Genomic DNA, 57,671 nt, shown 5'->3' on the forward strand with positions numbered 1-57,671 from the left:
ATCGATCGAGGACTTAACCTAAAATGATTTGTGAATGGTTTATAACGCGTTATCTAGTTTTGAGAGAATACTCTCAAGAAGCCAAAGGCAAGGAAACTCGGCTAATGACTCACCTCTGTGAGGAACGCCCAGTACCTACGTCCTGTAGGCAATTTGTTTGGTGGCGATAGCGAAGAGGTCACACCCGTTCCCATGCCGAACACGGAAGTTAAGCTCTTCAGCGCCGATGGTAGTTGGGGGTTTCCCCCTGTGAGAGTAGGACGCCGCCAAGCTGAATTTTTTAATATCTTTACCTTGCATGAAACGAAGCAATTCTTTATTCCGCAGTAGCTCAGTGGTAGAGCAATCGGCTGTTAACCGATCGGTCGTAGGTTCGAGTCCTACCTGCGGAGCCAATGCTTCCATAGCTCAGCAGGTAGAGCACTTCCATGGTAAGGAAGAGGTCAGCGGTTCGAGCCCGCTTGGAAGCTTACATGAATATGTTGAGATGACAAGGTTTCTCGATGATGAGAAAGCTTTTTTTGTTTATATAAGATTTTTCAGCTGACCAAATAACTGACCAAACACTTTTCTTATTTTTAAAAATGCATCTCCGGCATCTTTATTGAGCTCTTTAGTAACATGAGTATATAAATTCATTGTTGTGGAAGATTGTAACTATTGCTAGAACTGGACAGTCTAATCATAATGGTTGTTTATATGAAAAAAGGTCTCAAAAGGGTCTTTTTTATGTTAAGAACCTTGAAAGACATATAGCCAATCAAGGTTAAGAGTTTATTTATTTCATGAAAAGAACAATAGATGTTTTAACTATACAGATTCTAGTTTTATTCTAGATCAATATAATAGCTATCATCTTCCATAATTTTAATCAAAAACTCTTCTAAAGAATCAGCTATTTTTATTTCGTCGTAATAAATTGAATTATTTTTTTCTTCACCTAATTCTATTAGTAACAGGGCACTTTCATTTGCTTCAAAAAAAATCAACTTATCTTCTTCAAGTTCTTCATAAACTTCTATATCTGGATAAAACTCAAAATCATTAATTTTTAATCTAGCATCTCTTATAGAAGCTGGTCCCATAATACGATTGATATTGTACTCAGATTTTTTTCTTAAAAAACCATAACCAACTTCAATAAAGAATTCTCTTAAATCATAAGGAAGTTTTAGTCCTAGAATTGATTCAGTTTCTTCAATTTCTTTTTCGCTTACTGGGTAAAACTGATTACCGGCTTGGTTTTTAATAAAGTCATATTTCATAAATTACTTACCTCCTTTAAACAGCTTATTAGCTGGTGATCCAGTACCATGAATACCGGATTGATGTTCATTCGGAAATCTTGCAGGGTGTATGTTCCACCATTCATGTTCTCCCTGAAAACTATTTTCAATTATATGATGGGCATCATAATTATCACCTTTTCTTCGAATTGGTTCACCTGTCTTTTCTGAAATAATGTCTTCAGAATAAGTCGGCCATTGCTGACCAGTCTTTTTTTCCCACTCTTCAATTAGTTTATTTTTAACTTTGTTGAATGCTCGTCTATGTTTTCTAGTTTCAGAAGGAGTTAATTTTCTTTATTAAGATCGATTGTCTTCAAATTAGGATCGCTAATATCGGTTTCTAACCTACTGCTATGAAAATCAATCCAATTATTGAGAACAAAAGCAGCACTACCACAACTCAAAGCCCTGTCGCTATCAAATCTTAATTTCCCACCTCTTTCAAAAAATATAATAATAGGTTCATAAATATTTGCTACTTTTAAAGCTTCCGATAAGCCTTTTTCAACAATATATGCTGTCTCTAAATAATCTCTACATATTTTATAGTGTATTGAGTTGTCAATATCAGGAAAACCTTTATCCACAACCCTATCGATTTCTAGCAACAAATCATTGTTTTCAATATTTAGGACTTTTAGCGGACTTCCTATTGGACTTTGATTAGAAGTATAAGGCTTTGTAAAAATAGCCATTCTTCTCAAATATTCGGCCAACAGAACTGAATGTGATTCTTTGGGCTTTTCTTCAATATTCCAGTCTATTTCATTTATTCTTTGTACCGCACTACTAAAAGACAATATCATATTCATCACCTTTTTTGATTTTATAAAATGACGAACTTTCCTCCTTATATCCAGGAAATGTTCCAAATTCAGGTTGTGGCAACAGCATTATCATGTGCACCAGGAGGCTTTGATTTCCAGCTTTTTGACTCGAAATCCCAAGAGTCTGGATGTCTATAGTATTCTTTTCCAGAATCCATTCGGACTTTTTCATCCAATTCATGTGCTTTTAACTGTTGAAACCATTTTTTCTGATCAGGAGTTAGTTCTCCTTTCAGAGCTTTATGAAAAGCATATACTACTTCAGGATCAGGTGTTAATCTAGTATTATAAAAGTATAAACCTTTCTCATCGTAAGCTGGAAGATCATATTTATTAAGAAAAAGATGTGATTTTAAATCTGTTGCCTCCTGTAACTTCAAACCAGTATTCTTAGCAAAGTCCTCTATATTTTTCAAACCTGTACTTCTTATTTCTTCAGCTTTTTTTTCAGCAGCAATATCAATCTTAAATTTAATTTCTTCTTCAGGAGGATTACCATACCTCTTCGTATCTTCCCCCGCACCCTTACTTCCATTGTCAACATCTTTCTTTTTCGGCTTAGAAGACTCATGAGGACGCTTGCCAGAAACTGTTCCAGCATCTTTAGTAGACTCGTGAGGCTTATCAACCTTTTGAACAGGCTCGTGTGGTTTTGATTTTGATTGATGGGGAGTTTTGGGATCTCCGTCACCATGCTTGCCTTTTTGAACATTTTTGCCTTCGTGTTTTTGGTCTGGTTGTGGATGCGGTTGCTCGGAAAGCTACTTGGACAAGATTGTTTGCATAAAAACAGACCCTTCTTCTCGATAGAGGGGTCCTCAAAAGTATTTAAATAGATTGTTTTATTTGTTCGATTACACTTTTTAACCATTGTATAGGAGTTAAATCCATGGCATGAAAGTAAATTTCAGCGTTCGATTTAATAAAGTTTTCTTTTTCTTGATTGGATATGTTGCTATTTAAAAAACTTTCTGCACAGTAAATTAATATTTGCATCCAATCTTTACTTTGCCTATTAATATAATCTTGTAAAGCTTGTTCTGGAGATTCTATATCTTGATGGAAATTGCTACCTAAAAGATTACTTAATTCTTCAAAAGTATAATAATTATGTTACATTGAAATATTTAGGATTTTCTTATAAATTCGATAAACTAAAGATCATTTTTTTCAATCCATTTGTTTATTAGATTAAGCAACTCTCTTGTCTCAACACTTATTTCATTAGCTAATCCATCAGATACAAATTCTGTACTTATTTTAGTGAATTCTAGTGAAATTTCCAAAGCACATATGTTTCCATAAATTTCTTCGAAGTTACTTTCCCCATTTATTACCTTTTCTATATATTCTTTGAAAATGGCTTCTCCAAACGCTGCCATGTCTTCAAACATTAACTCAATTAGTTTAAACTCACTAGTAAACTTCGGTATATAGAAACCCTCGTTTTCTAGTTTAAAAGTGTACTCTATCTTCATTATTTCACCTCATATTTCTATTTGTATAAATTGGGAATGCAGTATCTACATGACCTCTATTATTTAACCACATTTTTACTTTCATTCTTGTTTCAGTTTTTCCCGTATACCAACCAGCACCATCAAAATCTACAGAATTTCTTGCATCTTTTATTGCATCCATAACGTCTACTCGATTCCAGTTCTTGGGGAAGAATGTAGAAAATTTCTTCTTTCCATTCATCTCTATTGTGGCTTTATATACTCCAAAATTATCAGGATCGCTTACATTTGATAAAGTAGCATCTGATATAATATTTGAATGGTGATATCCAGAAGGGTTACCCTTACCATTAATATTACCGTGGAATATATGCTTGGTAGCTTTATTAGAGAATATGGATTCACTTGTCCTCTCTGCAAAGAATTGTAAATCTAACTTTACAGCATATATTTGAGGATCATAAGCCTTCTTGATTTGATGAATGGGACCATGTCCATCCTTTTGTAAATTTTTCGCATTAATTGGGATTCCTTTTTTCACTAGGAACTGACGAGCACGAGTATTGGACATCTTTCCAGCCTTTGATAAAGTTTTAAAAACTTCTTTAACTTCTTTGACGTCCCTCACAACTTTTCCAGCGCCTTTTATTCCTTGTCTGACTATTTATTTTCCGGCATGCTTGCAAATCTCCCAGCTTTCGAAGCAATTGATGCACCCTTTGATGCTGCACCGGCACCACCTGATATAAATGTAGTGACGATATTTAATTTAAGATATTCAGCATAATGTGTCCTTGAATACAAATCTCCATGTACAAAGTTTTTATCCCATTTTTCTTTTACTTCATCCCAAGAAGCATTCCAGGCTTTTTTATAGTCGAATTCTATAACCGAGTTTGCAGTTCTAACGGGATGAAAGATAGCATTTCTTAAAAATTTATTTAATGCTGCAACACCGTGAAGAGTATCCATACAAAAATCCTCTTTAGCCGCTTCTTTTGCTTTTATGTAGTCGTATACAGGCCCTAAATATTTTTTACCTGCCTCATCTACAGGTGCTAAAACTTCTTTTAGTTTCTCATCTCCTTTTTCTATAAGATTTATAACACCGTCATCGATATCGTCTAACTTCTCTGATACATAATCAATAGGGCGTTCCCAGAAATTAACATCTTCTTCTTCAAGGGATTTAACATACTCCTGTTGTTCTGGTGAAAGGTTGTTATAACCAATTTCTTTAGCCATTTTAATATATTCATCAGGGTCAGATACATTTGCAAGCTTCTCTTGCAACTCTGCAATTCTGCGGGCTTCTGCTTGCTCTTTTTTGCATTAATATATGTAGTCGCTTGTTTGTCGGTTTTGATTGCTTCTTTATATAACTTATTCGAGTGAAAAGCCTTCTTATCAAAATACATAGGAGAAGCGCTTTTTCCATTACTTGTGGCTTCCATCAATGCTGAGAATTTTTTGGAGACACTTTCGGCTTCAGCCAATGCTTGTGTGTATTCGACTGTCAAAGATTGATTCAGATCTTCTACAGCATGAAACGCATTTTTCCGAGTTGTTTGCGATTTTGATATCTTCATTGTATAATAATAATTAGTCCACTTATCCGATCAACGATATCATTCACTCGGTTTATGATCCGATCCATGTTATTTTTGAGGGTATCGACGATTTGATCGGACTTTTTATCTGCATTTTTCAGTTCAGTTTTTAATTGTTTTTTCTTGTCCGCCATCACATTTTCATTTCAGATAGTTATTTTTAAACAACATCATAAAAATGGCAATCAGTTAAAATTTTATCATGTTAATGAAAAGGATGGCGGGAGGTTTTTTCATTCTAAGAAAATGAACCATTTGGATTAGGTAAAAAAACCTAACCATAATTGAGAAAGAATAATAGTTTTTAATTCTTTTTGACTTTAGTAGAGAGTAAGTAGCCCAATATTTCAGAGCCTCAAAAAAGAAGATGACTTATCAAAAAGATCTGTATGTTTGATTAATAAAGAGCATGTATCGAATACATGCTCTTTGTCTTTTCAATAATTTTATTCCACCATTAATCGCTTAAGATCCAATCCTGTCACTAAGAGGTGTGTTAATTGCCTGATTTCCTAAAGAAGAACTAAGAGTTCCTCCAACACCTAACGATACATTAGCGCAAATAAACAATTTAACTTTCATATAGATATCCCGCTCCTCTTAATCTGTCTTCTTGCTTTTACTGAAATGTCATAAAGCTCTAAAGAGTCACAAAACATTTCTCTTTTCTTCAAGATCTCTGCTGTAAGAATGCTGTAATTCTCCATGTCAGCATACATACCTTTATCTTCGAAGAACTTAAATGATTCTCGGATTAGATCTAGATCGTTTGCAAAGTAAAGCCCTTTAAGCAAGTTTAATTTTGCAACATAATCGAATTCATGCTTTTTTTCAGCTAGTTCTTTTCCTTCAAGATATAAGTCTCTGGCTAAAGTCATCTCATTCTTCTTTGCATTAACATGAGACAGATTAAATAAAGTTTTTGTTAAATGGGTGCAGCCTTCTTCCTTATACAATTTAAGGGATTTTTGTAGATGAACAGCTGATTTGTCAAGTTATTCAAGTTCATTATAGCATATTCCAAGATTCATGTGAGACATTCCAATTAAATATGTAGAATCAATGGTAATGGATTCCCTTAGAGCTTCATGTAGATAAGAAAAAACAACAGGAACTTACTGAATCTCGAAAACCGTTAAAGAACGTAGTTGGTTTTTGACCCGACACCTCTATATGCACTAGCAACCGCGCTAGGTGTTGCCTTTCGCTGGTTTACAATGGGTAAGTGGAAAACAATTATAGATTAATATTCAAATGAGAACCTTAAATAAAGTTTTAATAAAACAAAATTAACAAGTTTTCACTTCTTCAAGTATTGACAAGTTGTTTCCATAAAGGTAAAATATAATAGAACATACGTTCTTAAGGTTTTACCCCTCATACTTTGGCTTCCTTTGGGAGCCTTTTTTTATTATCTGCTATCATTAAATTTTTGTTCAACGCATTTACCCGCGCAATATTAACTGTAAACATCTTCTAATTAATCTTTACTGGCCGATCAATGAATCTTATTGAGTCGAAAGCAAGTCATACATGAAAGGGAGAGCCTCTGTTCAAACTAGGATGGGAGGTAAATTGATCATGATACATATATGGATAACAGGATTTTTATTATGGTCTCAAGTTGGCGCACTTTCTGATCAATTAACAATTACGCAACAAGGTCAGACAATTGCTACTGTAAATCGTGAAGATTTTATGATGTCTCCTTCTGGTACTCCAATCATCGACCAGGAAAAATATCGTAAGTTTATTGACCAACTTGACCAAAAAATATATCGGAACCCTGAAAACGCTATGATTAATCAAAGGGGAGAAATTACTCCAGGGCGGATCGGATATAAACTTTATCGGCAGGCGTTTAATGAGAAGTTTTATGCGTATTTCTTTGGCCGTGGTCCAGCACAGGTAGAAGTGCCGGAGTTAAATATTTATCCAAAAGTTGATAGTGAGTTACTCGCTCACATTCGGACACAGCGGATAGGTCAGTATGTGACTTATTTTAATTCTAACAACGAAAGCCGTTCACATAATATAGCGCTTGCTACAAAAGCAATTGATAATTATGTTATTTTTCCTAATGAAGTTTTTTCATTTAACAAAGTAGTTGGAATGAGAACCGAAGAAAAGGGATATATGCGAGCTCCTGTTATTGTTAGAGGTGAATTGTCTGAAGGAGTTGGTGGGGGCATTTGTCAAGTATCTTCAACACTATTTAATGCAGCCGATCGGGCAGGGCTTCATATCGTCCAGCGCTTTTCCCATAGTAGGCGTGTACCTTATGTACCACCTAAGCGAGATGCCACTGTCAGTTGGGAAGGACCCGACTTTCGTTTTCAAAACAGATATAACCAGCCGGTTTTGATTCGTGCTAAACAAAATAAAGGAAGTATGATCATTACAGTATACTCTTCTGATGTCATCAATCATGAGCAACGCCAAGTTCCGAAGGCCCCATCTCGGCTGCCAAAAGAGATAAACGCAGAATAATGGTGAAAATCATGTGACTCTGATAAAAAGTCTTGCTTGGTCAATACTTTTTAAACGTCAAAAAGGACGGAGCTGTCTAAAAAGTCCTTTTTCAACATAAATCAGGGGGAATTGCGAGACTCCCGCGGAAAGCGAGCAAATTCCCCAATTTTTATTCATCCACACGACTTTCAGGATAGCCCTTTTTTTCGTTAAGCTCCATTATTCAATATACCGTAAATATGGTTGTTCACAGCGCCAAATGATTTGATATTGTTTTGTATGTTGGAAAAAAGAATCACATATCTTTTTCCTGTTTGGCTGAAGTTGTTTAAAATATTATATCCAGGCATGACACCGTGACTCGAATAATTTCCGTATGCAATGTAAAAGCCCATGCCATATGTGGCGCGATATGGTGTAAACATTTTTCTAAAGCTTACATCGGAAATAATGGTCCTTTCAAATAGTGCTTTATCAAATAAATACATATCATAAGCGGTCATATACATATCGCCTGCCCCGTAAAGCTGTGATAAATCAGGCATATAAGGAGTAGATAGTTTTTGTAACGGGCTAAATTTATAGCCTATTGATGTTCGAGCTTGTTTAGCAAATGTTTGATAAAATCCTGCGTGTTTCATGCCGGCAGGTTTAAAAATGTGTTCGTCAATATAATGGTCAATTGGTTCACCGCTCAGTTTAGAAACAATGTAGGCCAGTACAGAATAGTTAGAGTCTTTATATTTCCATATTCCTGGTGGATTCACCACACCGCGATTTTTAATGTCTTTCATAAGGTTTTCCGGTGAAATGTATCCTTTAGTTTCTTTGTGACCTTTAATTCCTGATGTGTGTGTCAATAGGTTATATAAAGTAATATTCGATCCATTTGGAAAGTCGGCAATGTATGTAGAAACAGGGTCGTTTACTGACAGTAGACCTTTTTCTTCAAGTTGGAGAACAGCAGTTGCAATAATTGATTTTTGTGCAGAACCAATATAAAAAACGGTATCAGTTGTATTCAGCACCTTGTTCTTACGGTCTGCGTATGAATAGCCCTTGCTGGTAACAATTTTTCCTTTATCCACGATCAGTGCTGTACCGCTGAAGCCGATGCTTTTCAAATACTGATCGACTTGTTTATTTTCGTTTTTCGTCAGAATACTGCTCTGTTTTTTTTGCTGATGTTTCTTTTTCTTTTCGAGTTTAGTTGGTTTTTCAGATGCCTGCAAGTGATTTTCTTGGTGTTGATATAAATTTGCTGGGACAATAACATAAAAAGCCACACAAGCAAGAAATAAAGCGGTTAATATTAGCCGTCGTCTTATTTTTTTATGTTTTTGTTTAGTCGTTCGTGTACTGTATGATCTGGACATGGCGGTACTCCTTCTAAATGATGTGACGTATTTACTGACGCATGACCCCCTTAAAAAGTTTCTTCCAATTAGAAATAATTTCATACATCAACCAATTAGTTAAATTATTCCATTCATTTTTGTTGTACTGAGTTTGTCCTATACGTGTATTTATTTCTTTTAAACCATCTAAATAGATTAGTTGATTCTAGCATTATTTATTTCGCTACACTCTATATTAGATATCGTTCTTTCACCATTGTTCAGTCAGCGCTTTTCTCAGCAAATTGGCATCTTGGGAAATCTAGCGGTTTCGCCCGATTTTGAGAAAAAATAAGCTTGCCACCTTATTCGGGCAAGCGAGAAAAGAAGGAGACTTGATGATGTTAGCGATTTTCTGTTATCATCATGACCCTCATTTCTGTGGTGCTCTTTTGTTCTTTAATAGCTTACTTCACTCGTTTACATGCTTGGTGTTGATGTAATGAAGTTTGTGATGGCTGCGCTTTGTGGAATCGGGTTATTAACATGCTTACAATCATTGCTGTTATTGTTGTCATCAGTGTAGTTCGTGGAACGATGCCATCATGTAGGTATCGGTGTTATATTTCGATCATCTACAACATCCTGAAAAGCTTGATATTTAATAAAGCAAATATTTCTTTCTGACTTTCATAAACTGATTTTTCTCGGCATCCATTATTTTGAACATTTCGTTAGTTGCTGTGCCTTTTTCAATCATTGCTTTCATCCAGCTATTGCCAACGAGACGATTAAAGCTACCTGAGGATAGGAACTTAAAGTGATCCGGATAAAGATCGTGTATCGTTTTAATAATGGTGATGCCGGTTTTGACAGGCTGAAATGTGAATCTGTCTGTTACATAAAGCTCAACACCGTGGCACAATTGATGGTGGTATTTTGAAAATGTTGGTGTAAACGATGCAGCTCTGAATCGAACGCCTGGTCGTTTTAAACTGTTCAATTTTTCGGCGAGATCTGTGCTATTGATGTAAGGTGCACCGATCAATTCAAATGGTTTTGTTGTCCCTCTTCCTTCAGAAATATTTGTTCCTTCAAGTAAGCCTGTGCCTGGGTAGACAATGCTTGTATCAGGAGTCGGCATGTTTGGTGAAGGGAGGACGAAAGGAAGTTCTGTATCTTCAAAAAACATTTGTCGTTTCCAGCCCTTCATTTTAATGACGGTTAAGTCAGCACCAATCTTGAATTCTCGATTAAAAAGTTTTGCCAATTCACCGGTTGTCATGCCATGTACTAAAGGTATCGGATATCTTCCAACAAAAGACGAATAGTCAGGATCAAGGACAGGACCTTCCACTTTTTTTCCGCTTTGTGGATTAGGTCGGTCCAGGACAACAAAGGGAATGTTGTTTTCCTTTGCTGCTTCCATTGCATATGCCATTGTGTAAATGTAAGTGTAAAAACGTGTTCCCACATCTTGAATATCAAAGAGAAGAACATCAATATGCTGGAGCATTTCTCCTGTCGGCTTTTTTGTCTTACCATAAAGGCTGTAAACAGGCAGACCGGTTTTTTCATCAATGTATGAGTCGACTTGATCACCTGCTTGTGTATCGCCTCTAACACCGTGCTCAGGTCCAAAAAGTGCGGCAAGCTTAATATGTGGATCTTGATGGAGTAAATCAATGCTACTTGTCAGGTGAGAATCAACACCAGTAGGATTTGTAATCAGTCCGATCCTTTTATTGGTTAATAAACGTTTGTTGTTCATGAGCATTTCAATGCCTGGTGAGACTTTTTGGTCTGGGCAGACTGCTCCTGTCAATGTGCCAATAACAACAATTCCTGTCAACAACCACAGTGGTTTTTTTCTCATCAGTTTCCCTCCTGACTAAGCGGCTTGCCTGTTTTCATATTTAATCCATAGCCGTATTGATAGAGGATTTGACCTGGATGTGTGACTGAAGGGATATCAACTGGTAATCGCCCTTTCGGTTTTGCTTTTCCGAAGATGACTTCCACTCCGGCCGGAATATTCGGCTGCCTGAAACGTCCGTCAGTATAGCCTTTAAAGCCATATACTGCAATCACCGCTTGAGCTTCTTCAAAATTTGCTGTGTCATAAGGATTGCGAAGACTCATTAAAACAAACTTTTTCCGATTTAACTGTGCATATTTCATGGCGGCTCGAGGGAAAATGGTCGCCCATTTGTTTGAATCATGATGGGTGGTTTCCTCATTTAAGACTGGGTCGTTTTTGACGATATATGATCCCGTAATAACATAATCAGCTTGATCAATTTGTTTTTCGATTGCTTTGTTAAATCTTTTTTTTGCAAAATGATATTCCTTTATAACTGCTTTTCTGTTGATCCTTCTGATCGTTTTTTTGATCGCTTTTGTTTGTTCTTCAAAAGGTGCAAGAACTAAAATGGTGTCCCCTTTTTTCGGATTAAATGGCAGTGTTTTGTGTTTGTTTTTTAAAACGGTCACACCTTCTCGTGCCATTTTCATTTCTTGTTTCAAATGCTTATGGTTTCCGACTGTTTTTAAAGCGCGTTTGATTTTTTTACGAATTGATGTAGAATCATCATTCAAAATTCCGCGCTTCATTTTTGCTGTCAGGATTCGCTCGACCGATTGATTGATCTGCTTGATGGGTATCTCCCCTTGTTTGACGGCATGAAGGAGGGACTGAAACACAGTTGCTAAGTTTTTTTCTGTTTTAAGGGATGTCACTTTCGCTGGCATAAGTGCGATATCTACACCTGCCTGAATAGCCATAATAACGGCTTTTTCTTGACCAAAATGATCTGAAATGGCTTTCATGTTTAAAGCGTCTGTTACGACAATACCATCAAATCCAAGCTTTTTCCGTAAAAGGTCTGTGATCACTTTTTTAGAAAGTGTTGCGGGAACAATGATGTCTTGCCCATCTTTGATGCTTTTGTAAGTTGTGTCATCAAAGGCAGGGAATTGGACGTGTGCTGTCATGATCATGTCAATTCCCGCATTAATGGCTTGTTGAAAAGGATAAAGTTCGATACGATTGAGTCGATCGCGGTCATGCGGAACAAGCGGCAGACCTAAATGGCTATCAACACTTGTATCACCGTGTCCAGGGAAATGTTTTGCTGTCGCTATGATCTGTTCCTTCTGTAGTCCTTTCATCGTCTTAATACCTAGCTGAGCCGCTAATTCAGGTTTTGAACTGTAGGAACGAATCCCGATCACCGGATTATTGGGATTGTTGTTTACATCAAGTACCGGACTAAAGTTAACATTGATACCTAATGCAGATAATTCTTTCCCAATCAGTTTTCCTGATCGATAAGCATTTTTTCGGCTTCTTGAAGCGCCAAGTGCCATATTTCCAGGTAAGTTTGTACCTGACTCCAAACGTGTGACAATCCCGCCTTCTTGATCAATCGCTATGAAAAGCGGGAGCTTTCGACTTGCCTTTTGCAGACCATTTGTTAAGTGAACCGTTTGTTCAGTGCCGGTAACATTTTCTGCAAAGAGAATAACACCGCCTAGATGATATTGTTGAATGATACTGGCTACTTCGTTATTCATTTTAGTTAACCCTGAAGGCTTAGACTCCTCTTTTTTTTGCCAATTTCTAAAATCCAACATCAACATTTGACCAAGTTTTTCTTCAAGTGACATACATTTGACCATTTGCTTGATCGTCTGTTTTTTTGCATCAGCCTGTTCAGCACTTGGTGCTAATGTGAGAGAAAATAGCAATGTAGTGATCAGGATGTAACGAAAAACTATTTTCATATGAAAAGTCGCCTCCTATTGATGATTCAGTGCTTCATAAATAGTGGTCATCACACTTCCGTATTTACCTGTTGCAAATCCATCACCTTCAAATTGATTCGGGTTTTTCTCAGGAGCGATGACTGGCGAATGTTTTTTATTGGTCAGTAAAACAATCCCTAATTGATAGGCCGGATCAATCAGTGTAATTGTTCCCGTCGAACCGGTATGTCCGTATGCTTGTTTACTCGCATGTTTTCCGAACATCCATTTCACATCATGATTTCGATTCAATCGCCAGCCTAAACCATATGTGTCATAGGCGGGTTTTGTGAACTGTTGAATAATCGCGTTGCTAAAGAACTGGTGAGACCCATAACCGCCGCCATTCAACATGACTTGAAGTAGTACAGCCATATCTTCAGTTGTTGAGAATAAACCCGCATGACCTGAAATACCTGCCATTGAATAAAAAGCTTTTTCATCATGAACTTCGCCTTGTAACGTATATCTCCTCACATGAGGAAACGAAACAATTCCATCACGTGTATTTCCAACCCGTTCAGTGGCTGCAAAATGACGTGGTTTAAAGCCTTTCTGCAAAGGGTTAAACATCGTATGGTTGAGACCGAGTGGTTTGTAAAACTGTTGTTCAACATATCTGTCCAACCGTTGGTTCGTGATGTTTTCGATGATTAGCCCCAACAGCATGTAATCGATATCACTGTAAACTTGTTTTGTTCCGGGTTTGTATGCAAGTGGTGTTTTTGCCAGGAATGCTAATGTCCTTTCCCGTTCTTGAGAATAAAGTTGCCCCGCTCTTTTCGGATCATAGTAACTCCAACTTGCTGGAAGTCCGGCTCTATGTTGAAGTAAGTCACGAACACGAAGCTGTTTTTTTCCTTTGATGGTGTCTTTCGGAGCATCTTTAAACTCTGGAATATAATGTGAGACTTTTGCATCTAGATTAAGCTTGCCGCAGTTTGTTAAATGTTGCAGAGCAAAGTTGACAGCATACATTTTTGTATTGGAAGCAAGATCAAACATTGTATCAGCCTTCATTTTTTTCGGGTGTTTTAACAGGTTGAGTTGATTGTATTTTTTCTTATAGCCATAAACCTCTTTTTTTACAATCATGCCATCTTTGATCACGATTAATGTAGCACCGGGAAATCCTGCTTGAATATCTTTTTCAATCAACCGGTCAACTTTCTCTAGTTTTTCTGCTGAAAATCCAGCATCTTCAGGGGTTTTTGCATGTTTTAAGACAGGGAATGTTTGTTGTTGATCTGCGATTTTCGCAGAAGAGGTGGAAGGGTATATCATTGTAATGGATAACAAGGCTGTAAGCATGGAAATCACGCGTTTCTTCATGGTGTTGCTCCTTTCTGCAAATAAATGTTAATGGTAATTTTAAACAAACGTTTAATTAAATTCAACTACCATATCATTTTTCAAGCATGCATTAGGATTAACGGTATAGGAGAGGGATAAACCAATTCAATGATTTGCAGAGGGACTTCATAAAGGAAATGTGGCTTATTAAATTCTAGTTCTTTATGTATTATGGACAATTATTGTTAGGTGCAGTTGATGACAATATTATTTAAGTTTTTTTTTATTATTATAATTCTTTCAGGCCTAGAAATATGCTTTGTTTTATTGGAGCACTCCTAGCTGTATTTTGAAAAATTAGATCCATCATGAAACAGCTCAAGGAAAGTTCGCAGATGGCATAATGGCTTGGACTGTTTTGTATGGAGTTTTTCCGCTTGCCACAACCCCAATGACAGTATCTCAAACTTTCCTTGATAAATTTTAATTGCACAGCGTTATTTAGAAGCATTGTTTTCTTTAAGTTCATTTATTTGCTGTTCAGAAATGACTCGAAGGCCTTCTCTTTTAAGTAGGGCTGCTGTGATCCCGTTTCCGATTATTTTGCTGCCAGAAAAACTTCCATCATATATATAATTGCTGCCACAGGAAGGGCTGTTTTCTTTTAACACAACGGTATCCGCTTGAATATCTCTAGCTAGTTCAAGTGTTTTATAAGCACCTCTTAAATAGAGCTCTGTTACATCTTCTCCAGACTTTGTGATAATGACACCATTGCCATTTAACACATCTTCACCCGTTTTTCCATCTGCAATTTCCGCAGGCTCTCTAGGAGTTTGAAAACCGCCGAGCAATTCAGGACAGGCTGTCACTGCTTTATTTTCCTTTATCAGTTTGTTTATTTTTTCGACATTGCAATGGGTTCCGTTATATCGGCACTCAATCCCTGCTAAACAAGAGCTGACTAATATCATCTATGTTTACTCCTCTCAAAAAATAGATACTTATATTGTAAACAAAAACATTGGTCATGATTAAAAACATCAGTCGAAAATTTTGAAAATAAAAATTTTAAATTATCTCTTTACAAATAGGGGTCAACCTGTATATAATAATTTTTGTCAGCTTTGAGAAATTGCTGATATGTTTGATCAGGCCCGTTGGTCAAGCGGTTAAGACACCGCCCTTTCACGGCGGTAACACGGGTTCGAATCCCGTACGGGTCACCATTTTAGGACAGCATTTTAAGCAGGCATGCACTCGTCTTCAAATGCAGGGTATGACATCTGTTATGATGCGTACTTGTGCTTTAAAAGAAAAGGAAGGCATGCTAAGTGCGCAACGTCCTGTTGCAACGCATGCACTCGCACGTCCTGTGCTTCGGAGGATTAGCTCAGCTGGGAGAGCATCTGCCTTACAAGCAGAGGGTCGGCGGTTCGAGCCCGTCATCCTCCACCATTTTCCTGGAACACTTTTGTTGTTTCAGCATAAGGTATCAATATGCCGGTCTAGCTCAATTGGTAGAGCAACTGACTTGTAATCAGTAGGTTGGGGGTTCAAGTCCTCTGGCCGGCACTGTTTTATCGGAGGGGTAGCGAAGTGGCTAAACGCGGCGGACTGTAAATCCGCTCCCTCAGGGTTCGGCGGTTCGAATCCGTCCCCCTCCACCATTTTTGGGCTATAGCCAAGCGGTAAGGCAACGGACTTTGACTCCGTCATGCGTTGGTTCGAATCCAGCTAGCCCAGTTTTTGGACATCCTGTAATAGGGTGTCTTTTTTGTTGTGATTTTGATTAATATGATTGAACGTTTTACAAATATAGTGCGAATGGTTGACCTCGCCTTGATATAAAATCGTTAGGCTATAGAAAGTTTGAAATCGGTTTATCAAAAGTTTCAGTTTCGAAATATTCATTGAGATAAATAAATTTAAACTAATATTAAGGATTAAACCGTTTTTAGCTATCTACACCTTTCTAATATTTTGATAAACTATTTTTATGAATTTAATGAAACCTTTTAAATTTCAATTCGTATGTTTAAAGACCGGTGAAGGCAGAGGTTAGATAAATATGGAAATGATGATAAAAAAAAGAATTAAACAAGTCAAAAAGGGCGATCGTAATGCATTTGCAGACATCGTAGACATTTACAAAGACAAAATTTATCAGCTTTGCTACCGTATGCTCGGTAATGCCCATGAGGCGGAAGATATTGCGCAGGAAGCATTTATTCGGGCGTACGTTAATATCAATAGCTTTGATATTAACCGGAAATTTTCAACATGGCTTTACCGAATTGCGACCAATTTAACGATTGACCGAATTCGCAAAAAAAAGCCGGATTATTATTTGGATGCAGAAGTGGCAGGAACAGAGGGGCTGACTATGTATTCTCAAGTAGCGGCAGATGTTGCGCTTCCAGAGGAAGAACTCCTTTCTTTGGAGCTGCACAGTACGATTCAGGAAAAAATCTTAAGGCTTCCCGATAAATACAGGACTGTCATCGTATTAAAGTACATTGATGAGCTTTCCCTTGTTGAAATCAGTGAGATATTAAATATTCCCGTAGGTACAGTGAAAACGAGAATACACAGAGGAAGAGAGGCTCTCAGAAAACAATTAAGGGATCTTTAAGTGGGGTGATGAAATGAGCTGTCCGGAGCACATTGTTCAGCTTATCCATAAATATCTTGATGGGGATATTCCTTCGGAAGATGAATCGAGATTAAAAAAGCACATACAATCATGTGAAGGCTGCAGAAAACATCTTCACGAAATGGAAAAATCCATCGCTCTTGTGCAAAGCACGTCACATCTTACAGCTCCGGTAAACTTTACGGCGGACGTATTGGCAAATCTGCCAAAGGAAAAACGGACGGTTTCCATTAATCGATGGCTGAAAACTCATCCGTTTATCGTTGCAGCAGCTATTTTCATTTTATTAATGGGAGGTAGCTTTCTTTCAAGTTGGAAAAGTGACCAAGACTTCAGTGTGTCAAATAACTCCAATCTAGTTGTGGAAAACAACACGGTTACCGTACCTGAAGGCAAAGTTGTAAAAGGAGATGTAACCGTAAAAAACGGAAAGCTTATTATTAAAGGTAAAATCGATGGAGATGTAACCATTGTCAATGGGGAACAATACACAGCTTCAGCTGGTCAAGTTACAGGTCAGATTCACGAAATAAATGAGGCATTTGACTGGATCTGGTACAAAGTAAAATCAACTGGAAAGACGATTTTTGGTTTGGATCATTCCAATGACGAAGAGCAAAGTGGACAATAGGGGCTTTGCTCTTTTCGTGCGGAAGGCGGCTGTTTCACTTGGGAAAACAAATTGTGATATAATCGTTCTGTATATAAAATAATATAACTTAAACATATACATTTAAATCATGACTGAGATCTTGGAGGACGAGGAAATGGCTTTTGAGGATATCCCTTTCTTACAGTACCTCGGCGATGCCGTTGATATTCTCCTTGTTTGGTATGTTATATATAAATTAATGATGGTTATCCGCGGAACAAAGGCGGTTCAGCTGTTAAAGGGAATCGTGGTCATCGTTCTTGTCCGGCTGGCCAGTCAATATTTCGGCTTAAACACGCTACAATGGCTGGTCGATCAGGCTATTACATGGGGTTTTTTGGCGATTATCATTATTTTTCAGCCTGAACTAAGAAGAGCGCTTGAGCAGCTGGGGCGAGGGAGGTTTTTTTCCCGTACCGGAAACCCTGAAGAGGAACAACAGCAGCAGGTCATTGATGCCATTACAAAATCGATGCATTATATGGCAAAACGGAGGATTGGAGCGCTTTTAACGATTGAACGAGAAACCGGAATGGGTGATTATATAGAAACTGGGATTCCTTTGAATGCAAAGGTTAGCTCTGAACTATTAATTAACATTTTTATTCCGAATACACCGCTTCATGACGGAGCTGTTATTATGAAACATAATGAAGTTGCTGCCGCGGCTTGTTACCTGCCTCTTTCTGAAAGCCCGTTTATTTCTAAAGAGCTTGGCACAAGACATAGAGCAGCGGTAGGGATCAGTGAAGTGACAGACAGTTTGACGATTGTTGTATCTGAAGAAACTGGAGGCATCAGTGTCGCAAAGAACGGTAGCCTTCATCGCGGTTTATCGGAAGAGGATTTGAAAGATATGCTCACAGCGGAATTTAAGAAAAATTCCCGGGAAACTTCCTCAATTCGCTGGTATTGGAGGGGGAAGAAGAATGGATAAGTTCTTAAAAAATCCTTGGGCTGTTAAAGTTGTTGCATTACTATTTGCTTTTCTTCTTTACTTTGCAGTCCATAGTGCACAAGTGCCGACTCCGAAAAAACCAATGGATTGGCTTTTTCCGATATCCACTACAGATGAAGTAACGTTGACTGACATCCCGGTGAAAACTTATTATGATGATGAAAATTATGTTGTTACTGGCGTTCCGCAAAGTGTGAACGTTACAATCAAAGGACCGACGGGTACTGTAAAGAAAGTAAGGCAAGTGAAAGACTTTGAAATTTATGTAGATATGCAACATTTGAAAACAGGAAGACATAAAGTGGAATTAAAAGCAAGAAATGTTACTGAGGGGGTTAGTATTTCGATTAATCCTTCGGTAGCAACCGTAACAATTGAAGAGAAAATAACGAAGGAATTCCCGGTTGAGGTTGAGTTTTACAATAAGAATAAAATGAAAGAAGGCTTTACACCAGAACAACCGATTATCAATCCGAAAAATGTCAGTGTAACAGGGTCAAAAACTGTCATTGACCGAATTGAAAATATTAAGGCAATGGTTAATTTGGAAGGTGTAGATCAGACGATTGAAAAAGAAACAAAACTGACCGTTTATGATAGTGATGGAAATGTCCTTCCGCTGGGGGTCTCCCCGTCTGTCGTCAAAATCACTGTTCCGGTGACAAGTCCAAGTAAAAAGGTTCCGCTCAAGCTTGAGCGGAAAGGAAAGCTTCCTAGCGGGGTTAGCATTTCAAGCTTGGATACGAGTCCGGGAGAAGTGACCGTTTACGGTCCCAAAAACGTGCTTGACTCGTTAGAATTTATTGACGGCGCTAAAATTGATTTAAGTAAAATTAAAGATAACACTGAATTGGAAGTTGATGTTCCAGTGCCAAAGGGTGCTCATAAGGTGTCACCTGAAAAAGTAAAAGTAAAAGTCAAAGTAGATAAAGAAGAAGAGAACACGATAAAAAACGTAGCAATTAAAACCGTAGGACTGAATGATACTCGAACTCTCGAGTTTCTCGATCCAAAAACGGGAAAGCTTGACATTACGGCAAAGGGATCTGAGGCTGAACTAGCCAAACTTCAGTCGTCAGACATAGAACTTTATGTCAATGTGGCGGATTTAAATGATGGAGTACACCGCGTTAAACTTGAAGTAAATGGACCGCAGAATATTACATGGTCACTGCCGAAAAATGTCAAAGTGAGAATTTCTTCTAAAACATCTCAAAAAGAAAGTGACACAGATGATCAGGATGACACAAAAAAAGATCAAGATCATTCTGAAACAGATTCACAATCTTCATGAATCAAAAAGGAGCGATATGAATGGGCAAGTATTTTGGAACAGACGGTGTGAGAGGTGTGGCAAACAGTGAACTTACACCGGAACTGGCCTTTAAAGTCGGAAGGTTTGGTGGTTATGTCCTTACAAAGGATAAAAAACGTCCCAAGGTATTAATCGGCCGTGATACACGCATTTCCGGACATATGCTAGAAGGAGCCTTAGTTGCCGGTCTCTTGTCAATTGGAGCGGAAGTCATGCGGTTAGGCGTTATTTCAACACCTGGAGTAGCGTATTTAACAAAAGCAATGGATGCGGAAGCGGGCGTGATGATTTCAGCGTCTCACAATCCTGTTGAAGACAACGGAATCAAATTTTTTGGTGGTGACGGTTTTAAACTGTCTGATGAGCAAGAGCTTGAAATCGAGCAATTGATGGACCAGGCGGAAGATAACCTGCCAAGACCTGTTGGAAGTGACCTTGGGATGGTGAATGACTACTTTGAAGGCGGACAAAAGTATTTGCAATTCTTAAAGCAAACTGCTGATGAGGATTTCACAGGTATTCATATCGCCCTTGATTGTGCACATGGAGCGACTTCACCGCTAGCAACGCACCTGTTTGCTGATCTTGATGCGGATGTTTCAACAATGGGGACATCACCAAATGGATTAAATATCAATGATAGAGTTGGCTCAACACATCCTGAAGCTCTTTCAGCATTTGTAAAAGAAAAAGGAGCAGAGGTTGGGTTGGCATTTGATGGTGATGGAGATCGTTTAATTGCTGTTGATGAAAAGGGAGAAATCGTTGACGGTGATCAAATTATGTATATATGTGCGAAGTACCTGAAACATGAAGGACGTTTGACTGATGATACGGTTGTTTCTACTGTTATGAGTAACCTCGGTTTTTATAAAGCGCTTGGTGCGGAAGGAATAAAAAGTGTTCAAACGGCTGTCGGTGACCGCTATGTTGTTGAAGCAATGAAAAGAGACGGCTATAATTTGGGCGGTGAACAATCAGGACACTTAATTTTTCTTGATTACAATACAACAGGTGACGGTTTGCTTTCAGCGATTATGCTGTTGAATACAATGAAAATGACGGGAAAACCATTATCCGAGCTTGCTGCAGAAATGCAGAAATTCCCGCAACTTTTGATCAATGTTAAAGTAACAGATAAGTATAAAGTGACAGACAACGAAAAAGTGAAAGCAGTGATCAAACAAGTCGAACAAGACATGAATGGTGACGGTCGGATCCTTGTGCGCCCATCAGGTACAGAACCGCTTGTTCGTGTGATGGCTGAAGCAAGAACGAAAGAACTTTGCGATGAATATGTCAGCCGCATTGTTGAGGTTGTCAAAACAGAGATGGGAGCATAAGTTTTAACCATTTAAGAAAGATCGATGAACAAGACATGCTGAACGAACATATGTTAAAGAGAATCGATTTTCAAACTGAAAAAATTGTTTGACGGTTCTTTTTCTGTGTAGTAAAATCAGCTTGTCTTGTTTTATTTTAAGAGGAAAGGTGGATAGCGGTTTAAATCAATAATGATAGCGCCCGAACTAAGCTGAACGGACAACAAGCTTAGTTGACGAGGATGGAGGTTATCGAATATTCGGCGGATGCCTCCCGGCTGACCACTAAAGATCACAGCCGCAAGGATTTTCTTAAACCAAAGAGGTGACTCTTTGAACAAAGGAAAATGACATGATCTTCCATCAAACATGTAGGAGGGGACGAAGATGTCCCCATCTTAAAGCTGGCCTTCTTCGTCTCCTTCCTGCAAACTCAGGAGGAAGAGAAATATGTGTGGTATTGTAGGTTATATTGGACAGCTTGATGCAAAAGAGATTTTATTAAAAGGGTTAGAAAAATTAGAGTACCGCGGGTATGATTCAGCAGGGATTGCGATTGCGAATGAAGCTGGTGTCCATGTCTTTAAGGAAAAAGGCCGGATTGCCGATCTTCGTGCAGCAGTTGATGAATCAGTGATGTCACAAGCCGGAATTGGACACACACGCTGGGCAACTCATGGCGAACCAAGCCGTTTAAATGCTCATCCTCATCAAAGTGCATCAGGTCGTTTTACACTTGTTCATAACGGTGTTATCGAGAATTATGTTCAGCTGACACGCGAGCATTTACAAGATGTGGAACTGAAAAGTGATACCGATACAGAGGTTGTTGTTCAAGTGATTGAACAATTTGTCAATGAAGGTCTTGGAACAGAAGCAGCGTTCCGAAAAACGCTGATGCTCCTTAAAGGCTCTTATGCGATTGCCTTGTTCGACAATAACAACAAAGAAACAATCTATGTTGCGAAAAATAAAAGCCCATTGCTTGTCGGTCTTGGAGATACATTCAATGTTGTTGCATCAGATGCGATGGCAATGCTTCAAGTGACAAATGAATATGTGGAGCTTATGGACAAAGAGATGGTCATCGTCACTGACAAAAAAGTTGTGATTAAAAACTTTGATGGCGAAATCATGTCCCGTGCCTCTTATATTGCTGAGTTAGATGCAAGCGATATTGAAAAAGGCACATACCCTCACTACATGTTAAAAGAAATTGATGAACAGCCGCTCGTGATGCGGAAAATTATTCAAACATACCAAGATGAACATGGCAAATTATCCATACCAGGTGATATTGCAGATGCCGTTGCTAAAGCAGACCGCGTTTATATTATTGCGTGTGGCACCAGCTATCATGCGGGTCTTGTTGGCAAACAATTCATTGAATCATGGGCAAAAGTTCCGACTGAAGTCCATGTCGCAAGTGAATTCTCTTACAACATGCCATTGCTATCTCAGAAACCGCTGTTTATCTTTATTTCTCAAAGTGGTGAAACAGCAGACAGCCGGGCTGTCCTTGTACAGGTGAAAAAACTCGGCCACAAAGCACTGACACTTACAAATGTACCTGGATCAACACTTTCTCGTGAAGCTGATTACACATTGTTACTTTACGCAGGACCAGAGATTGCCGTTGCATCAACAAAAGCATACACAGCACAAATTGCAGTTCTTGGTATCTTAGCATCTGTTGCTGCGGAACGGAATGGTGCTGAGATCGGTTTTGATCTTGTTCATGAACTTGGTATTGTCGCAAATGCTATGGAAGTCCTTTGCGGTCAAAAAGATGAGTTAGAAATGATTGCTCGCGAATATCTGGCTGTCTCCAGAAATGCTTTCTTCATCGGGCGCGGTCTTGACTACTTCGTCTGTGTCGAAGGCGCCTTAAAACTGAAAGAGATTTCTTACATTCAGGCAGAAGGTTTTGCTGGCGGTGAATTAAAACACGGTACAATCGCCTTAATTGAAGAAGGAACACCGGTATTTGCATTGGCTACTCAAGAGCATGTCAACTTGAGCATTCGCGGAAATGTCAAAGAAGTGGCTGCCCGCGGCGCCAATACATGTGTGATTTCACTGAAAGGCTTAGAAGATGCAGGCGACAGATTCATACTTCCAGAAGTACACCCGGAACTTGCACCGCTTGCCTCAGTCATCCCGTTGCAGCTGATTGCTTACTACGCTGCTCTGCACCGCAGCTGTGATGTTGATAAGCCGCGGAACTTGGCGAAGAGTGTGACGGTGGAGTAGATTATTTGCTTTTTAGAAGAGTGTTGTTGATTTGAAATAAAGAAAACGTTGTGAAGCTTTGCCCCTTTGGATATGATTATCTAAAGGGGTGTTTTTATGTCTAAAAGAAAAAGAACATCTTAAATTGAAAAATGGATAAAGAAGGGCGAGTTAATCATTATTTTGCACCGAATTTGTTGAGCGATAATAAGCCGTAAGTTTATTCAAAACTCCTCAATTTCTTGATTGTTCTTGAATTCTGTTTTCATTACATTTAGCTGTGTTACAAAAATTCCACATCGATCCTTCCAGGTAGAGATAACCTATTGAGGCAGCCTTCTGATTAAATTTCTAAATAAGTATATTATTTATGCCCACAATCAATCCTTCTGAAGTTGAGCAGGAAACTAATCTGTTGTTCGGATTCCTAATAATTTTCAATGTGAAATTACTGAAGAAATAAGAATAAGATAATTTGGTATCAACTTGATGATATGGGTGTTGGTCATGGTTACTCGAAAAAAAGAAAGCAAATATTACAATTTACTACTGGATAGGAATAGTTCGGATAGCATCAATATTTGAACTTTCCCATTTACTTTCTCTATTTGGCGTATTAGATGAATTTAAACGGAATTTTAGGTATATGGTTTTGGTATTTGTATTGGGAATAAGGGTTGGAGTTCTCATATATGGCGGTAAATTTTCTTGACTAATACATGTTTAGTATTTTTGCACCTAATGATAGAGAAAAGGAGAGATAATATTGGTTTTTCCATCGAAAAAAAGCATTTGGATGTCTGTGGTTGTTTGGGCAATCATATTAGCTTGCATCTTGCCACCTATCCTATCCATTGACCCAATAGGAGTAATCATGTTACCTGAAATCCTTAATAATAAAGTAATAACAACAATAATATTGTTAATACCAGCAATTTATTTATTGTGGGTATGGTTTGGAACACGCTATGAAATTCAACAATCAACATTAAAAGTGCATTTTGGACCCTATAAAAAAATAATTGATATTTGTGCAATAAAGACGATCAGGCGGACAAAAAATCCATTTATTGCTCCTGCATTATCAGAAGATAGAATTGAAATCAATTATAATAAGTTTGAATCCATTCATATATCTCCAAAAGATAAAGGGGCGTTTGTAAGACAAATACTCAAAGTAAATCCTCATATACAAGTCGATAGTAAGTCTAGCCTGCTGAGTTAATATTAGTTTTATACGTACAGATAATTTTGATGTGACTTGGAGACTTTCTCTTTCATCCAAAATAATAACAAGGAGGGTAGTGTCCATGAATGAAAATGGGGGGATTTGCTCACTTTCCGCGAGCCTCCTCGGAGCGCGTTCCTTGCTTCTGCTGGGTCTAGCCTGGCTCGCTGTTCCGCAGGAGTCTCGCAATGCACCCTGATCCAAGTATAACAACCTTGTTCTTCCCTCTAGTCAAGTGTTTTTAAAGAAATTTTATTGGAATATGTTGTCCGAATACCCTCTCATCACATAACATTAAAATGTTGCATAACAAAACTATGAATGAGAAATAAGTTGTTTTAAATTCTGAAAATTACGAAACTATTGCCTGCAGCTAACGTATATAATATAAAGGGAAAAACAAAATTTCTGAGTGATATAAGATATAAAACTATGAGGAGGATTGAAGGATGACTACCAATAGAAAAACAGCCATAACATTTGGAGTACTCATCATCTTAGGAATAGTTTTTGGCATATTCTCATCGGTTCCAGCTTTAGAGCAACCCGATTACCTTATAAAATTATCATCGATTAAAATGCAAGTATTGATTGCTGTATTTTGTCAATTTATGATGGCCGCTGTATATGTATGTATTGCGGTACTCTTATATCCAATCATTAAGAAATATAATGAAAAATTGGCACTTGGTTATTTCGGATTTAGAATGATTGGAGCAGCCATTCTTTTTATTGGAATAGCTTCTCTTCTGCTACTATTATTCATAAGTGAACGTTTTGTAATAGAGGGTCAGCCAAGTTCATCCTATTTCCAAACTATGGGGGAATTACTTAGGGTAGGTAGAGATTTGATGAATCATATTGTAATGATACTACCGTGGAGTTTAGGTGGTTTAATACTATATTTTTGCTTTTTTCAAATGAAACTTATTCCAAAGTGGCTATCAGTTTGGGGCATGATTGGCTCTATCCTTACTCTAATAGCAACATTGCTGTTGATGTTTGACTTAATTAAAATAGTAACACCCATTTACTTTATTATGAATACACCGACAGCTATATTTGAGTTGGTTCTGGCTGTTTATCTGATGATTAAAAGCTTCAATCCAATTGTTGATGATTCAAATGATACATGAGATAAATATGTAAATGTGGTCGCCCAAGCACTTCCGATCCAATACTTATCCTTTATGCTGCTTTGCGGTCTAGAGCAGCTCCCCTGTTATAAAATGAACCCATTATTTCTTCAACAATCAGGACCAGATTGCTGAAAATGAATCATTTGCTAAAATGAAAATAAATTGTTGCACAAATATGATTCCTTGAAATAATGGGTGTCTGGATTAACGAAATTAATATAGAAGAACGAAAAGAACTCCTTTTTAGAGTCGCGGCCTTCCAATGGAGTGTTTAAAAGGGATATATGTTTTAACTTGATGACCAATTCATTTTAAGGTTGACATCAGAGGACTGCAGCTTTTTTTTGGTCTCGAGTACACATTCTCTAATGTTCGTATTGTTTGATCAGCTCCTGGAGCTTGTTTTGTATTTGTTCGCGTACCACATCTGGACGTTTCACGTTCGCCTCCATGCCAAAGCCGAGGAAAAAATGTACTGCCCATGGTACATATGATGCGCTCATCTTTGTACAAACTGTACCTGAACCGTCTTCGCGCAGATTGATCCATCGGCTTAACCATAAGTCTGATCGGCATCGACGTACACCCTCCGGCGTTAACTCCACCTCAAGGTCCAATGTATCACTCTCATCCATTCGCATGATCCATGTCTGAATCTGCTCCTCTGCTGTATTCAATCTCATACTTTGGTCGGCCTCAAGCGAGAAATTTTTCACACGATCGACGCGAAACAATCGATAATCCTCTGCTAAGAAGCAGTAAGCCTGGCAGTACCATAACCCGTTCATTGTATATATCCCGAGTGGTTGGATCATTCTTTCTCGACGCGAAGAAGCTTCGTACATGATTGTGACAACGCGTTGCTCTAATGCAGCCTCAAGTAGTTGCTCTAAGAAAGAAACTTCCATCTCATGTGGAGGAATCCAAAATACAAGTCGTTGTTGCATGCGTTCGATCTTTTGCTTTAACTCACTCGACAAGTAATGAAAAAACTTATCCAGTGCGGTATCCACTTCATTTTTAAAGGGGAGAGATTTGTAATTGCGCAACGATTGGCAAGCAAAAAACAAAGCGATTGCCTCATGTTCCGTAAAGCTGATGGGGGGCAGCACCTTCTCTCGTAGAACGCGATAACCGCCCCTAGGCCCTGCCTCGGAATAGAGTGGAACACCCAATTCGCTCAGCTCCATCAAATCACGAATCATTGTGCGGCGTGAAACGCCGCATTCGTCTGCCATCTCCTGTATCGTAAATTTTTTGCGTTCATTGACCTTCATCATAAGGTGAATGAGTCGCTGTGCTTTGTGCATGAATAGTTCCCTCCTTTTAACACTCTAATTAATAATAATGATGCCATTACTTGTCACCATTATCCCGTATGCTTAACCTTGAAGTCAATCTTACACATCAAGGGGGAGGGGAACATGCAATTTAGTATAGCTAGAACGTTGTCATGTTGCGTTTTTTGTCTTATGGCGAATACTGACCATAATCAAGAATAGTAAATGGCATCTTCAAATATAAAACGAGGTGAGTTAAAAAATGGAGCAGGTGAATCAACAATACGTGATGGAAATGGTTTTGTTCAAGTTGAGAGAAGAGACGAATAAGCGTCGTTTTTGTCATGCGGCTGTCACACTCACTGAAGCACTGCAGACGGAAGTACCTGGGTTTAAAGGACGCACTTTGCTGCATACGCCAGATGAAACCCAATGGACGGACATCATATACTGGTCCAATATGGATGTAGCATTGACAGCGATGGACCAACTCAAGTCTTTTCCAGCTTTCCAAACTTTTGTGTCGATGATTGATTCAAGAGAGATTATGCTGCGGCATTTCGTCCCAGCTAATCTGAGCATGTAGGGAATTTGTATAGGTCAGGGGCTTTACCGTTGTCCATTTGCATGAAAGACGATCATTCAAGAAAGGAGATGAAACATGGCAGATACATTTTCGGGTAAATATACTCTGGATTTTTTCAACCAATTTATGGATAACGTCAAACTCAAGTATCCAGCATTTGACTCAACAAAGTTTTTGAATTTGATCTACGACGACAGCTGGGAACAGGAAAGATTGAAACAACGTATCCGGCATATAACCAACTCTTTGGGATTAACCCTGCCTGCGTCCTATAGAGACGCATTATCGGTCTTGATCCAAATCGCTCCCCAATGTAGAGGAGTCGAATACTTGTTCTTTCCAGATTTTGTGGAAGTATACGGACTTGAAGATTGGACAGCCTCCATTCCTGCACTAGAACAGTTCACACCTTTTTCTAGTTCGGAGTTCGCCGTTCGTCCGTTTATTGTGCAAGATCCCGTTAAAATGATGGACCAGATGCTGCAATGGGCAAGCCATTCTGACCATCACATCAGACGGTTAGCCAGTGAAGGCTGCCGTCCCCGATTACCATGGGCGATGGCTTTAAAAATATTCAAAGTTGATCCATTACCAATTTTTCCAATACTGGAAAAACTCAAGAGTGATCCATCTGTCTATGTGCAGAAAAGCGTTGCTAATAATCTGAACGATATTTCTAAGGATCATCCCGAACAAATTAAACAACTCGCTCAAGATTGGTACGGAGAGAACCTGCAGACCAATTGGATTGTTAAACACGGTTGTCGCAGTTTGCTGCGAAAAGGCGATCCAGATGTGCTTTCTTTGTTTGGGTTTGAGAATTCGCCGGATGTGACGGTAAGTGGTTTGTCGCTGGAAGAAGAGACAGTGGCAATCGGCCAAACTCTCAACTTTTCTTTTTCCATCCGGACCAACTCCTCTGGATTCCAGCGGCTACGGGTCGAATACGCGATAGATTTTGTCAAAGCGAACCGCACGACATCTAGAAAGCTATTCAAGGTAACAGAACACAACTTCAACAAAGTGGAGCGGAAATACTTGCGGGCTCATCATTTCAAGGATTTGACGACACGCAAGCATTATCCGGGCAAACATCGACTATCCATAATTATAAATGGAAGAGAGCTGGCAGCAACAGATTTTTATGTTACCGATACCGCAGAGTCCTTTTGAAAACGAACGTTTGCAACTGAAAAGGTCGATACTTTGATTTAGAACTTTATGATATGGAGGAAACAATATGAGTAATGTATCTGTAATCGGTTTGGGACCAATGGGCACAGCACTGGCTCGCGTCTTGCTTCATAATGGCTATCGAGTGACAGTATGGAACCGGTCCAGCGCAAAAGCGGAACCAATCGTCAAAGAAGGAGCTATCCTTGCTTCCAGTGCAGCTTCTGCTATAAGTGCAAGCACGGTATCGATTATTTGCGTGTCTAACTATAAGGCTTCATACGATATTTTGGATACAGAGGAGGTCAGACCTGTCCTCGCGGGTCGCGTTCTTGTCCAGTTGAGCACAGGAAGCCCTCAGCAAGCACGGGACAATGAATTATGGGCTCGCGAACGTAATGCGGAATATCTCGATGGAGCCATAGCGGCTTCACCGTCCCAGATGGGCGAACCGGAGGCTACAATTTTCACATCAGGCTCCATTAAAGCTTTTCAACAGAGCGAGCTGGTTTTGAAATGCTTGGCCGGAAATGTGCCTTACCTAGGAGAGCAGGTTAGCGCAGCATCTTCGACAGAATTGGCGTTTCTGTCATACTTATTTGGTTCATATCTCGGATTTTTTCATGCGGCACGTATCCTTGAATCGGATGACCTTAGCGTGTCTGCTTTCGGGACCATGATCGCTCATGTCTCACAGGTTGTCGGTGATGTTATCAAGTATGAGAGTGAAGTGATCCAATCAGAAACATACGATAATCCACAGAGTTCTGTGAATATGTGTATGACATCAGTAGAGCTCCTCATGGAACAAGCTCGTGAAGCAGGCATTAACAACGAATTTCCGGTATTTGCCCAAGGGCTCTTTAAGAAGGCTTTGGATGCTGGATATGGACATGAGGAACTTGGTGCTCTTATTAAAGTGATGCGATAGGACACTGGTTATCGAAATGTACAATATCTCGGGAGGCACAGCATCTCCATTAAAGCCATGATTGGGTGAGACATACAGAGAGAGGGAGCTTGAACGCAAGAAGATGTTTAGGAGCAAAAATCATTCATCATCTAAAAGCGATAATTTCAGCGTCAAGGAATTATCGCTTTTTTTTATCGTATATTTTATGCTTCCTGTCTTTACTAATCTTCTTATTCTTTCTGAATAGCGGACTCTGGCTCAGTCGACATACTGAATTCAAAGTGCTTACCCCATTCCTGCAAATATTCCACAATTGGTCTCAATCCTTCTCCGAGAACTGTCAACTTATATTCAACCTTTGGTGGAGTGGCCGGATATACTTGCCTATGGACAATCCCTGCTTCCTCCAGTTCGCGTAATTGTTGAGCAAGCATTTTATGGGTAATCCCTACAATATTCTTATGAAGCTTACCATATCGTTTTTTACCTTCAAGAAGCTCACAAACGATTGTAGTTTTCCATTTTCCAGAAAAAATTGAAACGGAAAGCTCGATAGGACATTGAAATTGTTTTCCGTTCATTTCATATATTGTTTGATTCATTACCATTGCATAACTTCCCTTCTGGTAAGTATTGAACAAAAAAGTGCGTACTTATTTTTTTTGAGTTTATTATGTATGATTCAATTTGTAAACAATATAGCATTTCAAGGAGGCTAATATGAAAAAAATCGTTCGAGTGGGTAGTGTTGATGTAACATATTCTGTTGAAGGAAATGGACCTGGGTTGTTGCTAATACACGGAACAGGTGGCACATATGAAAATACTTGGGGAGATATGATCAAGTCTCTAGCTGGTTCATACACGATTGTTTCTCCTAATTACAGCGGTTCTGGTGAGACGTTGGATAGTGGAGAGAACCTGCAACTAGATGATTTGGTTGAACAAAACATACAAGCTGTTCTGCAAGAAGGTATCAACGAATTCCATATCGTTGGATATTCGCTAGGCGCAGAAATTGCAGCAGCGATTGCAGCCAAGTATCCAAAACGAGTAAAATCAGCTACATTAATAGCTGGTTGGGTAGAAAGCGATTTAGCTTCAGCATTTCAATTTGCACTTTGGCAAAAACTTTTCCATATAGACCGGAGGCTTTTCGCACAATTCTTGATGAATACCGGATTTAGTCCGGATTTTTATAATCAGTTTAATAGCTTAGAGGAATTGGATCAAATGTCAAATCAATTTTCAGAAATGCTAGCCAAAGGAACGGATCGGCAATCTGAATTGGATAGTCGCATCAATATTCGCCCTTTACTTAACAGGATCGACACACCTGTTTTGGTCATTGGCTTAACCTACGATCGAATGGTTCCCATTGAAAACGCTAGAGAACTTGCATCATTAATAAAAGGTGCTCAATATCGAGAAATCTCATCAGGACATTTGGTTCCTTGGGAAAAAAGTGAAATTCTCATTGATGAAGTATCCCGCTTTGTAGCTTTAAATTTATAATTATTTTATGACTGAAATCGAGACCAGACACGCATGCAAAGAGTTTATAATAGATAGAAAAATTACAAAGGAAGAATTTGATTTTATTCGCGATACAGCATATTATCTCCTAGTTCTTTTGGGGATATGAGTTATAGAATTCATGATTTATTTACCGGATACTCTAATCTACACTTTGGTTTATCAGTCACAGATAATTGATAAGAACTTTAAAAGAGGTTCATAAGGTTTATATATCATAATACGTACGACATTTAACACGAGAGGGAATGGATAATTCATCTATTCCCTCTCGTGTTTTTCTATTTACAAGATAGAACATATTATTTCTTTTGAGCTTTTTGACGTTGATGACGAGTTACTTTACTTCTATTCCCGCATATTTTCATGGAGCACCATTTGCGCCGTCCATGTGTATCAATAAATAATAAGACGCAATCTGGATTAGCGCATCGGCGTATATAACTTAATTGACCTGAAGAGATAAGTTTTAATGCATCTAATGCAATTAGTGATGCAATCGCATTTTCTGGTGTTCCCATTGGTGTAGGAATTAACATATCGTTTTTTAAATGATAAGTAAAAGGAGCCTTTTTCATAAGTAATTCCAAATGTGTAATCCAATCAGAGGAAAGTTCCTTTCCATCTGCCATATTTTCATAACCTTCTCGAAGAAATGAACGCAATTCCTGTAAAAGGATGAATGCATTATCCCCCAACTGTTCTAGATGTCTAAATTGTTCTTTAAAAATGATGTTTTCCATCATTAAAGTATCAAACCATGCTAGGACATGCTCTGTATTTGTTAATAAATCATGTCGGGTTCCGTGTCGAACAACTTCAGTATTAACTAGATCCATTGAAATATTGCCTGATATGAGTGGAAACTTTATTTCAGTTGTCATGTAAATCACCTTCTTGTTATTTTAACCTATTATAACAAATTTGACAGGTTAATAATAATGCAGTATATTATTAACCATTAAATAAATTATTAAGGGGTTAAAAATAGGAGGGGTATTTTATGTTAAAAACTTTTTTAGGTCCCAAAATAGTAATGGTAACTTTTTTGACGTTGATGGGTGCGTTTGGATTGAATTTAACAGCAGGACAGTTTTTCGCTCCGCTAAATGATACATATGGGTGGGATTTAACCATTCTGAGTTTAGCAGTATCATTGAATATGGTTACTTGGGGGATTTTCCAGCCAGTTGCGGGAAAAATGATTGATCGGTTTGGTCCAAAATCTGTCATTGCAGGTAGTGCTACATTAATGGGGAGTGCCTTTATCCTTTCGGCAACAATCACGCAATTATGGCAGTTCTTTCTTTACTATGGTGTGCTTACTGCTATTGGTTTTGCTGGGTGTGGTTCCATGGCGAATTCGGTACTTGTATCACGGTGGTATGTGAAGAAACGAGCTAAAATGCTTTCTAGAAGCTCTATGGGAATGAATATTGGTCAGCTTATCTTGCTTCCTTTAACTGGTTTCTTAATTGCTAGCTCTAGTTTTCGGATGGCATTTGTCGTTTTAGGCTTCATTATGCTTGTTATGGTGGTTCCATGCGTGTTAATTGTCGTAAAAAATAATCCTACAGATATTGATCAAATGGCAGATGGGGATACGGTAGAATCAATTACAAAAACAAAAAGTGTTTCTTTGTCAAAAGCACTAAAAAATCGGGAGTTTTGGATTGCAACGCTAGGATTCGCTACATGTGGTTTTACTTTATACCTAGTGACCATGCATCTTCCAAATTTTGCAGTTGATCTAGGAGGAGGGAAATCACTTGGTGGTCAATTATTAGGTATTGCTGCCTGCGGAAGTGCGATTTCGATGTGGATTACTGGGCAATTGACACGTGTAATGGGGAAAAAGCAATTACTGATTATTTTGTACATGGTAAGGTTGCTTGCTTTTATGTGGCTTGCGATATCACCAGGTATTTGGCAGCTATATGTGTTTGCTGTTGTTTATGGCATTTCCTCTATGCCAATCATTCCGCTTGTAACAGGAATCATCGGTGATAAATTTGGGAAAAACGCAATGGGAAGCATTCTTGGATTTAGTTGGTTAATCCATCAAGTGTTTGCAGCTTTAGGAGTATTTCTTGGTGGCTACCTTCGAACAATGGCTGGTAACTATACACCTGTATTTTGGTTAGGAGCCGCTCTATTAGGACTTGGGGTAGTCCTAACGACATTAATGAAGGAGCAAACTATATCAATTAAAAGTAAAACAGCATTGCAATAGAGATATTAGTAAATAGAAAGGATGAATGATAAATGGGTCATTATTTATTTCAACAGTTAAAATTTGTCCGGAAAGCTACAATAGAATATGTAAAAGGGATAAATGAAAAGCAATTGGAAATAATCCCTGATGGATTGAACAATAATATAAAATGGAATATAGGCCATATCTACATGGTGATGGAAAAATTTGCTTTTCAACTTACGGGTGAAAAAGCAGTTGTCCCTAATCACTTCCCTGAGCTTTTTAATTCAGGCACATCTCCAAAAGATTGGGCTATCGAAACACCAACAATCGAAGAGCTAATCGCCTTATTAAATGAACAACAGGAAAGAATGAAAGCAAATTTATCGGAAAGACTAGCACAACCATTGCAGGAAATATATCATTCTTCTACAGGATTGCAGATTAGCAGTATTGCTGAATGTTTAAGCTTTTGTCTCTATCACGAAGGAATGCATTTTGGTGCAATCAAAGGGATTAACCAACGATTATAAAATAAAGATTTATATTGAAGAAAAACGTATCGGCCAAAGACTGACTGTTGTTATTCAGGATAACCAAGAAGTATGAATTGCTGGTTTTATAAATGGTCAAACACCACAGGCAATTCAAAGCACGGATAAGATACTAGTACTTCTTGCAAAATCATATATTCGTCATGATATGATGATGAAAGTTGTAGGTAATAGGTTAGGGAATAATCAGCTGAATACGTTATGGCGAGGGGACGACCTATTAAACTATATCGTAAATAATAAAAAGTGATGGGGTGTATCTCACAATGTATATAGAAGTTTTTTGGTTGGCATCCTTGCTGGGTTAGTACCTTAATCCAGATTTTGTTATTGTGAAGAAAAATATTTTAAGTGGAGGAAGAGCTTCGCTATTGTTACAGTTCTTGGCATTGCCAGTGCTCTTCTATTTAGGATTTACGAATATTTTAGAAAAATGGCCTATCGTATTTAATATCATAAAACTTGCAGGATCTAATCATTAATATATGCACTGGTTTGATCTTGGTTTAGGATTCATTTTAGTTGTTTTGGTATTTACAATCGCTCACTGCATTTTGGGAATAAGGAGCTATGCAATGTACCTTCCAGTTTGCAGGGGGTTGCACCCATCAGTAAGGAACACTTTGATGTGACCGTCAAAGGTGTTCTTTTTTTGTCTAAAATTCAAATAGATATGAGAATCCATCATTGTTGGCGGATGGTGTAAATCAAGCTTTCCAATTTTCTTAAACACTGTTGTTGTTTTCCAGTAATATGAAGGTTCCCTTATGGATGGACTTATCGCTCGAAGAAAAAAGAACTTTTCATTTGAGTTTGTGTACAATCAGGTTCAGTTCGGTGTTTAGCCAGCTTTATTGAAAGTAGAACTTTTGTCATATTTTTGAACTTTCGAATTATTCTAAAGGTTCATTTACAGCCTTATGAAGATGTGTTACTATTTTGTTACTATGGTTTGGGATTATTTGATAGAATAGAATAAAAATAGGTTCTTTACCAAACTAATACATAGAAAACAAGTCGCATTTCTGGTAACGCAGAATTTGTCGAGAAATTAACGAGAAAGAGAGCGACTTGCAAAGGCTCTTTCTAGTCATGATGAAGGTTACAACCATGGTGAAATGGCATTGTCTATTCTATAATCATTGTCAGGTCTATGAGAACAATCACAAGGGTATTCGGCAAATTTGTAAGATTTGTGACTTTCTTGAAAAAGATTGTTCGATATGTTTAACCCTAAAGCATTTGATCACTAAAAATAGGGTTTTTGTAGGCAGGACAATGTCAATTAATCTCTCTCGTAGGGTTGCTGATGCAGAAACTAAATGGCCGTTATTCAACTCACAATGATCCTCAGATTTTATTAAGAACGGAGGTCGTTATAAATCGGGAAAATGATTTGCGATTGTTGGACTTTCTGGATATTTTCCGAAGAAATTCTGGCAACGGCTTGATATGAAAACGGAAAGTATTGCCTAACTTACTGACGTGACGAGGAATTGTTGGCGGTCATTCATGCCTTATGCCCCCTAAGATTGCCCAAAGACAAGGGAGTCGTCACGAAAATACCGCCTCGAATTTTAGCCACAAGATGCATGGGAAGAAGGATCTGTTCGTACGTTGTCCATTCCGTTGGAAAATGGGGTATGTGGATTGAATACTTTGCAACCCCTGACAGCACATTGACGCTCGAAGTGACCATCCTAGTTGATGGGCAAGATCAAAGTGATCGTGTCCGCTGTGATGGACGGTTTGCCGAACCTCCCAGGGTAAACATTTAGCCGAGAACGGAGCCGTTCATGCCAAAGATGTTTTTCGACCTGTTGACAATCGTTAGCCGAACATTCGAACTTTAACATTACCGCAACATTTTGAAAGCGGTAAAAACGCGAAAGAAGGGAAATCGAATGCTGGAAAAACTTCAATCCTTGAAGCATCTGATTGGAAATACCCAATTAGTGTCGTTGGAGCATGATCAGGTCAATCTCTTTACCAAGTTGGAATATCAAAATTTGTCGGGAAGTGTGAAGGTAAGGCCAGCGTTCTACATTCTGGAGTCGGCGATCAAACAAGGAGAAATTCATGAGCATTCTACCGTAATCGAATCGTCCTCTGGGAATTTTGCGATCGCACTTAGCATCCTGTGCCAGCGGCTGGGCATTAAGTTCGTCCCGGTCGTCGATCCGAATATAAATTCGATCTATGAAAAGGTTCTGCTGTCTTTAACGGATCATGTGGAAAAAGTGATTGAACGTGATGAAACGAACGGGTTCCTTCTTACAAGGCTGCAACGTGTGCAAGGCATGCTAGAGACAATACCTGATACGTTCTGGACCAACCAATACGGCAACCCAGATGCGGTGATGGGGCATTATTATGGTCTCGGAGATGAGATTGCCAGAAGTTTTGATGAACTCGACTATGTGTTCCTCGGAGTCAGTTCTTGCGGCACGATCGCCGGTGTTTCCAAACGGCTCAAAGAAAAATTCCCGAACATCAAAGTGGTTGCGGTTGATACCGAAGGGTCTGTAATTTTCGGAGACAAGCCGCGCAAACGGTTTATTCCAGGGATCGGTGCCAGTTTGGTGCCACCCAACTTGAAAGAGGCACAAATTGATGAAGTGCTACACATCTCAGAATTGGACGCCGTTGACGGGTGTCACCAGATGTTGAAGAAACACGCGCTGTTCGTAGGCGGCTCTTCCGGTAGCGTATTTGCTGGGATTCAGAACTATTTTCAAAAGAAAATGTTTGCTAAAAAGCCGAATGTCCTGTTCATCTGCGCAGACGGGGGAACACCGTATGTGAACACCGTGTACAACCGAAATTGGGTCAACACAATGCGCGAACAGCATATCATGGCCTAACTGTCAAACATCCAACGAACAATCTGGAGGGAATAACATGAGATATTTAAACACTGACAACATCAAGAAGATTGGGATTGAATGGGACGAGACGATTGAGACGATTAGACAAGCTGTTACTACTTTGCATCAACAAGATGTCGCACAGCCGATCAAGCCGTACCTACGTTTTCGCGCTCCTGGCAATCGGATCATCGCAATGCCTGCTTTTGTAGGTGGAGATGTTAACATGGCTGGAATTAAATGGATCGCAAGCTTTCCGGAAAACATCCAGCATGGGATCCAACGCGCTCACTCGGTGACCATCTTAAACAATGCGAATACAGGCAAGCCCCTGGCTGTTCTAAATACAGCCTTGATGAGCGGGATTCGCACCGCTTCCGTCACCGGATTGATCATCGAAAAATATGATGAATTGTATCCGCTGAAAGACGTGACTGTTGGCATTATCGGTTTTGGACCGATCGGGCAGTTGCATTTGCAAATGGTGACCGCCCTTTTGGGAGACCGCATTTCCAAAGTCCTGCTGTACGACATTGCTGGGATCAAGACAGACCTGATCTCGGAGGATATTAAGGATCGTACGGAAGTCGTGGAGAGCTGGGAAGAAGCATATAGGCAAGCGGACGTATTCATCACCTGCACTGTGTCTCCGAGCGGGTATATCGATCAAAAGCCGAAAGAGCGCTCGTTACTGCTCAACGTTTCCTTGCGCGATTTCAAGCCGAACATTTTGGATTACACACAATCGATTATCGTGGATGACTGGGAAGAAGTTTGTCGTGAGAACACCGATATTGAATTGATGCACCTGCAACGCGGTCTGCAAAAAAGCGACACGAAGTCAATTACCGAGGTCGTGTGCGAAGATCAAATGAAAGCATTTCCAAGCAACAAGCCGATCCTCTTTAACCCGATGGGCATGGCAATCTTTGATGTGGCGATTTCGACGTACTATTACCGAAAAGCATTAGAAAGCGGTGTCGGAACCGAGTTGGCTGACTAGTATCTTCTGTCAGAGGATAAACAATATCTGGGAGTGAGGAACTTGATTGATGTTCTCTCTAATCTAAAAATGGTAGATCGTACGTTAATCGTTTTGCATGAAGCGCATGAACCGTCCCGACTTGAAAAAACGAAACGGTCCATCCAAACGGAGGGGGTTTTACGTCACCCGCCGGTTGCAGTAGAAATGAAAAACGGGCAGTACTTGATCATCGATGGCGCCCATCGGACCTGTTCCTTGCAAGCGCTAGGATGTAGCCAAATCCCTCTCCAAATCGTTGATGTGGAAGATGTGATGATTGGAAATTGGGATCATGTCGTACCGAATGGAGAGTTGATGACGTATCTGGAGAACAATCAACAAGCATTTCGAGTGGAAACCGTTCCACTGAAAGAATATGCTCTCGCAAAAGTTCGGAAGGGTGATGTCACATACTATGTCTATCCGCTTTCGACAGAAGGCCAACTTGATGCCTGGCATCAACTTGTCGATGTGTACCAGCATCAATACCGTGTCACCCGGGTACCTGCGGAGATCGAGATCAAACTTGAGCCAAACATGTTGCGTATTTCTTATCCGACTTATACCTTGCAGGAGATTGAAGAGGTCGTACTTCAAGGCAAAGTTATGCCGGCAGGGGTAACGCGCTTTGAAATTCAAGGCCGAATCTTGAATCTGCAAATCCCTCTTTCGATGCTTCAAAATATTGAGACGGAACTGGAAGGATGGAATGGGTTGCTCGATAGCAGAAGAAACTTGTTGCGCTATTACTCCAAACCCGTTTATGTTTGTGAAACATAATGAAACTGCAAGCGATCATCTAAAAAAGACATACCAGTTGTCGAGAATCCTTGTTGGACAAACCTTGCTCAAGACCTGATGAAAAGAAGTAAACATGGAGAACAGTACAGCTGTAAATTAAATTTTACCCCTTTAGATAAATTGTCTAAAGGGGTGTTTTTGATTCCGAAGAAAACGAACATTTTAAAGTCGTTATGTGTGTTAAAGAAGGAAGTGGGACAGGAATTTAAAACTCAAGTTGGCTCTTTATAAACAAGGCCGGGTCACCGAGATTAATGCTAAGCACATTTATATTAAAGAAAAAAGAGGAGCTTAAGTACATAAAATTGTTGTAAAGGGATAGATGAATTGTGAATAGGTAATTTTTGTGACCTATATCAGTTGACTATGACGTAACGTCACCATGTAATATTTAATAAGAAAAGGGAGTTGACTAGGGTGAATGAAAAACTGTATACAGTAAAAACCTTTGCAAGATTGACTGGTGTCACAGAACGAACACTCCATTACTATGATCAGAAAGGAGTACTAGTTCCAACTAACTTTAATGATAAGGGGCATCGTCTGTATAGCTGTGAAGACATTTTTAAAATGCAAAAAATTTTAACACTCAAATATTTAGGGTTTTCTCTGAAGGAGATCATCGAATATAACTCTAAAATCACGACAAATAGTGTACATGATACGTTAGATAAACAAAAGGAGTTACTCAAGAAACAAAGAGATGAAATTGACCATGTCATTTGTACAATTTCGAGAGTAGAACAAATGATTAAAAATGAAGAGGTGGAGAGCGATTTGCTATTAGCCATCATTCACTCAATTCAAAACGAAAAAAACCAAGAAGATTGGCTATCAAATCAAGTTTGTAAATCTATTGTTGAGCAAGCATTTATGCAGCATATACCTAAAGAGGAAAGAATAGCGATTGAACGTGATCTACTCACAAATATCAATAAATTACAAAGTTTATACAAAAATGGATACTCTTCGTATGCTGCAGAAGTTCAGAATATCATAAAACAATTAGTAGAGTGTATAAACAAAATAATAGAACCGAAGTATCAAGAAGAAATAGAAAAACTAGAGATTGAAGAAGATTCATTATACCATTTTTCGTTTATGTCAAAAGGAGTTCAAGATTTTATTGGCGATGCCATGAAAAGATTCCATGGATGAAATGATGTGTAAGGAGTATGTCGGGTGAGTATTAGAAAGTTACAGATATCAAGTTTATTTATCATACTTTTAGTCATAATGACGGGAAGTTCCTTTATTTTGCGTTTAAATACGATTAGTCAATCAGTCGTTGTTATATTAACATTGGTATTAATCACTTTATGCCCGGTGAGTATTTATTTTTTATTCATAAGACCTAGGTCTATGCCGAAGTTATTCGCTTATTTGTCCTTTATCTTATGTTTGGGAGCCGCTTATTTGATTATTCCTTTCTCAAAAAAATATTTTTTAAATCAAGTATTAGGATGGCTCTTACCGATAGTCGAACTGAGTGTGATTATTTTTGTTGTGTGCAGTATCGTTAAAAGCATTGTCTCTTACAAAAAAATGAACTCAAATGAGCACCATCATTTTCTTGGAGTCGTAAGAATGTCACTTGAGAAAAAACTAGGAAATGGTTTTGTATTGGAAGCGGTCATAACGGAACTGAGTGTTTTTTATTACGCTATATTGGTTTGGTTCAGAAAACCAAATATAAAGGAAAATGAGGTTTTTACTTATCATAAAACTTCTCAAATTAAGATTATCGTGATCGTATTTTCAATTTTAATTGTACTGGAAGGCGTGTTATTTCATTATGTTATTCATTTATGGAGTGATATTGCTGCATGGATTTTTACAGTACTAAATATTTATGCTTTATTCTATATGGTGGCACTATATCATTCTGCAAGATTTTTGCCCCATGTGATCAATCAGGATAAGCTCGTGATCCGTCTAGGATTTCAGAGCAGTATTGAATTGAACATTCAAAATATAGAGAGTATCAAAAACGCTAAACAAGCTAGATTTGGAGAGAAAATATCTAAAGACACTTATGATTCATTGTTAAGTATTGATTCTCCACAATATGAACTCTTTTTAAAAGAACCCGTTTTAATGAAAAGGTCTTATAGAAGAAAAAAATATGTAAAAACGATTCTTTTCAGATCTGATGAACCCAATGAAATGATCAATCGGATAAATTCGATAAGGGGTCACACACAGAGTGAAGAAGCTTAAGTTGTGAGCTGTCATGAACTGAATAATGAAGATTGACAGAAAATGTTTTTCCAAACAAGAAAAGGCTGCCCCATAAGTCCAAAAAATAAAGCAAGTGAAGAAATATGAGTTGTATTTCTCCACCTGCTTTTGTGGCAGATGGTTGCTGCTTTCAATATGCTGTGAACTAATACCGCAAATTTGTCGACGAACCTTTGATATGACCGAACACACTACGCTTTTTACTTCACCTTTTGTCATAGATAGCGGTTTTCTCTTCACATTCAAGGACTGCGTTTTCATTTTTTCGAAGATTGTGTTCCAGTGAACTGGGCAATTGCCGTTTGCTTTCGTACATCTTGCTTTCAATGGGCAGATTATACAACTTCTGCCCGAAGTTTCAAGCAAAGCTCGCACCGTTCATCTCCGTCATTCTGCTGTATCTCACTATGACAGCCTGACGAAGGAGTAGACGGTGCTGTTTTTTGTCCGATATACTCCAGATGAATCCAGCTGCCCATTTAAAACACTTTGTTTCTATAAATACGAATTGACAGAATCCATGAACATCCATATAGGGTGATAACCGATATGGCGATGATCAGATACAACGAAGTATTTTGTAAAGTTAAAAGCATGTGTATAAACTCTCTGATTTTATCGTTTAAGTTTTGAACAACAAAATTAACCGTCAGCATGTATAAGGCAAATGCCATAATAGAAGCAATAAGCAAATAGTTACTTTTAAATTTATAACAGAATGGTAGCATGAATGAGGCAGCTGCGATCACAATGGTAATCATGAACAATATTTGTTTCCATAAAATGAATTCTCCATGAATGATAAAATTGCCAATAAATATGGCTGCAGCCATCATAAGTGTAAAGAGAACAACGACGATATACTTGGAACTGACAATCTCTTTCCGTGTATAAGGTAAAGAATTGAGAAGGATGTGTACAGAAGACTTTTCATCTATTGTAAAGGTATTCATACAAATAGCGATACTAAAGGCAATTCCCACCCAGATGGGGGAAACATCTAATATTAAATATGCACATAACCCCAAAAACAAAACCGCCAACGTTTTTTTCTGCAAGACAAAGTCTTTATGTATTAAGTTGAACATGCTGCTTTAGCTCCTTTCTTCGTATAAAACATAATATCTTCAAGAGTAGGTTTTTCAATTAACGCCATATCCCCGAAAGTGTCTTCAATTCGTCGTTTATTTGCAGTTAATGCTTCAAATCCATAAGTTGATTTTCGAACCGCTACAAATTCCTGTTCTGTCTCATGATCTAATAACTCCATTCCTCCTTTTACTATGGCATACTCTTCTTCAATTTCGTAAATGTTCTTTGTGAAAATATGCTCTCCTTTATGAATGAACGTGATATCATCTGCAATTGTATCTAAATCAGTTGTAATATGAGTCGAGAAAAATATCGTTTTATCGCCATCTTGCATGATTTGATGTAAAATATCTAACAGTTCCCTGCGAAAAATCGGATCTAGTCCTGATGTAGGTTCGTCCATAATAATTAATTCCGCTTGATGGGACAAAGCAAGGGCTAATGAAGCTTTCATCATCATACCTTTGGAGAACGTTTTGATTTTTTTCGTTAGCGGCAAGTTAAATGTTTTCACATAATCATTGAATACTTGATCATTCCAATTTACATAGGGTTTTTTGACGATTTCTTTCATTTCTGTCAATGTTAAATGTTCATAGAATACATTGGAATCAAAAACAAAACCGATTCGTTGTTTGATTTCTTTCTCATGCTCCTTGTAATTCAAGCCAAATACCGTAATCGTTCCGTTATCAGGCTGCAATAAATTCATGATCAATTTAATCGTTGTCGATTTCCCTGCACCATTGCCACCTATAAATCCGGTGACAAAACCTTTTTTTACCGTCATTGAAAAATCTTTCAGATGAAAACCATCAAATGACTTATGAACATGCCGGAGTTCAATTACATTGTCCATTATTCTTCCTCCCGATATAAAATGGTAAGTAAATCTTTTAATTCTGTAAGGGCAATGCCAATGTCTTTACTGTTTTTTATGGCTGCCAGCAATTGTTCTTCAATCGCTTTCATTTTTCCTTCCTTCATTATTTCTTCATTCTGATGGGATACAAAAGAGCCTTTCCCGACTACAGAATAAATGAATCCATTCTTCTCAAGTTCTTCATAAGCACGCTTTGACGTAATCAGGCTTACATTCATATCCTTGGCTAATTGGCGCATAGAAGGCAGGGGCTGCCCCGGTTTCAATTCATTTGCAAGAATATGATCCTTAATCTGAGTGTAAATTTGTTCATAAATAGGTTGCTTTGAATGATTCGAAATGATAATTTTCATTTTTAAACCTCTTTAAATGATCCATTTATATACAATATACACAATATGAACAATATATACAATGGATTTTTAAAAATATATTCTCATCCTCCACTTTTTATAGAAGTTGAGGAGTTCTGAGCAGTAACCAAAAAGCTTATTTATTTACAAAAGAAAGTCCTTTTTTGATCAGGTTTGATATGATTCATGTAAAGAATTGTTGATTTGAAAACAAAAAAGGGAATGAGTTCATATGGAATATAGATTACAAAAATGCGAGGCAGAAGAATTGAATTCAGAAATAGCGTACCCAGTCGGGAGAAGATTATGGCACGGAGAACATTTTTGTGTTGCACATCAAAGTCTATTTTTTGACGAACAGATGCCCCCTTTTTGATTAATAACCTGTGAAAATATTGTCTTTTTTGGACATATAGACCTGCTGGCGCCAATAATTGAATCTGATATTTTATCGTTCAGCTTTTTAACAACCCTGACTTGATGGACTTAGTTTTTGTAGGAATGATAATGTTTTTTTCATATGATGACGAAAGGAGGAACAGATTATGAGTAGCATTGCCAAAACACCACAACCACCATATTATGCAGTCATTTTTGCTTCGCAAAGAACAGAAGGTGACAATGGCTATGGGAAAATGGCAGATAAAATGGTGGAGTTAGCTGCTAAGCAGCCTGGATTCCTAGGTTTGGAGAGTGCTCGTGATTATCAATTAGGAATAACTGTTTCATATTGGAGATCTTTAGATGCGATCAAGAGTTGGAAGGAAAACTCAGCTCATCAGGTTGCACAAGAAAGAGGTAAAACGGAATGGTACGAAAATTTCGCATTAAGAGTTTGCAAAGTTGAGAGACAACACTTTTTTGAAATATAACTAGTGGTATGATCACGTCAAATAAATAATAGAAAAGGGTAAAATTGATCCATATGAACAAACAATCAGATCGTCTTATTCTTTTAGTTCATGAGATTTATGGAATAAACCAACACATGATCGATGTCAGCCGATTGTTATCAGAACAAGGGTTTGATCTTATATGTCCGAATCTGCTGGAACGAAAGACACCTTTTGACTATACTCAAGAGGAAATAGCCTACGATCATTTTATGAAAAACATCGGTTTTGCTCATGCTGCTGACAAAATAAAAAGGCTGCTAGTCGACATTCAGGACAAATATAAAAGTATTTATATTGTAGGATTTAGTGTGGGAGCAACTGTGGCTTGGTTGTGCAGTGAGGAAAAAGGTCTCAATGGAATTATTGGATACTATGGTTCGAGAATTAGGGATTATCTAGAGATCAAACCTTCCTGTCCAACACTGCTATTCTTTCCTGAAGAAGAACAATCGTTTCATGTAAATGACATCATTTCAAGGTTAGATCATCATATCATGGTCCACCAGTTTAGCGGATTACATGGATTTAGTGATCCCTATTCTTCAAGATATAATGAAAACTCAGCTCAAAAAGCGTTTACAGAAGTCGTGAATTTTTTAAAAAAACATCATAACAGATGATTGATCAGGATGAATTGATCAATCATCTGTTTTTTTATTGAAATATTGATAGAGTCTTGATTTTTCATTGTTAAACTTGTTTATAAAGAAGGAGTGATATGCCTATGAATGACGATTATATTTTACAAACCAAGTTTTTAACTAAGCAATACAGAAAATCTACCATTTTAAACAATGTATCAATCAATGTAAGGAAGAACACGGTTTACGGTCTTTTAGGACCAAATGGGGCGGGAAAGTCAACGACACTAAAGATAATATGCGGCCTTCTCAAACAAACAGCAGGAGAAGTCATTTTTAATGGAAACCCATGGACCAGAAAGGATTTAATTCATATCGGTTCTTTAATTGAGCATGCACCGCTTTACGGGAATTTAACTGCTGAAGAAAATTTGGAGGTGATGAATACGGTTCTTGGATTACCAAAAGAGCGAATTCAAGAAGTTCTTCAAGTTGTGGGGCTGACAGACACAGGAAGTAAAAAAGTCATGAACTTTTCGATGGGAATGAAACAGCGTCTTGGTATTGCGCTCGCTATCTTAAATCGTCCGAAGCTATTGATCTTGGATGAACCTACGAATGGGCTAGACCCTATTGGGATTCTAGAATTAAGAAAACTAATTGCTTCATTTCCGAAGCAGGGAATGACCGTTCTTTTGTCCAGTCATTTGTTATCTGAAGTTGAACATGTAGCTGATGATATTGGTATTATTAGTCATGGAATACTTGGTTATGAAGGAAAATACCATACATCCGATAATACTAACTTAGAAAGCCTTTTTACAGATATTGTCCGAAGGCATAGAGCCTATTAGGAGGTTTTCCGTATGTACTGTTATTTGAAATCAGAAATCATAAAAACAAAAAGAACAATGATTAGAAAATTGTTGCTGGTGATTCCCTTAATATGTGCGCTTCTTGCACTAGGTTTTAATTTTCTGGGCGGTCCAGAGATCGTAAGGCTGAGTGCAGAAACGATCATTAATCATTGGGGAATATTATGGCTATCCGTTTTTATAGCCCTATCCACCGGACTTTTAAATAACCTCGAAAAAAGAGCAACGAATTTTAAGATGATTATGGGTTTACCAATCAATCTACCAAAAAAAGAAATGAGCAGGATTTTATTTATATCTGTTTTAGTAGGATTAGGTTCTCTTCTGTTAATCATTTTTATCATCCTGACAAGTTTGCTAGTTAAAACAAGTCCATACTTGGTTTCACTTTCTTCTTGTATTTTAGCGGTGATTTTGATGTTTATTACTTCACTATGGCAGATCCCGTTTTGTTTGTGGCTTTCTAGAAAAACGAATCTATTTGTCATTTTACTGTTAAATAGCATGTTGAATTTAAATTTAGGTACATTGTTTGCTCCTGAAAAAAATTGGTGGTTTTTTCCATACAGCTGGCATTTAAGAGTGCAAATGACTTTAACAAAACTACATTCAAATGGTATCCCATTACCGAAGAACGATGAGCTCCTGAACACTTCGGTTATCCCATATGCTCTTGTTTTCAGTTCCATACTTTTTTTCATACTAACTTTTGTTAGTGTTAGGTCGTTTAATAAGCTTGAGGTGAAATAATCATGCAGTTTTATAGATGTTTACTGGGTGAATGTAATAAAAAAAAACACAGTATTTTTTTATTATTACATTTAAGTATTCCGGTCGTTTTACCTAGCATTTTGGTGTTGTACTTCTTATTCAGGCAAGTATCTATAGGTGCTGAAGCGAGTAATCTTATTTTTTTCGAGTTAATTGGAATCGGCACACCGGTCATCATTTCGATTATTTGTGGGTTGGTGGCCGATTCTGAACATGAAGCAGGTCACTTCCAAAATATACTTGGATTGATTCGGAGCAGAACCGTTGCATTTATCAGTCAAACATGTGTGATGGTCATTTCTTATTCTGCTGCCCTGTTTTTAACAATATTCGTCTACACCTTGACTCTAAAATATTTAGCCGGAGTTGATGATGTTAATTTTACCCACTATTATTTATTAGGTATAATTTTCTCAGGAACTTCCATCTTTCAATATTTCTTCTATCAAGTCGTTGGTTATAAGTACGGGATAGGAATGTGCAGTATATGCGGGTTTGGTGGACTAATCATGACTGCTCTTTGCTTGACCAAACTGGGAGATAAAATCTGGTGGCTCTTGCCTTGGGCTTGGCCAAACCGATTTAGCGAGTATTATTTAAAAATCACGGATGAAAAACTGCTTAGTAATGCTGAGTTTGTCATGGGAACTTATTCTTTTTTAATGATGACAACAGGAATGATTGTTCTAAGTATTGTTTGGATTAATAGGTGGTCTGGGAGGAAAACGCACGGTTAAAGGGTGATTTAGTATGGCGAAAATTTTGGCAGTTGATGATGATGCCGCAATTCTAAGGCTGGTAAAAAAAATGCTGGAATTAAAAAAACATGATGTGTCAACTCTACAAACTATAAAAGATATGAAAATAGAGGAACTAAATAAATATCATCTCATTCTATTAGATATTATGATGCCTGATGAAGATGGCTTTAACATTTGTCAGAAGCTGAGATCTTTAATTGATATTCCGATTATCTTTATGACAGCTAAAAGTGATGAAGCTTCAATTATTAAAGGCTTATCAATTGGCGGTGATGATTATATTGTGAAGCCGTTTAGCATTCATGAGGTGAATGCGCGAATTGAAGCCTATTTAAGGCGGGAGGCTAGACCGAAAAGAAGGACGAAAAACGTGATGATTAATGGTGATATCCTCATTGATTTAGAAGCAAAAAAAGTGGTGATCCAAGGGGATGAAGTAAGTTTTACAAAGACACAGTACAAAATCTGCGAACTGCTTGCTTTACATAAAGGGAAAATTTTCTCAAAAGAGCAAATTTATGAGGCTGTCTATTCAATTGAAAGCAATTCGCAAATCTCAACGATTATTGAACACATTAGGGTGATTAGAAAGAAAATGGCTCAATTTAACGTAAACCCCATTCATACAGTCTGGGGTGTAGGATATATATGGGAATGAAGAATACATTAGCGTTTTATTTCCTTAAATGGGTAATAAAGTTGGGGTTTGTTGGTTTTATCATACTGATTTTAAATATTGGGTTGGTGGAATGGGGAATCAATCATCATCTTTTCCTTCCAGCCAACGCACCGATAAAAAAAGCGGAAAAAATCAAGACCAAAGTTGAAAAAGCTAATCATATTAATGTTGATATCATTCCTCCTGAACTGGATTATGCCATTTTTAATAAGCATACAAACAAAATCGTCAAGAGTAATATGAATTCAAGAATGAACAGGAAAGCAAAAGAAGCTTTGCAACATCCTGACAACAATAAAATGAGTTCTTTTATAAGATATGACAGTCAATATGAAACGATCTTAGTTTATTACAACTTAAATATTCAGTTTGCAGATGGTGAATTAAGAAAGGTTTTCCCTAACCCTGGCGTTTGGATAGCAGCTATTTCAATTTTCATCTATTGTGTTTATTTAATCTGGAATATTAGAAACTTCTCCAGAGTGATTATGAAAGAAAATCAAAAGCTGATTAAAGTTGCCCGTAAAATCAAAGAAAGAGATTTAAGTATCACATTTCCGCAAGTCCGATTTTATGAGTATAAAGATGTAATGGGGGCATTGGAGAGTCTTTCGGAAGCACTAATCAATTCGATCCAAAAAGAAATCGAGATGACTAACTCAAAATCTGAACAAATTAGCTATTTGGTCCACGATTTAAAAATTCCGCTGACTGTGATAAAAGGGAATGTCGAACTTTTAGAAGTCATGGCAACCGATGATATGAAGGAAAACTTTAGCGACATTATGAATTCTATACAGCAGATTGAAGGGTATATTCAGGAAGTTATCGATATCAATCTGGACAACAAACAAGACAATACGAATATGGAAGAAGTAGCTGTAACCGATTTCTTGTGCAAGCTGGAAGTCGAAGTTAAAAGCTTGGGTAATAATATCATTGTTGAAGATTGGACACATAAAGAGGCTAGCCTTTATATAGACGTAATCCTCCTTATTCGAGCAATAAATAATATTGTATTAAACGGAATAGAAAGAACGGCACCGGATGAAAAAGTGCAAATGATTTTCAAGCAGGATAAAGACTATATTCAATTTGTTATCATCGATCAAGGACCCGGTTTTTCGGAAGAAGCTCTAAAAAAGGGAACTGAACTTTTCTATACCGAAAATATAGGGCGGACCAATAATAGTCATTTTGGATTAGGATTAACATTTACAGAAAAGGTGATCAAACAACATAACGGAAGGATGACACTTAGAAATAATGCTACTCACTCTGGTGAGGTGCTTGTAGAACTCCCTATTAATATATGATTTGTAACCACAATGTGCTAAAATAGGGCTTAGTTTTTTCCTTTTAAGGTATAATAAGGATTTATGAATGATTATAAGGAGACAAGTCATGCGTGTTTTCTATCTTTTTTCAAGCCTTCGCGGTTTAGCTATGGGTCTTTTTTTACCTATCTGGATATTGTATCTTGCTGCCTGCGGATTTGATTTACTCACTATCGGTATACTAGGTACTGTTTTTGAAGTAGCCAAGTTCATTTTTGAAATTCCTTCGGGAACGTTTGCTGATCGGTTTGGTGTCAAGCTGTCTATCACAGGATCTTTGTTGTTTTCAGCCTTAACATGGGCTTTGTTTCCTCTCTCAGAAACTTTTATCCTTTGTCTCATTGCAATGGTTACATGGGCACTTTCAGATGCACTCATTTCAGGTTCATTTCAAACTTGGATGAGCCGGGAAACGGGTACAGAACAGTTTGGCAAGGAAATGATGAAAAATACACAAGTGATGATCATTTTCACAACGATCTCAAGTATTGCCAGTGGGTTTTTATATAGTGCAAATCAGATAATGCCGTTTATTCTCACAGCTTTAGTTTACGCTTTTTGGTATTTGTGGAGTTTGTTTTATATAAAAGTTCCGGAAGTCAAAGAAATTGAATCTCAGGATTCTCAAGAAACTTTTTTCCGAATATTGACTCGAAGTCTAGCACTTTTTTTAAATAAACGAAAGGTCATGCTAATCGTGATTGCTGGCTTTTTTTCGGCACTAACTTATAAATACAATTGCCCGCTATTGGCAACCCTATCTAGAGACGATAGGTTTTAGTCCGAAAACATTAGGGCTTGTCATGGCGTTTGCAGGGTTATGCACGTTTATTTTATTAACGCTCATGATGAAAGTGGAGCAAATGATTGACAGAAAGTCAATAACAGTCCTCACGATCATCGAAACGAGCGGTATGATTCTAGCAGGATTATTAGCCATTGGTGTTAAACCGATTTGCATCAACCTCTATTTTATTAGCTATAGAAGATGTACGAGAACCGGTTGTTTATCATTATTTAAATAAATTTTTCCCTGAGCAATATAAAGCAACATTATTTCCAATCTATTCAGGTGTGGGGGCTGCGGGAGAAATTTTGTCTGGAGTCATTTTTGGAGTTATTGCTGTTAAATTCGGTCTGGCTGCTACGTTTATTGTCGCAGCAATCTGTTTGCTTCCGTGTATCATCATGTATATCGCCGTACCACGTATGAAAGAACAGGAAGCTGTCCAATTAGATTCTGTTCAAATCGAGGAGAACAAGTGATGAGTTTTCAACATAAATCAGAGGGAATTGCGAGACCCCGCAGGAGAGCTACGAGGAGGCTCGCGGATCGCCCGCCGGAAAGCGAGCAAATTCCCCAATTTTTATTCATTCACACTACTTTCAGGACACCCTCTTTTTAGGTTATTTCAATTGCCAATCACTAGCTTTATTTTGTAGGTGCCAAAGCTTAGCATAAAGCCCCTTTTGCGCTAACAGTGCTCCATGAGTCCCTTTTTCAAGGATACTCCCATTATCGATTACAATGATTTGATGCGCATTTCGAATGGTGTGTAAACGATGTGCAATCATAACGACGGTTTTGTTTTCGATCAGCCGATTTAATGCGTTCTGAACAGTCGCTTCATTTTCAGGGTCTAGAGAAGCAGTTGCTTCATCAAGAAGAATTATATCGGCATCCTTTAATAATGCTCTAGCAATTGAAAGGCGTTGTTTTTCTCCTCCTGATAATGTAGAGCCGCCTTCCCCAACTAAAGTATCGTAGCCGTGTGGAAGTGCTGTAATAAATTCATGACAATTTGCTTTTTTAGCAGCTTCAATAATTTCTTCACGGCTAGCATGTGGTTTCCCTACTTTAATATTGTTATAGATCGTATCTTTAAACAGGTATACTTCTTGAAAAACCATGGAAATATGAGATAGCAAGTTTTCAGGGTTAACATCAACTAGTGCTTTGTTTCCTGTGCGAATAACACCAGAATCTACGTCCCAAAAACGTGCAATCAATTTGGTAATGGTACTTTTCCCGCTTCCAGAAGGACCAACTAAAGCGGTGATTTGTTTAGCTGGGATATTAAACGAAACATTTTTGATGACCGGTTGGTCAGGTTTATAAGAAAAAGTAACGTTTTCAAAGCTAATATTGTCAAGTTTTTTAATAGTATCTTTCCCCTTTTGGGGTTTTTCTTTGCGCAATTCCATGATTCGTTTGGCACTAAAGGAACCATAACGAATTTCTGCATAATTTATTAGAGTAACAGTCATTGGTTCAAACACTCTTAAACCAACTAATAAAAACATTAGAAAAATGGGTAAGGTTAATTGGCCGTCAATGATTAGATAGGTTCCTGTAAAGATCATGAAAGTCATGCCAGATCTGATTAGAATAATCGCTATCATCATGATTGGACCGATTAATGTCTCCAGTCGTATGGATTCCCGCATTAAGTCGTCAAATGCTTCCCGCAACCTCTGAAACCGCTCACCACCTAATTGGTGTGCTTTAATTTCACGAATTCCGCTAATATATTCCTGCAGCATACTTCCAGCTCTATTTCTTGCAAATACTTGTTTCTTATTGAGAGACTCCTGAAAACGATTTGTTGCCCAAAGTACTAAACAAGCAACTGGTAAAGCAATAAACATTGCAAGTGCCATTTTCCAATTTACAAAAGCTAAGCCGATGAAAGCTAAAATTGGAAATAGCAACCCGCTAACGAATTGAGGAACATTGTGTGAAATTGCCTTTTCCACTTCAGCAAAATCATTGATCATCATATTCGTAATGTCAGCTGGATTTTTAGAATTGATATAACCTAATGGAAGTGTTCTCAAGTGTTCAGCTAGTTCAATACGTCCAGCTGCCGACATTTTATAGGAAGATACGAAACTACAATTATATGACAATAGGGAAACGGCATATTGAATGAGCAACCAGCCGATTAAAATTGCAGTCACCGTCCATAATCGATTTATATCTAATGCTGACACTTTTTTTGTATAAAATTCGAAGATTGTATTAAATACATCTACTATTAAAATAGCGGGCAACATTTTGACTAATCCATCAAGTAAAGCTGCTCCAATCGAAGGGAGCAAGGATTTCGGATTTCCACTGCTAATATTGTAAAAATAGCTGATCATGATGAATGTGTCTCCCTTCCATCTTCAAGTTTCCAATCCTTTGAACTCAGATGAGAATTCCACATCGTTGTATAAAGTCCTTTTAAAGCGAGTAGATCTGGATGGGTACCCTGCTCTACAATTTCTCCATCATGCAATACTAAGATTTGGTCGGCATGGCGGATCGTTGATAAGCGATGAGCAATTGTAATTACTGTTTTATTTTGGATCAATGCATTGAGTCCTTTTTGAATATTCATCTCATTTTCGGGGTCTGCAAAAGCAGTTGCCTCATCCAAAATGATAATAGGAGCGTTTTTTAAGATTGCACGAGCAATCGTAATACGCTGTGCTTCTCCACCAGAAAGCAAAACACCGCCTTCACCAATTTTCGTGTTATAGCCAGCAGGAAGGGATGAAATAAAATCATGGCAGCAAGCTAGTTTTGCAGCTGAGATCAAATCTTGTTTAGTTGCTTTATGATTGCCCATGCGAATATTTTCTTCAATTGTATCTTGGAATAAATGTACATCTTGGAATACAAATGATACAGTTTCCATTAAACGATTTGTTGACATCGATTGAATAGGAATACCGCCAATTAAGATTTGCCCATCTTCAACATCCCAAAACCGGGGTATTAAACTTGCGATTGTAGATTTTCCGCTTCCAGAAGGACCAACTAAAGCGGTTATTTTTCCTTGTGGAGCAGTAAATGAGACGTTTTTTAAGGCAAGCTGGTATTCATCACTATCCTTTTCTTGATATGAGAAAGAGACGTTTTCAAAACGTACATCATAATATGATGCGGTCCTTGGATTTACTGGTTCTTCAATTGATTTTTCATTTAGAATCGCATCAATCCTTTGAGTACCCTCCGTTATTTTTTGTAATTCTCCTCCTAGATACATAAGCTGGAACATCGGTGTGGAAATACTTGGCGCAACGGTTAAGAAAAGCAGAAAAGTCAATGCAAAAGCTTGATTATTTGGTTGGCCGCTCAAGATAAAAACACCCACTGGTAAAATAAATGTAAGAATGGAGGTCAGTAAAACGAGATAGATCATATATGGACGCCGACATAGTTTTGTAAAAGTAACTGCCCAATCACGAAAGTTATGAATCGTCGATTTAAAATGTAAAAAGGTATCCAGTGTTATACCAAACACTTTAACAGCGGGCATTCCACGAACATATTCAACTCCTGATGCGCTCATTTTTTCAAGTGAATGTTGATAGTCACTCATTGCTTTTCTGCCTGCCTTACTGCTGAAAATGGAAAATTGAATAAAATAGCCTATTAAAATTGGAATAATCGTAGCAATCGCTAAACGCCAATCTAGAATAAACATTGTGATGATCATGATCAAAGGCATTAAAACGGCGCTTACTAGATCAGGAATTTGGTGAGCAGTAAAGCTTTCGATCTTTTCAACATTTGAATCTAATATCTTTTTAATCGCTCCACTTGAACCTTTAGTAAAATAGCCTAAAGGGAGAGTAGAAAGATGTTTGCTTAACCTTACCCGTAAACGATAAAGAATTTGGTAAGCAGCAATGTGTGAGAAAATGAGACCAATATAAAGAAAGATGAAACTTAAAACGAGAGCACCAAGAGCAATCCAACCGTATAAAATGAAACGCTCTCCTGAAATCGCAGAGACATCATGGGCATTTTTTAACAACTCTTGAATGATAAAATAGACAGAACCAAAAGGCACTACTATTAATACTGTGCTAAAAAAAGAAAAAATACAGGCAAATATGAGTAAACCTTTCTTTTCCCCTGCTAAACTTAAAAGGCGTCTAATTGCTATTGATGACGACATATATGAGCCTCCTTTTTAGTCATAATTTGAATTATATCTTCACAGTCAAGTGTTGCGGTTAAAATGTTTTGAGAGATTTTTCCGTCTTCGAGTTTAATGATTCGTTGACAAACACCAACTACTAATTCATGATCATGTGTGATAATTAACACATGACAATTGCGCTGTTTTAATTTCTGAATGACTGAAATGACGCGCTGTAAATTAGATCCATCAAGTCCTGAAGTCGGTTCGTCTAAGATGAATATATTTGCGTTTTGCATAAGACCTACCGCTAATACTAAGCGTTGTTTTTGTCCACCTGATAAGGTAGCAGGATGTTGTTCTTTCAATGACCAAAGCTCCAACATTTTGAGAAGCTGTTCAGCCTGTTGTTTATTTTCTAATGATCGTTCATGACCTAGCAGAAGTTCGTTCCATACACTGTCAGTAAACAGTTGATAAACAGTATCCTGCATAACAAACCACACTTTTTTTAAACGTTGCTTCGCTTTTTCTCTTTGCCCAGAAACATATATTTCTCCTGTCTTTTCTTGTGTAAGTCCTGCAATTGTTCGAGCAAGTGTTGTTTTTCCTGCACCATTTTCCCCGATTAAAGCACAGACTTCGCCAAGTTTTAAGGAAAGATCCATTCCTTTTATCGTTGGCATTTTTTTTCGTTTATGACGGACAAACAGTTTCCGAATGTCGACAGCAGTATCACGGATAAGGTTTTGCTCTCCATTCCTTGGTGAATATCCCGCGGTAAGAGAGGGAGAACGCAACCCGAGATTTTTTAACTTTTCATGTGAAAAGTGCATCAGCTCTTGTGGGTTTAATATTTGTTCAATACGTCCATTTTTCATATACATGATGCGATCAGCTAAATCCATCAGATAATATAAACGGTGTTCAGCAATAACAATAGTTTTTCCGCGATTTTTTAAATGTATCAGCTGGTTTTTTAACGTATCAGTTGCATTAATATCCAGATTCGCAGACGGTTCATCCATCACATATATATCCGGTTCCATCATGGTTGCAGCAGCAATTGCTACATTCTGTTTTTGCCCGCTGGAAAGGGTATGAAGTAAGGCGTCCTTCATATGTAAGATGTTCATCTGCTTGCAAACCTCATCAAGCCGATGGTGAATGAAAGAACGATCCAACCCGTAATTCTCTAATTCAAAAGCCAGTTCATCTTTAACAACAGATGTGAAAAACTGTGCTTTTGGATCTTGAAATACACTGCCAATTGATTGGCTAATCTGCCAAATGGGCATATCTTTCAAGTCTTGATTTTTAATATTTACATCACCTGAGAGAGTTCCTTCGTAAAAATACGGAATTAACCCATTTATAATCCGGCTTAATGTTGTTTTACCAGAGCCTGAAGGACCAGTAAGAACAACAAACTCCCCTTCTTCAATCTTTAAATTAATATGTTGAAGTAAAGGGTGTGTTTCATTATATTGAAAACAAACATTTCTCAAAGTAATCATAAAGATATTCCCTTTCTAAGCTTTATATAAATGGCGTCATTAGACTGAAAGTTAATAAAATAAAACCAATACTATCGCTAGCAGAAAAGCGAATGGTATAGATAGTGGTCTTTTTAAATGGTGCATCTATCCCACGCGTGGCAGCAGATGAACTTAGATCATCTGCTAACTTTATGGTACGCATAAGGAGTGGGACAATATTGTATTCAAACAATCGAGTGACCCTAAGCCAATTAACCAATTGTTTGTATGACACCCTTCTAACGACAGCATTTTCATTAATGATGTTCGCCTCCATTTTTAAAACAGGAAAAAAACGTAATGCAACAGTCAATGTCAACAAAAGACTGTCAGGAATTCGCATTCTTTGTAAGCTTGCGAGCAGTTTTCCAGATGGCACCTTTGCTAAAGAAGAGGCAATGATAAGGGTCGGTGAGATACGTAAAATAATAAATAAAATGATGCTGATATATCCAAAAGAGGATATCTTGAGATACTGATTTGCTAAACTGTAAGCAAGTAATAGACTTGTATAAATGATCATCCAATAGAATAATGGTTTCCACAGTTTCTGACAGCCTAAAAATAAAAGAGCAATCCCCGCTAGGAAAATCGTTGCTTTTACGGAAGTAAATAGGATCACGCCACTGCAAGAAAGAAGCATAAGAAATTGTAAACGAACATCAAATAACATGGTCATCTCCTAGTTTTTATTGATGTGTTATATAGCCGGCTTTTACAAAATGTTTTTGAAGCAGCCGAGTAGAAAAAATAGAACCTAGCCAAGCAAACACAAATGAGAAAACCAATCCTGAAATCATCCAAGATGGTGAATAAGCAAACTCAATGGTTCTTTCTATTAATGTTTGTGGATAGTTTACTTTTTCAAAATAACTTGATCCGAGTGCATAGATTGTAACAAAGGCACCCATTCCAAATAATGCTCCATAGGAAGCGTAAGCAATGGCTTGCCGTTTGATTTGCCTGTATTGTGTTCCATTACCGGGAAGCAACGTGATTTCGCCGATTAACCCTGCGGCTGCAAAGAAAGGAAGCATGAGTGCTACACCCATCAATGTATAAATGATGCCGGTCACAACAGCCATTAAAAATAATGTTCCGCGCTTGCCGACACGAATGGCCATTAATAAATAAACGGTTGCTGAAAAAAACAGACATATGCCAGATATAAGTGGCATGGCAACAAAGACTGCCGGACTTAACACCATACTGACAATTGCATTGACAATGTAAATTAAAATACTGTATAACCCAATGGAAATGAAATCTTTTGCTGTTAACCTTGATGATCCATGCATCTCTTCATCCCTCATTTCTTCTATATAAATAATAATCATAATCATTTCGATTTTCAGTGCTCTCTCACATACAGGTGATATAACTCCTTATACTTCATCAATTTCCTAAAAACGTGATGATGTTGGGGCTTTTTCACGAGAAGCATGTTTTATTCCTATTGTCGAACATAATGAGATTGATACAATCACAGTGACAAGGATATAGGGAATGGATGGATTAAACTCATATAAGCTAGTTGAAAGCACTGGGGTTATGATGGCGGCAATTCCCTGTACTGCTGCTACTAGCCCAGCCACTGCACCTTGTTGTTTACTTGAAACAGCCAGAGATGCGCCAGTCATAAATCCAGGCATCATCAGCCCTGCACCTAAACCAAATAGAAAAAATCCTAAATAGCAAAGGAACAAAGTATGCCCTACCAGCAAACAAAGCATGCTTAAAATGACAAGGAAACTACCTGTTATAATCATGATGTCTGGTCCCCATTTTAACCATTTCATTTGAATAACTTGAGTTAACACCATGGCTACACCAGACAATGTAAAACCGATGGCAAGGCTTTTCGCCATTTCATCTGTTGATATCATCAGTTTATCTTGGAGATAGAAACCGGTGATTGATTGAAGCGTAATAATGCCAATCATTGTTGTTAATCCTATTAATAAATATAAACGTACATCTTTCTGAAAAGGATTTACTTTAGCAGGCTTATCTCTTACGAGCGGTTTAGCTTTTGGAATAATTGCTAAAACAATAGTAAAAGCCGCTAAAGGTAAAAATGTTCCTAAGTAAAGAGGCCAGATGAGGCCGGCTAACGCCAGTACTCCTGCAAGAGCTGGTCCAAGCACAAGTCCAAGTCCATTTGCTGCACTTATTAGTGACATACCAGAAGATCGATCTTGGCTTTGAGTCACATCA

The 57,671-nt window shown here is 38.0% G+C and carries 54 protein-coding genes, 7 tRNA genes, 2 rRNA genes and 3 pseudogenes (2 of these 66 cut by a window edge); 39 read left to right on the forward strand and 27 right to left on the reverse strand.

Annotation, left to right across the window (positions count from 1 at the left end):
• The 4 genes from HOO54_RS03160 to HOO54_RS03175 all read left to right on the forward strand — a co-directional run.
• A 23S ribosomal RNA gene (locus HOO54_RS03160) occupies positions 1–21 on the forward strand (it extends 2,911 nt beyond the left edge of the window).
• A gap of 135 nt (positions 22–156) precedes the next feature.
• Positions 157–272, forward strand: a 5S ribosomal RNA gene (gene rrf / locus HOO54_RS03165).
• Positions 273–320: 48 nt separating this feature from the next.
• Positions 321–395 (forward strand) — tRNA-Asn (locus HOO54_RS03170).
• Between the two features lie 2 nt (positions 396–397).
• A tRNA-Thr gene (locus HOO54_RS03175) sits at positions 398–470 on the forward strand.
• A gap of 357 nt (positions 471–827) precedes the next feature.
• Here HOO54_RS03175 and HOO54_RS03180 read toward each other — a convergent pair.
• The 10 genes and pseudogenes from HOO54_RS03180 to HOO54_RS03220 form a co-directional block, all read right to left on the reverse strand.
• Positions 828–1,265 carry an SMI1/KNR4 family protein gene (locus tag HOO54_RS03180; RefSeq protein WP_172291884.1) on the reverse strand — a complete coding sequence of 146 codons (438 nt, stop codon included), beginning with the start codon at positions 1,263–1,265 and terminating at the stop codon, positions 828–830.
• A 3-nt stretch (positions 1,266–1,268) separates the two neighbouring features.
• Positions 1,269–1,583, reverse strand: a pseudogene (locus HOO54_RS24035) (T7SS effector LXG polymorphic toxin); the annotation flags it as partial.
• Positions 1,574–2,095, reverse strand: a complete 522-nt coding sequence (locus tag HOO54_RS03185; protein ID WP_172291882.1) for a hypothetical protein — start codon at positions 2,093–2,095, stop codon at positions 1,574–1,576. The gene HOO54_RS03185 and the pseudogene HOO54_RS24035, both read right to left, overlap by 10 nt.
• A 68-nt stretch (positions 2,096–2,163) precedes the next feature.
• Positions 2,164–2,532, reverse strand: a complete 369-nt coding sequence (locus HOO54_RS03190) for a hypothetical protein (RefSeq protein WP_172291880.1) — start codon at positions 2,530–2,532, stop codon at positions 2,164–2,166.
• 412 nt (positions 2,533–2,944) lie between these two features.
• Positions 2,945–3,202 (reverse strand): annotated as a pseudogene (locus HOO54_RS03195) (contact-dependent growth inhibition system immunity protein); the annotation flags it as partial.
• A 68-nt stretch (positions 3,203–3,270) separates the two neighbouring features.
• A complete protein-coding gene (locus HOO54_RS03200; protein ID WP_172291878.1) occupies positions 3,271–3,594 on the reverse strand; it encodes a hypothetical protein in 324 nt (107 codons plus the stop codon).
• Between the two features lie 4 nt (positions 3,595–3,598).
• Positions 3,599–4,204: an EndoU domain-containing protein gene (locus tag HOO54_RS03205; RefSeq protein ID WP_216664687.1), complete on the reverse strand. Its 606-nt coding sequence runs from the start codon at positions 4,202–4,204 to the stop codon at positions 3,599–3,601.
• Positions 4,205–4,236: 32 nt separating this feature from the next.
• Positions 4,237–4,869 carry a hypothetical protein gene (locus HOO54_RS03210; protein ID WP_172291876.1) on the reverse strand — a complete coding sequence of 211 codons (633 nt, stop codon included), beginning with the start codon at positions 4,867–4,869 and terminating at the stop codon, positions 4,237–4,239.
• Between the two features lie 292 nt (positions 4,870–5,161).
• Entirely contained in the window at positions 5,162–5,320 is a 159-nt protein-coding gene (locus tag HOO54_RS03215) for a hypothetical protein (protein ID WP_172291874.1), read from the reverse strand.
• Positions 5,321–5,764: 444 nt separating this feature from the next.
• Positions 5,765–6,064 (reverse strand): hypothetical protein, encoded by a 300-nt coding sequence (locus HOO54_RS03220; protein ID WP_172291872.1) that lies wholly within the window; start codon positions 6,062–6,064, stop codon positions 5,765–5,767.
• Positions 6,065–6,767: 703 nt separating this feature from the next.
• Here HOO54_RS03220 and HOO54_RS03225 point away from each other — a divergent pair.
• Positions 6,768–7,676 (forward strand): VanW family protein, encoded by a 909-nt coding sequence (locus HOO54_RS03225; protein ID WP_172291870.1) that lies wholly within the window; start codon positions 6,768–6,770, stop codon positions 7,674–7,676.
• A gap of 191 nt (positions 7,677–7,867) precedes the next feature.
• Here the strand turns inward: HOO54_RS03225 and HOO54_RS03230 are convergent, their stop codons facing one another.
• On the reverse strand, positions 7,868–9,034 hold the full coding sequence (locus HOO54_RS03230) for a serine hydrolase domain-containing protein (RefSeq protein ID WP_172291868.1): 1,167 nt from the start codon (positions 9,032–9,034) through the stop codon (positions 7,868–7,870).
• Positions 9,035–9,470: 436 nt separating this feature from the next.
• Here HOO54_RS03230 and HOO54_RS25080 point away from each other — a divergent pair.
• A pseudogene (locus tag HOO54_RS25080) lies at positions 9,471–9,569 on the forward strand (hypothetical protein); the annotation flags it as partial.
• Between the two features lie 87 nt (positions 9,570–9,656).
• On the opposite strand, the gene HOO54_RS03240 reads toward HOO54_RS25080, so the two are convergent.
• The 4 genes from HOO54_RS03240 to HOO54_RS03255 all read right to left on the reverse strand — a co-directional run bounded on the left by HOO54_RS03240 (position 9,657) and on the right by HOO54_RS03255 (position 15,069).
• Positions 9,657–10,871, reverse strand: a complete 1,215-nt coding sequence (locus HOO54_RS03240) for an exo-beta-N-acetylmuramidase NamZ family protein (RefSeq protein ID WP_172291866.1) — start codon at positions 10,869–10,871, stop codon at positions 9,657–9,659.
• On the reverse strand, positions 10,871–12,781 hold the full coding sequence (locus tag HOO54_RS03245) for a glycoside hydrolase family 3 protein (protein WP_172291864.1): 1,911 nt from the start codon (positions 12,779–12,781) through the stop codon (positions 10,871–10,873). Before HOO54_RS03245 ends, HOO54_RS03240 begins: the two co-directional genes overlap by 1 nt.
• A 15-nt stretch (positions 12,782–12,796) precedes the next feature.
• Positions 12,797–14,134: a penicillin binding protein PBP4B gene (gene pbp4b / locus HOO54_RS03250; RefSeq protein ID WP_172291862.1), complete on the reverse strand. Its 1,338-nt coding sequence runs from the start codon at positions 14,132–14,134 to the stop codon at positions 12,797–12,799.
• Between the two features lie 458 nt (positions 14,135–14,592).
• Positions 14,593–15,069: a 2-thiouracil desulfurase family protein gene (locus HOO54_RS03255; protein ID WP_172291860.1), complete on the reverse strand. Its 477-nt coding sequence runs from the start codon at positions 15,067–15,069 to the stop codon at positions 14,593–14,595.
• Positions 15,070–15,249: 180 nt separating this feature from the next.
• Between HOO54_RS03255 and HOO54_RS03260 the strand changes: the two genes are divergently transcribed.
• From HOO54_RS03260 to HOO54_RS03320, 13 genes are all read left to right on the forward strand, one after another.
• Positions 15,250–15,324: transfer RNA gene (locus HOO54_RS03260), tRNA-Glu, on the forward strand.
• 153 nt (positions 15,325–15,477) lie between these two features.
• A tRNA-Val gene (locus HOO54_RS03265) sits at positions 15,478–15,553 on the forward strand.
• A gap of 44 nt (positions 15,554–15,597) precedes the next feature.
• Positions 15,598–15,670, forward strand: a tRNA-Thr gene (locus tag HOO54_RS03270).
• 10 nt (positions 15,671–15,680) lie between these two features.
• Positions 15,681–15,765 (forward strand) — tRNA-Tyr (locus tag HOO54_RS03275).
• Positions 15,766–15,769: 4 nt separating this feature from the next.
• Positions 15,770–15,841 (forward strand) — tRNA-Gln (locus HOO54_RS03280).
• Positions 15,842–16,166: 325 nt separating this feature from the next.
• The gene (gene sigW, locus HOO54_RS03285; RefSeq protein ID WP_172291858.1) at positions 16,167–16,730 is read left to right on the forward strand and encodes an RNA polymerase sigma factor SigW; all 564 of its coding nucleotides are present in this window, start codon (positions 16,167–16,169) and stop codon (positions 16,728–16,730) included.
• A 13-nt stretch (positions 16,731–16,743) separates the two neighbouring features.
• Entirely contained in the window at positions 16,744–17,382 is a 639-nt protein-coding gene (gene rsiW / locus HOO54_RS03290; protein WP_172291856.1) for an anti-sigma-W factor RsiW, read from the forward strand.
• A 136-nt stretch (positions 17,383–17,518) separates the two neighbouring features.
• Complete coding sequence (gene cdaA, locus HOO54_RS03295; RefSeq protein ID WP_172291854.1) at positions 17,519–18,340, forward strand: diadenylate cyclase CdaA; 822 nt, start codon at positions 17,519–17,521, stop codon at positions 18,338–18,340.
• Entirely contained in the window at positions 18,333–19,655 is a 1,323-nt protein-coding gene (locus HOO54_RS03300; protein WP_172291853.1) for a CdaR family protein, read from the forward strand. The genes cdaA and HOO54_RS03300 overlap by 8 nt, the downstream gene beginning before the upstream one ends.
• Before the next feature lie 20 nt (positions 19,656–19,675).
• Positions 19,676–21,019: a phosphoglucosamine mutase gene (gene glmM / locus HOO54_RS03305; RefSeq protein ID WP_172291852.1), complete on the forward strand. Its 1,344-nt coding sequence runs from the start codon at positions 19,676–19,678 to the stop codon at positions 21,017–21,019.
• A gap of 429 nt (positions 21,020–21,448) precedes the next feature.
• Positions 21,449–23,251 carry a glutamine--fructose-6-phosphate transaminase (isomerizing) gene (gene glmS, locus HOO54_RS03310; protein ID WP_172291851.1) on the forward strand — a complete coding sequence of 601 codons (1,803 nt, stop codon included), beginning with the start codon at positions 21,449–21,451 and terminating at the stop codon, positions 23,249–23,251.
• 745 nt (positions 23,252–23,996) lie between these two features.
• Positions 23,997–24,455, forward strand: a complete 459-nt coding sequence (locus HOO54_RS03315) for a PH domain-containing protein (protein WP_172292544.1) — start codon at positions 23,997–23,999, stop codon at positions 24,453–24,455.
• 452 nt (positions 24,456–24,907) lie between these two features.
• The gene (locus HOO54_RS03320) at positions 24,908–25,594 is read left to right on the forward strand and encodes a DUF4386 domain-containing protein (protein WP_172292546.1); all 687 of its coding nucleotides are present in this window, start codon (positions 24,908–24,910) and stop codon (positions 25,592–25,594) included.
• Positions 25,595–25,962: 368 nt separating this feature from the next.
• Here HOO54_RS03320 and HOO54_RS03325 read toward each other — a convergent pair whose 3' ends face one another.
• Positions 25,963–26,907 (reverse strand): helix-turn-helix transcriptional regulator, encoded by a 945-nt coding sequence (locus tag HOO54_RS03325; protein ID WP_172292548.1) that lies wholly within the window; start codon positions 26,905–26,907, stop codon positions 25,963–25,965.
• A 232-nt stretch (positions 26,908–27,139) separates the two neighbouring features.
• Between HOO54_RS03325 and HOO54_RS03330 the strand changes: the two genes are divergently transcribed.
• From HOO54_RS03330 to HOO54_RS03340, 3 genes are all read left to right on the forward strand, one after another.
• Positions 27,140–27,463: a hypothetical protein gene (locus HOO54_RS03330; protein WP_172292551.1), complete on the forward strand. Its 324-nt coding sequence runs from the start codon at positions 27,140–27,142 to the stop codon at positions 27,461–27,463.
• 75 nt (positions 27,464–27,538) lie between these two features.
• A complete protein-coding gene (locus HOO54_RS03335) occupies positions 27,539–28,636 on the forward strand; it encodes a DNA alkylation repair protein (RefSeq protein ID WP_172292554.1) in 1,098 nt (365 codons plus the stop codon).
• 67 nt (positions 28,637–28,703) lie between these two features.
• Complete coding sequence (locus HOO54_RS03340) at positions 28,704–29,567, forward strand: NAD(P)-dependent oxidoreductase (protein WP_172292557.1); 864 nt, start codon at positions 28,704–28,706, stop codon at positions 29,565–29,567.
• 212 nt (positions 29,568–29,779) lie between these two features.
• Here HOO54_RS03340 and HOO54_RS03345 read toward each other — a convergent pair whose 3' ends face one another.
• Complete coding sequence (locus tag HOO54_RS03345; RefSeq protein ID WP_253907597.1) at positions 29,780–30,157, reverse strand: winged helix-turn-helix transcriptional regulator; 378 nt, start codon at positions 30,155–30,157, stop codon at positions 29,780–29,782.
• A 112-nt stretch (positions 30,158–30,269) separates the two neighbouring features.
• Here HOO54_RS03345 and HOO54_RS03350 point away from each other — a divergent pair, with 112 nt between their 5' ends.
• Positions 30,270–31,064, forward strand: coding sequence for an alpha/beta fold hydrolase (locus HOO54_RS03350; protein WP_172292559.1), 795 nt, complete (start codon positions 30,270–30,272; stop codon positions 31,062–31,064).
• A 323-nt stretch (positions 31,065–31,387) separates the two neighbouring features.
• On the opposite strand, the gene HOO54_RS03355 is transcribed toward HOO54_RS03350, so the two are convergent.
• Positions 31,388–31,969, reverse strand: a complete 582-nt coding sequence (locus tag HOO54_RS03355) for a CGNR zinc finger domain-containing protein (RefSeq protein WP_172292562.1) — start codon at positions 31,967–31,969, stop codon at positions 31,388–31,390.
• A gap of 119 nt (positions 31,970–32,088) precedes the next feature.
• On the opposite strand from HOO54_RS03355, the gene HOO54_RS03360 reads away from it, so the two are divergent.
• The 7 genes from HOO54_RS03360 to HOO54_RS03390 all read left to right on the forward strand — a co-directional run bounded on the left by HOO54_RS03360 (position 32,089) and on the right by HOO54_RS03390 (position 40,748).
• A complete protein-coding gene (locus tag HOO54_RS03360; protein ID WP_172292565.1) occupies positions 32,089–33,318 on the forward strand; it encodes an MFS transporter in 1,230 nt (409 codons plus the stop codon).
• A 32-nt stretch (positions 33,319–33,350) separates the two neighbouring features.
• Positions 33,351–33,815 carry a DinB family protein gene (locus HOO54_RS03365; RefSeq protein WP_172292568.1) on the forward strand — a complete coding sequence of 155 codons (465 nt, stop codon included), beginning with the start codon at positions 33,351–33,353 and terminating at the stop codon, positions 33,813–33,815.
• Positions 33,816–35,740: 1,925 nt separating this feature from the next.
• A complete protein-coding gene (gene sbnA / locus HOO54_RS03370; RefSeq protein ID WP_172292570.1) occupies positions 35,741–36,700 on the forward strand; it encodes a 2,3-diaminopropionate biosynthesis protein SbnA in 960 nt (319 codons plus the stop codon).
• A gap of 37 nt (positions 36,701–36,737) precedes the next feature.
• On the forward strand, positions 36,738–37,706 hold the full coding sequence (gene sbnB / locus HOO54_RS03375) for a 2,3-diaminopropionate biosynthesis protein SbnB (protein ID WP_172292572.1): 969 nt from the start codon (positions 36,738–36,740) through the stop codon (positions 37,704–37,706).
• 42 nt (positions 37,707–37,748) lie between these two features.
• A complete protein-coding gene (locus HOO54_RS03380) occupies positions 37,749–38,507 on the forward strand; it encodes a ParB N-terminal domain-containing protein (protein WP_172292574.1) in 759 nt (252 codons plus the stop codon).
• Between the two features lie 438 nt (positions 38,508–38,945).
• Complete coding sequence (locus HOO54_RS03385) at positions 38,946–39,686, forward strand: MerR family transcriptional regulator (protein WP_172292576.1); 741 nt, start codon at positions 38,946–38,948, stop codon at positions 39,684–39,686.
• Positions 39,687–39,710: 24 nt separating this feature from the next.
• Positions 39,711–40,748, forward strand: coding sequence for a hypothetical protein (locus HOO54_RS03390; RefSeq protein ID WP_309244856.1), 1,038 nt, complete (start codon positions 39,711–39,713; stop codon positions 40,746–40,748).
• 500 nt (positions 40,749–41,248) lie between these two features.
• Here HOO54_RS03390 and HOO54_RS03395 read toward each other — a convergent pair whose 3' ends face one another.
• Genes HOO54_RS03395 through HOO54_RS03405 form a run of 3 tightly spaced genes read right to left on the reverse strand, consistent with a single transcriptional unit; the run spans position 41,249 to position 43,097 of the window.
• The gene (locus tag HOO54_RS03395; RefSeq protein WP_172292578.1) at positions 41,249–41,857 is read right to left on the reverse strand and encodes an ABC-2 transporter permease; all 609 of its coding nucleotides are present in this window, start codon (positions 41,855–41,857) and stop codon (positions 41,249–41,251) included.
• Positions 41,845–42,720: an ABC transporter ATP-binding protein gene (locus HOO54_RS03400; RefSeq protein ID WP_172292580.1), complete on the reverse strand. Its 876-nt coding sequence runs from the start codon at positions 42,718–42,720 to the stop codon at positions 41,845–41,847. Before HOO54_RS03400 ends, HOO54_RS03395 begins: the two co-directional genes overlap by 13 nt.
• The gene (locus HOO54_RS03405; RefSeq protein ID WP_172292582.1) at positions 42,720–43,097 is read right to left on the reverse strand and encodes a GntR family transcriptional regulator; all 378 of its coding nucleotides are present in this window, start codon (positions 43,095–43,097) and stop codon (positions 42,720–42,722) included. The genes HOO54_RS03400 and HOO54_RS03405 overlap by 1 nt, the downstream gene beginning before the upstream one ends.
• A gap of 545 nt (positions 43,098–43,642) precedes the next feature.
• On the opposite strand from HOO54_RS03405, the gene HOO54_RS03410 reads away from it, so the two are divergent.
• The 9 genes from HOO54_RS03410 to HOO54_RS24050 all read left to right on the forward strand — a co-directional run bounded on the left by HOO54_RS03410 (position 43,643) and on the right by HOO54_RS24050 (position 50,263).
• Positions 43,643–43,969 carry an antibiotic biosynthesis monooxygenase family protein gene (locus HOO54_RS03410; protein WP_172292584.1) on the forward strand — a complete coding sequence of 109 codons (327 nt, stop codon included), beginning with the start codon at positions 43,643–43,645 and terminating at the stop codon, positions 43,967–43,969.
• Positions 43,970–44,013: 44 nt separating this feature from the next.
• Entirely contained in the window at positions 44,014–44,613 is a 600-nt protein-coding gene (locus tag HOO54_RS03415; RefSeq protein ID WP_172292586.1) for a dienelactone hydrolase family protein, read from the forward strand.
• Between the two features lie 104 nt (positions 44,614–44,717).
• Entirely contained in the window at positions 44,718–45,428 is a 711-nt protein-coding gene (locus HOO54_RS03420) for a lantibiotic protection ABC transporter ATP-binding protein (RefSeq protein WP_172292588.1), read from the forward strand.
• Between the two features lie 12 nt (positions 45,429–45,440).
• The gene (locus HOO54_RS03425; protein WP_172292590.1) at positions 45,441–46,199 is read left to right on the forward strand and encodes a lantibiotic immunity ABC transporter MutE/EpiE family permease subunit; all 759 of its coding nucleotides are present in this window, start codon (positions 45,441–45,443) and stop codon (positions 46,197–46,199) included.
• A gap of 2 nt (positions 46,200–46,201) precedes the next feature.
• Positions 46,202–46,957: a lantibiotic immunity ABC transporter MutG family permease subunit gene (locus tag HOO54_RS03430; RefSeq protein WP_172292592.1), complete on the forward strand. Its 756-nt coding sequence runs from the start codon at positions 46,202–46,204 to the stop codon at positions 46,955–46,957.
• Positions 46,958–46,970: 13 nt separating this feature from the next.
• Positions 46,971–47,639 (forward strand): response regulator transcription factor, encoded by a 669-nt coding sequence (locus HOO54_RS03435; protein ID WP_172292594.1) that lies wholly within the window; start codon positions 46,971–46,973, stop codon positions 47,637–47,639.
• A complete protein-coding gene (locus tag HOO54_RS03440; protein WP_172292596.1) occupies positions 47,636–48,976 on the forward strand; it encodes a sensor histidine kinase in 1,341 nt (446 codons plus the stop codon). The genes HOO54_RS03435 and HOO54_RS03440 overlap by 4 nt, the downstream gene beginning before the upstream one ends.
• Before the next feature lie 88 nt (positions 48,977–49,064).
• Positions 49,065–49,778 (forward strand): MFS transporter, encoded by a 714-nt coding sequence (locus tag HOO54_RS24045; protein WP_253907598.1) that lies wholly within the window; start codon positions 49,065–49,067, stop codon positions 49,776–49,778.
• 158 nt (positions 49,779–49,936) lie between these two features.
• Positions 49,937–50,263, forward strand: coding sequence for a hypothetical protein (locus HOO54_RS24050; protein WP_253907599.1), 327 nt, complete (start codon positions 49,937–49,939; stop codon positions 50,261–50,263).
• Positions 50,264–50,404: 141 nt separating this feature from the next.
• Here the strand turns inward: HOO54_RS24050 and HOO54_RS03450 are convergent, their stop codons facing one another.
• The 6 genes in view from HOO54_RS03450 to HOO54_RS03475 are tightly spaced (at most 60 nt apart) and all read right to left on the reverse strand, a layout consistent with a single transcriptional unit that may run on beyond the window.
• Positions 50,405–52,144, reverse strand: a complete 1,740-nt coding sequence (locus HOO54_RS03450; protein ID WP_172292598.1) for an ABC transporter ATP-binding protein — start codon at positions 52,142–52,144, stop codon at positions 50,405–50,407.
• Complete coding sequence (locus tag HOO54_RS03455; protein WP_172292600.1) at positions 52,141–53,952, reverse strand: ABC transporter ATP-binding protein; 1,812 nt, start codon at positions 53,950–53,952, stop codon at positions 52,141–52,143. Before HOO54_RS03455 ends, HOO54_RS03450 begins: the two co-directional genes overlap by 4 nt.
• Positions 53,937–55,433 (reverse strand): ABC transporter ATP-binding protein, encoded by a 1,497-nt coding sequence (locus HOO54_RS03460; protein WP_172292602.1) that lies wholly within the window; start codon positions 55,431–55,433, stop codon positions 53,937–53,939. The genes HOO54_RS03455 and HOO54_RS03460 overlap by 16 nt, the downstream gene beginning before the upstream one ends.
• A gap of 22 nt (positions 55,434–55,455) precedes the next feature.
• Positions 55,456–56,127 carry an energy-coupling factor transporter transmembrane component T family protein gene (locus HOO54_RS03465; RefSeq protein WP_172292604.1) on the reverse strand — a complete coding sequence of 224 codons (672 nt, stop codon included), beginning with the start codon at positions 56,125–56,127 and terminating at the stop codon, positions 55,456–55,458.
• Between the two features lie 16 nt (positions 56,128–56,143).
• A complete protein-coding gene (locus tag HOO54_RS03470; protein ID WP_253907600.1) occupies positions 56,144–56,797 on the reverse strand; it encodes an MptD family putative ECF transporter S component in 654 nt (217 codons plus the stop codon).
• 60 nt (positions 56,798–56,857) lie between these two features.
• Positions 56,858–57,671, reverse strand: the 3' portion of a protein-coding gene (locus tag HOO54_RS03475) for an MFS transporter (protein WP_172292606.1). It continues 386 nt past the right edge of the window; the window shows 814 of its 1,200 coding nt (coding positions 387–1,200); its start codon lies beyond the right edge, outside the window; its stop codon occupies positions 56,858–56,860.

The sequence above is a fragment of the Bacillus sp. WMMC1349 genome, from assembly GCF_013155385.1.
In the GTDB taxonomy this organism is placed as follows: domain Bacteria; phylum Bacillota; class Bacilli; order Bacillales; family Bacillaceae; genus Bacillus.

Excerpts from the sequence above, each read along its gene's own strand:
- HOO54_RS03180 (WP_172291884.1), bottom strand. The coding sequence starts at position 1,265 with ATGAAATATGACTTTATTAAAAACCAAGCCGGTAATCAGTTTTACCCA.
- HOO54_RS03185 (WP_172291882.1), bottom strand. The coding sequence starts at position 2,095 with ATGATATTGTCTTTTAGTAGTGCGGTACAAAGAATAAATGAAATAGAC.
- HOO54_RS03200 (WP_172291878.1), bottom strand. The coding sequence starts at position 3,594 with ATGAAGATAGAGTACACTTTTAAACTAGAAAACGAGGGTTTCTATATA.
- HOO54_RS03215 (WP_172291874.1), bottom strand. The coding sequence starts at position 5,320 with ATGGCGGACAAGAAAAAACAATTAAAAACTGAACTGAAAAATGCAGAT.
- HOO54_RS03220 (WP_172291872.1), bottom strand. The coding sequence starts at position 6,064 with ATGACTTTAGCCAGAGACTTATATCTTGAAGGAAAAGAACTAGCTGAA.
- HOO54_RS03225 (WP_172291870.1), top strand. The coding sequence starts at position 6,768 with ATGATACATATATGGATAACAGGATTTTTATTATGGTCTCAAGTTGGC.
- HOO54_RS03230 (WP_172291868.1), bottom strand. The coding sequence starts at position 9,034 with ATGTCCAGATCATACAGTACACGAACGACTAAACAAAAACATAAAAAA.
- HOO54_RS03240 (WP_172291866.1), bottom strand. The coding sequence starts at position 10,871 with ATGAGAAAAAAACCACTGTGGTTGTTGACAGGAATTGTTGTTATTGGC.
- HOO54_RS03245 (WP_172291864.1), bottom strand. The coding sequence starts at position 12,781 with ATGAAAATAGTTTTTCGTTACATCCTGATCACTACATTGCTATTTTCT.
- pbp4b (WP_172291862.1), bottom strand. The coding sequence starts at position 14,134 with ATGAAGAAACGCGTGATTTCCATGCTTACAGCCTTGTTATCCATTACA.
- HOO54_RS03255 (WP_172291860.1), bottom strand. The coding sequence starts at position 15,069 with ATGATATTAGTCAGCTCTTGTTTAGCAGGGATTGAGTGCCGATATAAC.
- sigW (WP_172291858.1), top strand. The coding sequence starts at position 16,167 with ATGGAAATGATGATAAAAAAAAGAATTAAACAAGTCAAAAAGGGCGAT.
- rsiW (WP_172291856.1), top strand. The coding sequence starts at position 16,744 with ATGAGCTGTCCGGAGCACATTGTTCAGCTTATCCATAAATATCTTGAT.
- cdaA (WP_172291854.1), top strand. The coding sequence starts at position 17,519 with ATGGCTTTTGAGGATATCCCTTTCTTACAGTACCTCGGCGATGCCGTT.
- HOO54_RS03300 (WP_172291853.1), top strand. The coding sequence starts at position 18,333 with ATGGATAAGTTCTTAAAAAATCCTTGGGCTGTTAAAGTTGTTGCATTA.
- glmM (WP_172291852.1), top strand. The coding sequence starts at position 19,676 with ATGGGCAAGTATTTTGGAACAGACGGTGTGAGAGGTGTGGCAAACAGT.
- glmS (WP_172291851.1), top strand. The coding sequence starts at position 21,449 with ATGTGTGGTATTGTAGGTTATATTGGACAGCTTGATGCAAAAGAGATT.
- HOO54_RS03320 (WP_172292546.1), top strand. The coding sequence starts at position 24,908 with ATGACTACCAATAGAAAAACAGCCATAACATTTGGAGTACTCATCATC.
- HOO54_RS03325 (WP_172292548.1), bottom strand. The coding sequence starts at position 26,907 with ATGCACAAAGCACAGCGACTCATTCACCTTATGATGAAGGTCAATGAA.
- HOO54_RS03330 (WP_172292551.1), top strand. The coding sequence starts at position 27,140 with ATGGAGCAGGTGAATCAACAATACGTGATGGAAATGGTTTTGTTCAAG.
- HOO54_RS03335 (WP_172292554.1), top strand. The coding sequence starts at position 27,539 with ATGGCAGATACATTTTCGGGTAAATATACTCTGGATTTTTTCAACCAA.
- HOO54_RS03340 (WP_172292557.1), top strand. The coding sequence starts at position 28,704 with ATGAGTAATGTATCTGTAATCGGTTTGGGACCAATGGGCACAGCACTG.
- HOO54_RS03345 (WP_253907597.1), bottom strand. The coding sequence starts at position 30,157 with ATGGTAATGAATCAAACAATATATGAAATGAACGGAAAACAATTTCAA.
- HOO54_RS03350 (WP_172292559.1), top strand. The coding sequence starts at position 30,270 with ATGAAAAAAATCGTTCGAGTGGGTAGTGTTGATGTAACATATTCTGTT.
- HOO54_RS03355 (WP_172292562.1), bottom strand. The coding sequence starts at position 31,969 with ATGACAACTGAAATAAAGTTTCCACTCATATCAGGCAATATTTCAATG.
- HOO54_RS03360 (WP_172292565.1), top strand. The coding sequence starts at position 32,089 with ATGTTAAAAACTTTTTTAGGTCCCAAAATAGTAATGGTAACTTTTTTG.
- HOO54_RS03365 (WP_172292568.1), top strand. The coding sequence starts at position 33,351 with ATGGGTCATTATTTATTTCAACAGTTAAAATTTGTCCGGAAAGCTACA.
- sbnA (WP_172292570.1), top strand. The coding sequence starts at position 35,741 with ATGCTGGAAAAACTTCAATCCTTGAAGCATCTGATTGGAAATACCCAA.
- sbnB (WP_172292572.1), top strand. The coding sequence starts at position 36,738 with ATGAGATATTTAAACACTGACAACATCAAGAAGATTGGGATTGAATGG.
- HOO54_RS03395 (WP_172292578.1), bottom strand. The coding sequence starts at position 41,857 with ATGTTCAACTTAATACATAAAGACTTTGTCTTGCAGAAAAAAACGTTG.
- HOO54_RS03400 (WP_172292580.1), bottom strand. The coding sequence starts at position 42,720 with ATGGACAATGTAATTGAACTCCGGCATGTTCATAAGTCATTTGATGGT.
- HOO54_RS03405 (WP_172292582.1), bottom strand. The coding sequence starts at position 43,097 with ATGAAAATTATCATTTCGAATCATTCAAAGCAACCTATTTATGAACAA.
- HOO54_RS03410 (WP_172292584.1), top strand. The coding sequence starts at position 43,643 with ATGAGTAGCATTGCCAAAACACCACAACCACCATATTATGCAGTCATT.
- HOO54_RS03420 (WP_172292588.1), top strand. The coding sequence starts at position 44,718 with ATGAATGACGATTATATTTTACAAACCAAGTTTTTAACTAAGCAATAC.
- HOO54_RS03425 (WP_172292590.1), top strand. The coding sequence starts at position 45,441 with ATGTACTGTTATTTGAAATCAGAAATCATAAAAACAAAAAGAACAATG.
- HOO54_RS03430 (WP_172292592.1), top strand. The coding sequence starts at position 46,202 with ATGCAGTTTTATAGATGTTTACTGGGTGAATGTAATAAAAAAAAACAC.
- HOO54_RS03435 (WP_172292594.1), top strand. The coding sequence starts at position 46,971 with ATGGCGAAAATTTTGGCAGTTGATGATGATGCCGCAATTCTAAGGCTG.
- HOO54_RS03440 (WP_172292596.1), top strand. The coding sequence starts at position 47,636 with ATGAAGAATACATTAGCGTTTTATTTCCTTAAATGGGTAATAAAGTTG.
- HOO54_RS24045 (WP_253907598.1), top strand. The coding sequence starts at position 49,065 with ATGCGTGTTTTCTATCTTTTTTCAAGCCTTCGCGGTTTAGCTATGGGT.
- HOO54_RS03450 (WP_172292598.1), bottom strand. The coding sequence starts at position 52,144 with ATGATCAGCTATTTTTACAATATTAGCAGTGGAAATCCGAAATCCTTG.
- HOO54_RS03455 (WP_172292600.1), bottom strand. The coding sequence starts at position 53,952 with ATGTCGTCATCAATAGCAATTAGACGCCTTTTAAGTTTAGCAGGGGAA.
- HOO54_RS03460 (WP_172292602.1), bottom strand. The coding sequence starts at position 55,433 with ATGATTACTTTGAGAAATGTTTGTTTTCAATATAATGAAACACACCCT.
- HOO54_RS03465 (WP_172292604.1), bottom strand. The coding sequence starts at position 56,127 with ATGTTATTTGATGTTCGTTTACAATTTCTTATGCTTCTTTCTTGCAGT.
- HOO54_RS03470 (WP_253907600.1), bottom strand. The coding sequence starts at position 56,797 with ATGATTATGATTATTATTTATATAGAAGAAATGAGGGATGAAGAGATG.